Here is a 57,097-nt window from a genome sequence, read left to right as displayed (position 1 = left end):
TGCGCCCCTTGTTCTGCTTTGAGCGTTGCGGCGCTTTAAGTTTGTCCCCTAGATCGATTATCCGAGGAAAAAATCATGACGCCACTCGAGCGCTATGAAGAAGATTTAAAGCGTCCCGATTTTAAATCCGATCCAGCTCAGCGCCATGCAGTGGAACAGCTGCAGCGCCTCTATGACGATTTATTGGCGGTGCCTCCAGCCAAAAAAGGTGTGCTGGCCCGCTGGATAGGTGGGACTAAAAAAGCGCCCTCGATTCAGGGTTTGTACTTCTGGGGTGGTGTCGGGCGGGGCAAGACCTATCTGGTTGATACCTTCTTTGATGCCTTGCCCTTTGAGCAGAAGATGCGCAACCACTTTCACCGCTTTATGCAGCGCGTTCATGCCGAGCTTAAACATTTTGCAGGCCAGTCTGATCCCTTGCGCCATGTTGCGCGTAAGCTGGCAGGCGAAATACGCGTTTTGTGCCTAGATGAGTTTTTTGTTAAGGATATTACCGATGCGATGATTCTCGGTAACTTGATGGAAGCGCTCTTTGCGGAGGGCGTCGTGCTGGTGACGACTTCTAATATTGTCCCAGATGATCTCTATAAGGATGGTTTGCAGCGCGCGCGCTTCTTGCCGGCGATCGATCTGCTGAAAAAGCATACGCAGGTGGTGAATGTCGATAGTGGCGTTGATTATCGTTTGCGCACCCTCACTCAGGCACAAATCTACCACTATCCTCTGGATGAGCAGGCGGAAGCCACATTGCAGCAAAGCTATGAGGCCATGGTGCGTGTAGAAGGCGCCTTTAATCAAGCTGTTGAGATTAATGGTCGGCCGATCATCGCTAAACGTGTCCATGATCAGATTGCCTGGTTTGAGTTTGATGCTTTGTGTGATGGGCCGCGCAGTCAGTATGATTACATTGAGCTGTCGAAGATTTTTCACACGGTGTTGATTTCAAATGTGCCACAGCTGGGGCGTGAGAAGGATGATCAGACGCGGCGCTTTATCAATTTAATTGATGAGTTTTATGATCGTCAGGTCAAGGTGATAATCACCGCTGCTGTCAGTATTGATCAGATTTACACTGGCGGTAACTTGGCGTTCGAGATTGCGCGCACCCAAAGTCGTCTGCTGGAGATGCAGTCGCATGAGTATTTGGCTCGTGAGCATAAGCCCTAGATCAAACCTAGATGCTAGACCTTTGAGTGTGAATGGGTTAGAATCCGCGCTCCTGAATTCCTGATGGGGTTCAGGCGGTCGTTAGTTTGAAAGATCATCTCAGACTAACCAATAAAAATAGGTAAAGATCAGTGTGATCTGCCCGAGACAAACTGAGTTTGTCTCGCGTAAGTTACGAAGATCCTGCTTGCCTACCTTTGAGCAGATTAAAGAGTAGAGTCTCAATGAAAACTTTTTCAGCTAAGCCAGAAAGCGTCAAGCGCGACTGGTATGTGGTTGATGCCACAGACAAAACCCTCGGTCGCCTGGCGACTGAACTGGCTCGCCGCCTGCGCGGTAAGCACAAGCCAGAATATACCCCTCACGTAGATACCGGTGATTACCTGGTGATCATTAACGCTGAGAAGATCAAAGTGACTGGTAACAAAGCGAAAGACAAGCTTTACTACCGTCACTCAGGTTTCCCAGGCGGCATAAAGCAGATGTCTTTTGAGAAGCTGATTGATCATGCTCCTGAGCGTGTTATTCAAGGTGCTGTTAAAGGCATGCTGCCAAAAGGCCCACTGGGTCGTGCTATGCTGGCAAAATTAAAAGTTTATGCAGGTGCCGAGCATCCGCATGCTGCCCAGCAACCGCAATCTCTGAATATCTAACGGAAGGGTCGTCATGTCTGCAAATCAAAACTACGGCACCGGCCGTCGCAAAACTTCTACTGCTCGCGTTTTTATCAAGCCAGGCAGTGGTCAGATCTCTATTAACGGCTCAAGCCTGACTGAGTACTTTGGTCGCGAAACTTCGCGCATGATCGTGATGCAGCCTTTAGAGCTGACCGATTCTGTAGAGAAGTTTGACCTGTACATCACTGTTGCTGGTGGTGGTGCAAGTGGTCAAGCTGGGGCAATTCGCCACGGTATCACGCGCGCTCTGATGGATTATGATGAGTCGCTGCGCGGCCAATTGCGTGCAGCGGGTTATGTTACTCGTGATGCGCGTATGGTTGAACGTAAGAAGGTTGGTCTGCGTAAGGCGCGTAAGCGTCCTCAGTACTCCAAGCGTTAATTGCTGGAGGGCTGGTTTCGGCCAACTCAAAAACGCCTGGCCTCTCTATGCTGGGCGTTTTTTTTTGCCTAGACCTTGTGATGCCTAGATCAAAGAAAAATAACAGCTCTACCACTAATTCACTAGCTTCTATAAGGTTGTCTTTCTTGTGTTAGTGGGCGCTTTTTCTTAAGATTAGAGCTATTTAGAAATGGTTCGGCCTGTATGATGCAAGTCGAATGGACTGTTTGTAGATGGGGAGACCTTTGATGAGCAATGATGGCGTAAACCAGGGGCGGCGACGCTTCCTCGTTGGTGCGACATCCGTCGTTGGGGCGGTAGGCGCAGTCGGGGTGGCAGTACCTTTTGTCGCTTCCTGGCAACCTAGTGCTAAAGCGCGTGCAGCAGGTGCACCAGCCACGGCCGATGTTTCACGTTTAGAACCAGGTCAGCAGATGACGGTAGAATGGCGCGGACGTCCAGTATGGATTATTCGCCGTACACCAGAAATGCTGGAATCTTTAAGTGCGATCGAGGGAAGCCTTGCTGACCCTGAATCGAATGTCAGTTCACAACAGCCAGTTTATGCGCAGAACCGCTATCGTTCGCGTCGAGAAGAAATGCTGGTGGTGATTGGTATTTGTACTCACTTAGGTTGCTCGCCAACCTATCGCCCTGAAGTGGCACCTTCTGATTTGGGTGCGAACTGGTTGGGTGGCTTCTTCTGTCCTTGTCATGGTTCGCGTTTTGACCTTTCTGGTCGCGTGTTCCGTAACCAGCCAGCACCGACTAACTTAGAAGTCCCCCCCTATAGTTTTGCCGATGAGAATACGATTGTTGTCGGTGTCGATGAGGAGAATGCCTAATGGGTAACCCGAATCGCGTAAAAGCTGAAAAAGGTTTGATGCGGTGGATAGATGATCGCTTTCCTGCAACCCAAATGTGGCAGGATCACCTCAGCAAGTATTATGCGCCTAAAAACTTTAACTTCTGGTACTTCTTTGGCTCACTCGCACTGTTGGTGTTGGTGAATCAGATTCTGACCGGTATCTGGTTGACCATGAGCTACAACCCTTCAGCGGAAGGGGCATTTGCTTCCATGGAATACATCATGCGTGATGTTGAATATGGCTGGCTGCTACGCTATATGCACTCCACAGGTGCCTCGGCCTTCTTCGTTGTCGTCTATCTGCACATGTTGCGTGGCATGATGTATGGCTCTTACCAAAAGCCCCGTGAGTTGATCTGGATCTTTGGTATGGCGATCTATCTCGCGCTGATGGCTGAAGCCTTTATGGGTTACATGCTGCCTTGGGGTCAGATGTCCTACTGGGGTGCCCAGGTCATCATCTCTCTGTTTGGCGCTATCCCAGTGATCGGCCCAGACTTGGCGCAGTGGGTACGTGGTGACTATCTGATCTCAGGTATCACGCTGAACCGCTTCTTTGCGCTGCACGTTGTGGCCCTGCCGATCGTGATTCTTGGCCTGGTTGTGCTGCACATTCTGGCGCTGCATGAAGTCGGCTCTAACAACCCAGATGGCGTTGAAATTAAAAACAATTTGGATGAGAACGGTGTACCAAAAGATGGTATTCCTTTCCACCCTTACTACACAGTGAAAGATATCGTGGGTGTCGCGGTCTTCGCCTTTGTCTTTGCGCTGATCGTGTTCTACTTCCCAGAAATGGGTGGCTATTTCATTGAGCATCCTAACTTTGAGCCTGCTAACCCGCTGAAAACACCAGATCATATTGCCCCTGTTTGGTACTTCACACCCTTCTATGCCATTTTACGCGCGATTACCTTCTCGCTGTTTGGTTTGGATGCGAAGTTCTTGGGTGTGGTCTTTATGGGTGCAGCCATTGCGGTCTTGTTTGTGCTGCCTTGGTTGGATCGTAGCCCCGTGCGTTCGATCCGCTACAAAGGCTGGATGAGTAAAGTGGCACTGGTGCTCTTCTGCATTAGCTTTGTAGTGTTGGGTGTGCTGGGTGCACTGCCTTCCACTCCAGGTCGTACTGTTGTTGCGCAGATTGCAACGGCCGTGTACTTCCTCTACTTCATTCTGATGCCTTTCTACACCAGAATGGAAAAATGTAAACCTGTTCCAGAAAGGGTGACTGGCTAATGAAAAAGCAACTTTTTGCCTTCTTATTGATCCTGGTCCCTATGGTTGTGACGGCAGCACCCTCGGGTCGTCTTGATCCGATGAGACCGGATATTTACAACTTTGAGTCCTTGCATAATGGCGCACGTTTGTTCGTCAACTATTGCATGGGCTGCCATACTGCTGAGTTTCAGCGTTTTGCGCGTACCGCAGAAGACTTAGGTATTCCGCAAAGCGTGATCGAAGAAAACCTGATCTTAAGTCCTCAGCAGGCTTATAACGACCAGATGCGTAATGCCATGACTGAGCAAGATGCAGCCGCTTGGTTTGGTACGCCTCCGCCTGATCTGAGCCTGATGACGCGCTTGAAGGGTGCTGATTATGTTTACAGCTTCCTGCGCGGCTATCACCTCGATCCAAGCCGTCAATGGGGTGTGAATAACACCGTGTTTGCGGATGTGGGTATGCCTCACGTCTTGGTCGATCTCCAGGGTGAGTATCGTCTGGTCTGTGATCCTAATGAAGTTGAAGTGCGCACTGTTGATCCTCTGCGCGGTACTGTAGCCAACCCACGTGATTGCTTTGAGCAGGTGCGTCCTGGTTCCTTATCGCCAGCTGAGTATGATCAGGCGATCTATGACTTGACTAACTTTATGGTCTATGTTGCTGAGCCGAGTAAATATCAGGCTAATGCGCTGGCACCTAAGGTTTTGCTGTTTATTTTCGTCTTCTTCATCTTTGCTTATCTGCTGAAGAAAGAGTACTGGCGTGATATTAAACACTAAGTCTAGTCATATTCTGTTAGACTGTGCTGCATAGCAGTGAACTTGGCAAAAGCGTACAAGGTCTGTGCGCTTTTGCTTTTTCTGGTCCAGCTCAGCATGGACTGATTGACGAGTGAGGATTGATCAATGGGCGTTGTAACCAAGCGTTCTTCCATGACTTTTTTCTCAGATGGTGAGGATCATTATAGTCACCGGGTGCGAATCGTTTTGGCTGAAAAAGGAGTGACTGTCGATCTTTTAGATATCAGTCCAGATAACAAGCCCGAAGAATTGGCTGATCTGAACCCGTACAACAGCTTGCCGACTTTATTGGATCGGGATCTGGTGCTCTATGAGTCCAAAGTCATGATGGAGTATCTGGATGAGCGTTTCCCGCATCCACCTTTGTTGCCTGTTTATCCTGTCGCCCGGGCGCAGAGCCGTTTATGGCTGCATCGAATAGAGAAAGAATGGAGTCCACTTGTCGACCAGCTGATGCTGGAGCGTTCTGGCAAGAAGGCAGACAAGGCGCGTAAAGAGCTGCGCGAGAGTATTATTAGTGTTGCACCGATTTTTCTTGATCGTCCCTTTTTTATGAGCGATGAATTCAGCATTGTTGATTGCTGTGTATTGCCAATTTTGTGGCGTTTGAATTATCTAGGGATCGAGCTGCCTGAAAAGCAGGTGAAGCCCTTGGTCGATTATATGGAGCGCTCTTTTGATCGTGATGGCTTTTTGGCCAGCCTGTCAGAAGTCGAGCGTGAAATGCGTTAGTTGGTGAGGTGCTGAAGGTGAGTTTATCCAGTCGTCCCTATTTGTTGCGTGCGCTGTATGAATGGCTATTAGATAACGAGCTTACGCCTTATATTCTGGTTGCTGCTGATGTACCAGGTGTGCGTGTGCCTCAGCATCTGGTCAAGGATGGGCAGATTACTTTAAATATTGCCCCGAGTGCAGTGCGTGATTTGTTGATGGATATGGAGTGGGTGACCTTTAGTGCGCGCTTCAATGGTCAGCCAATGCAGGTTGATCTTCCGATCGATGCTGTCCTTGCTATCTTTGCGCGTGAAAATGGTGCGGGTATGGCTTTTGGTGCCGAACCCGTGCTTGCTGCGTTGAAGGGGCAGGCTCAGTCTGCACCAGAGCAGCAAGAAGCCAAGCAAGAAGTGAAAGAAGAATCGAAGGCATCGAGTGCTAAAGTGAGTCACCTCACGGTGATTAAATGACGCCATAAAGCAGCCCTGTGGCTGTTGGTGTTCTGTATAGCACAATAAAAAAGCCAGACGAATGGATCGTCTGGCTTTTTTATTGGCTGGGGTGCAGGATCAGCGGTGTTTGGTGTTTAATCCATTCCGCCAAAGAGCGTTTCATCAATCAGATCACAGAGGCAGTGAATGACCAGAAGATGCACTTCTTGGATACGCGCTGTGACGGTGGAGGGAACGCGGATTTCACAATCCTCTGGGCTGAGCAGCGCCGCCATATTGCCACCATCCTTGCCTGTCAAAGCAATAACGCGCATTTCTTTTTCGTGTGCGGCTTGAATGGCTTGAATCACGTTGGCTGAATTGCCGCTGGTTGAGATAGCCAATAGCACATCACCAGGTTGCCCTAGTGCACGGATCTGCTTTGAGAAGATCTCGTTATAGCTATAGTCATTGGCAATCGAAGTCAGGGTTGAGGTATCTGTGGTCAGTGCCATGGCTGGCAGGCTGGGGCGTTCGCGCTCAAATCGGTTGAGCAGTTCTGAGGAAAAGTGCTGCGCATCGCCAGCTGAGCCACCATTGCCGCAGGAGAGGATCTTGCCGTCATTGAGCAGGGATTCAACCATCATACTGCCCGCATGGGCAATGGATTCAGGAAGAGCTTGGCTGGCCAGTACTTTGGTGTCGATGCTTGCATTAAAGTGTTGTTGGATGCGTTCAACAGTATCCATAGTTAACCTGTGTCTGTGATCGTGGACCCCAATGCTGAGGTGTGGTCGGTGTCTTAAAAGGCATCTTGTACCCATGTCAAGGCCGTTGCCTGCTCAAGATTACCATTGATTGAGATGACATCAAAGCGGCAGGGCGGTAGGCGGGTGTAGCGCCGCAAATAGACCTCTGCTGTGGCGCGGCAACGGCGTATTTTTTGTGGTGTGATACTGCCCAGTCCGCCACCGAAGTGGGTGCTAACACGATAGCGGACCTCAACAAAAACGAGCGTCTCCTGCTGCTGCATAATCAGATCGATCTCGCCGAAGCGACTGCGGAAGTTGCGGGTTAGGTAGTGGAGTCCTTGTTGCACTAGGTAAGCGAGCGCTGCATCTTCGGCGCTTTGGCCTTGGCGTAGGTGGGTCGGTGTTGGCATTCCTTTGCCTCCATCTTTCAATGTTAGGTTTTGCAATATTGGATTTTGGCTCAGTCTTCGGTGAGCTGTTCCACCAGGGGTTGATGCTCTAGGCTACGAGGATCCAGCGGTCGTGCGCGACCCTGATGAAACTCACCCCAGCTGAGCTCGCGGACCAAGCGTTGATTCTGTTGGCTCAGGCGACCTGTGGCACCATTGAGTCGGCTGTCAGGCAGAGCTTGCAATACCTGCAGGCGTTGTGCGAGCAGATAGGCGTCGACCCCCATGGCATAAAAGCGACCATAGCGTTCCATCTTGTGTGGCCAGGCCTCTGCCAGACTGGTTTGCAGCGGCGTTGGTGGCTCCAGATACCAAGGGATATCATTGAAGATGATGCCATTCATGTCTTGGTCGCGTTGATGGCGGTAGGGGCCGGCATAGACAGAAGAGGTCGCCATCACAGGGAGATGGCCAGCCAGTAAAAAGTCCAGTGCAGGTTTGACTTGGCGCGCGGTAGTGGGATTGGCGTGCAGGAACAGGAAATCGGCATCTTCACGCGGTCTGGGAACAAAGTGAGGTCTTTGTCCAAGTAAGCGAATCAGGCGCTGATGGCGCTGTTGGCTGAGATTGACTTCCAGCAGTTGGCGTAGCGAGGCATCCAAGTTTTGGCGATTGTTGAGACGCTGCTGTTGGGCGATCTGGCCGCCGAGCGCTTCCCAGTGCTCAATAAAGCTATCGGCCACGCGGCTGCCCCAGGCATCTTCAGGTGTGACGACCAGAGCACGGCGGAAACCGGCCTCCCAAGCGCGCTGGGCGACCTGATGGGCTTCATTCTCGGCGGAGAGGCCAAATTGGAAGAGCTGTGGGTTGCGAGCCTGGCTCAGGTTGCCATAGTTCAGTGCTAGGGTTGGCAGAGGTAGGCTGCGGCGGCTTTCTAGCAGATCAACGCTGGCTTTTTCGAGCGGGCCAATCACCAGATCAGCGCCATCGGCGATGGCCTGCTGGTAAAGGGCGTCGAGGGTTCTTCCTTGCTGCGTATCATAGAAAGTCAGGCTGGGGGCGCTGCGGCCTTGCTGAAGATGCTCAAGTTGTTGCGCGATTAAGGCCTCGCGCAGTACCTGAGCTGCTTCGGCCAAGGGGCCGCTTTCTGGTAAGAACACAGCCAGATGGCGAGGCTGAGCTTCAATCAGGCTTTTGAGCTGTCTAAGCTCCTCAGGAAAGTAGGTCTGCGCGGGATGTTGCGGCCAGCGTGCCTGCCAAGCGATCAGCAATGGCTCAAACTCTTCAAAGGTATCCAAGGCGCGACGTTTGATGACGGCCAGTTCAAACCAAGCGGCTAGGTCTGCCAAAAGGCCTTGGCGTTGCTGCGCCAGAAACAGCTGCTGTTGCAGGGTCTCGCCGGGGAGTTGATCTATATCTTGCCACAGCTCCTGATAGGCTTGACGTCGCTGTGCCTCTTGCGTTGCGACCTGTGCTTGGAAAAGGCGTTGTTCAATGGCTTGGGGGATCAGTCCGCTGAGACGCAGGGCGGATGCACGCCAGCCGCGATAGGCGTACTCCTGTGCGAGGGTCAGTCTTTCTAGCTGCTCTCGTGCGGTTGTTAGGCGCTCGAGTGTGAGCTGACCTTCGCCGAGCGTCAGGCCAACCTGCGCGACTTGCTCCATATAGAGCCAGATGAATTCTTCGGGCAGGCGCTGGACCTGGATGCTGGAGAGTAGGGTGAGGCTTGCTGTATAGGCAGATTGCTGTGCTAAGATGCTGGCCTGCTCAAGACGACGAATGTGCGTTTCGACTTCTGGATCGGGATGTGTTTCACGTCCAGTGAATTCGCTCGCCAATCTAGGGCTGGTGGTTCCGCAGCCAATGAGAAGCAATGCGCACAGGGTGATCAGGAGTCCTCCTCTGAGGAGTTTGAATCGAGCTTCAGACATCACGCACAGCATCCTTATCAGTATCAGTTAATCGCATTGAGGCTGGCCCTCGGTGCTTATCTTGGAAAAACGAATGAATGATTTGACCGCTGAATCGCAGCAGGTTGCGTATCAGCATAACAAAATTCCAGCTTGTCTGTATGTGGTTGCGACTCCGATAGGCAATTTAGGCGATTTCAGTGAGCGTGCCAAGCTGATCCTCGAAAAGGTCGATTGGATTGCCGCCGAAGATACGCGCCATACGCAAAAGCTGTTGAGTGCTTTTGGGTTGCGGCGGCCGCTGATGGCACTGCATCAGCATAATGAAGATCAGCGTAGCCAGCAGCTCATCGCTTTATTGCAAGAGGGCAAGAGCCTTGCGCTGGTATCCGATGCGGGTACGCCCTTGATCAGTGATCCTGGTTTTCCTCTGGTGCGTGCTGTCCGTGCGGCCGGTTTTGATGTGGTGCCGATTCCTGGGGCTTGTGCCTTGATTGCCGCCTTGTCGGCCTCTGGCTTGCCAACGGATGAGTTTTATTTTGCCGGCTTTTTACCGGCTAAGGCCTTGGCGCGTGAGCAGCGTCTTCAGGGCTTGGTACGCATGAGTGCGACCCTGGCTTTTTATGAATCACCACATCGCTTGCTGCCCAGTTTGCAAGCGCTGGCTACAACACTTGGTGGTGAGCGTCAGATGTGTTTGGCGCGTGAACTGACCAAGCGTTATGAAACCTTTCTTTCTGGTTCGATTGAGCAGGTATTAGCACAGGTTGAAGCCGATCCGCAGCAGCAAAAAGGAGAGTTTGTCCTGCTGATTGAAGGGGCAAAACAGCAGGATCAGGATCAGGCCTGGGATGAGGCGTGTCGCTGGATGTTGGCCTTACAGCAGGAGATGGCACCCTCTCAGGCGGCTGCTCTGGTCGCGCGAATGACAGGTGTGAAGAAAAAGCCCTTGTATCAATGGTTTTTGCAGCAGGGCGATGAGAAGAAAGCTTGAGCTTATCGACCTTTATCTATATCCTTTCGCAGCGGAAGTCAGCTGGACAGTCGCCGCTACTTTTGAGTAGGGGAGGAAAGTCCGGGCTCCATAGGGCGAGGTGCCAGGTAATGCCTGGGGGGCGCAAGCCTACGGAAAGTGCCGCAGAAAGCAAACCGCCGATGGCCAGCTGAGGCTGGTACAGGTAAGGGTGAAAGGGTGCGGTAAGAGCGCACCGCGCCTCTGGTAACAGAGGTGGCAGGGTAAACCCCACCTGGAGCAAGACCAAATAGGAACCCTTATGGCGCGGCCCGCGTTGGGTTCGGGTAGGTTGCTTGAGCCCTGGAGCGATCCAGGGCCTAGATGAATGACTGTTCTCGACAGAACCCGGCTTATAGGCTGGCTTCCGCTTTTTCTCCACTGAATCATTCCTGCAGGAGAGAGGGTTTTCTCGCTGTGATTGGCGTTGCCTCTTGATGAGAGTCTCTTGCTTAGAGTCTCTTGATCAGAGACTGTCCTAGCTAGGCTCATCTGGTCCTGTTGGTGTGATCGTGAATTCAGAGCCTCTTCAATCTCAGGATAACGCGTTCATGACATCTTCCTGCTCGCTGTCGGCCCCTGCGCCAGATCAGCACATCACCGTTCTCCTGTATGAGGCTGTAACCGCCTGCCTGACTGACCCTGCTGGTTTTTATGTGGATGGCACCTTTGGGCGGGGTGGCCACAGTCGTTTATTGCTCAGCCAGTTGGCTCCTGAAGGTCGTTTGCTCGGCATTGATAAAGACCCGCGCGCGCTGGCAACGGCGCAGCAGCTTGTCGAGCAAGATGCGCGTTTTTCCTGTCAACAGGGCTCTTTTGCCCAGCTTCCCGATTACTTAGCGGCACGTGGCTGGTCTGCTGGTGTGCAAGGTATTTTGCTGGATTTGGGTGTCTCTTCTCCCCAGATCGATGATCCTGAGCGTGGCTTTAGTTTTATGCAGGATGGCCCGTTGGATATGCGCATGGATACCACGCAAGGCGAAAGTGCGGCAGATTGGTTGGCGCAGGCGAGCGAAGCAGAAATCGCCGATGTGCTCTTTCATTATGGCGAAGAGCGTCATGCACGACGCATGGCACGGGCGCTGTTAAAAGCGCGTGCCGAAGCTCCGATTACGCGCACCTTGCAGCTGGCTGAAATCATCAAAGCGGCGAACCCAAGCTGGGAGAAGCACAAGCATCCGGCCACGCGCGCTTTTCAGGGCATCAGAATTCATATTAATCGTGAACTGGATGATCTTAAATTGTTGCTTGAGCAGGCCCTGGCCTGTTTAGCACCAGGGGGTCGTCTGGCCGTGATCAGCTTCCACTCATTAGAAGATCGGATCGTCAAGCGCTTTATGCGTGATGCGGCTCGGGGTGATGCGCATTTGCCTGCCCATGTGCCTTTTCGGCATACTGAGCTGCGTCCTGAATTGCGCCTGATCGGTAAGGCGATCAAGCCCTCGGCGGAAGAAGTGGCGCATAATCCACGGGCACGCAGCGCTGTGCTGCGCGTGGCAGAAAAGCTGCCACCTCTTTCTGATTAGTTGTTTGTTGGGGGTTTACAGGATGTCTTTCCCTAGGTGGTCGCAGCTGAAGCAGCGTTTTGATCAGTCTTATCAGTCCTTGCACCTTGGGCATGGATTGGTGCTGCTGCTGTTGCTGCTACTCTTGGCTTCTGCACAGGCGGTGATTCACTGGACGCACGCCTCTCGTGGCTTGCAAGTGCGCTTGCAAATACTCCATACCGAACGCGATGCCTTGCAGGTCGAATGGGGGCGTTTGCTGCTGGAAGAAAGCACGCTGGTGTCACCGGCGCGTCTTGAACAGCAGGCTGATCAGCAGCTGGGTCTGCGTTTTCCTGAGCGTAAAGACGTCCGCATTAAAAGGGTCTCTGTACCATGAGCCAGCCAGACCCTCATGTCGCCAGCCCTGCTTGGCGCTGGTATCTGATCTGGCTGGGCTTTCTGGCTTTAGGGCTGTTGATTACAGGTCGCTTGACGCATCTGCATCTATTTGAATATGAATTTTTGCGTCAGCAAAGTGATGTCCGTACGCTGCGCACGCAAGCCATACCGGCGAGTCGAGGCATGATTACGGATCGCCATGGCGAACCGCTTGCGATCAGTTCACCTGTCGCCACCCTCTGGGCCAATCCGCGCCATCTTCCACAAGATCAACAGGACTTACAGCGTTTGGCCTTGGCCTTAGGCGAAGATCCGGCGGCCTTTATAGAACGCATTCAGCGCTTGGTACGGCGCGAGTTTATCTATTTGCGCCGTCAAGTGACGCCTGATTTTGCTGAGCAGGTGCTCGCGCTGGATCTGCCTGGCGTGTATGTCATGGATGAGTATCGGCGCTACTATCCCACAGGCGAGGTCGCCGCGCATCTGGTGGGCTTTACCAATGTCGATGATCAAGGGCAGGAGGGGTTGGAGCTGGCTTGGAACCATCGCCTCACCGCGACACCTGGTCGTCAACGTGTCCTGCAGGATTTACGTGGGCGCACTATTCGCCACCTTGAAACCCTGCAAGAGCCTGCGCCAGGTCAGGACCTGGTTCTCAGTCTTGATCTACGCTTGCAATACATTGCCTACCGCGAACTCAAGGCGGCCGTTGAACAGCATCAGGCTGTATCGGGGAGCATGATTGTACTTGATGCCCAGACGGGAGAAGTGCTGGTGATGGTGAATCAGCCAGCGTTTAACCCCAATAATCGTGCTCATCTGGATATTGGTCGTCTGCGTAATCGCGCTCTCGTTGATTTGATTGAACCTGGCTCGGTGATCAAACCGCTGAGTTTGGCTGTGGCCTTGCAATCGGGTCAGTTCACTGCAGAAGATGAAATCGATGCTTCTCCGGGTGTTCTGCGTCTTGCAGGACAGACCATCCGTGATTTTCGTAACTATGGCATGATGACGCCAGAACAAATCCTGACGCGCTCTAGCAACGTGGCGATCGCGCGGATGATCTTGCAACTGCCGGATGAGATGCTGGTGCAGTTTTATGACGCGATGGGCTTTGGTCGTGCCACAGGAACAGGGTTTCCCGGTGAGGCCTCTGGTGTTTTGCCTGCTAGCTTTGGTATCAGTCGTATTTCGCGCGCGACCCTGTCTTATGGTTATGGTTTGTCGGCAACACTGGGTCAGCTGGCGCAGGCTTATATGATTCTTGCTGATGAAGGTCGATTGCATCCCTTGTCCCTGTTACGGGTTGAGGAAGTGCGCACGGAACAGGTGATCGATCCAGAAGTCGCCCGCAGTATTTTAACCATGATGGAGTCGGTGACCTTGCCAGGTGGCACGGGAACCCGGGCAGCGATTCCTGGCTATCGGGTAGCAGGCAAAACCGGCACCGTGCATAAGCTAGGCGTTGCTGGCTATGGATCAGGTGATTATATTGCCACCTTTGCCGGTATTGCGCCCTTGACTAACCCGCGCCTTGTGGCGGTGATTATGATTGATAGTCCGCAGGGGCAGGAATATTTTGGCGGTGAGGTGGCGGCCCCTGTGTTTAGTCGTGTTATCGGTCAGGCGCTGCGTTTGCTGGATATACCGCCTGATGATCCTGATTACTTTGAGCCTTCACCCTAAGGGTTTTTATGCCTGTATTTCATGTTGATCGGATGCTGAGCCCAGAAGCTGTTTTTGCTCTGTGGCCTGAATTAGCAGAACACCCCTTGGCGGGCCACCTATCGTCGGCTTTAGCGGCCGTCACGCGGTTGGTGAAGGATAGTCGTCAAGTGCAAGCAGGAGATGCTTTTATTAACCTGTTGGGCCCCACCGAACAGGGGCAGCGCTACCAAGAACAGGCTTTAGCGGCTGGAGCACGCGTGCTGATTGTCGCCCTGGCAGCAGAGGCTAAGGCAGATCTCGGCTATGAGGAACAGGCAGGGCAGGCTGTGGTGCGGCTTGATTTACCTGATTTAAAAGCGCGTCTTGGCGGGTGGCTGACACAGCTGCGTGCTCAGCATGCGGCCAGGCATGGGGTGGCTGCTGTGCTGTCAAGCGTGGCGGTGACGGGCACCAACGGTAAATCCTCGGTGGCGCATTTCTTGGCTCAGGCCTATCAGCAGCTGGATCAACAAGTGGCTTTGGTGGGCACACTGGGCTATGGGCGTTTATCGGCACTGCAGCCAGCCACACATACCACACCTGATCTTTTGGTGATGCATGATTTCTATCAGCGTTGGGCTGAAGAGGGCATGGCTCAGGTTGTGCTTGAGGCTTCTTCACATGCCTTAGATCAAGGTCGCCTCGATGGATTGCCGATCCAAACGGCGGTGTTCACGAATCTGACGCGTGATCATCTGGATTACCATCCCACTTTTGCTGCCTATGGTGCTGCAAAGAGGCGGCTATTTGAGCGCCCAGAGATAGAGCGCGGAGTGATCTGTATTGATGATGCCTTTGGGCAAGAGCTGGCTGCGACATCCTGGCCTTACCCAGTGCTGACCTACAGCCTGGATGCGCAAAGTCAGGCCGATTTGAAGCTGCTCCAGGCCAGCTACCATGCGCGGGGTATCCGTGCTCAGTGTTTGCTGCAAGGTCAGCCATTGCAGCTCGAGTTGGGGCTGCTGGGTGATTTCAATCTGGCGAATGTGCTGGCGGTGGCTTTGGTGCTCTGGCCGCAGGTACAGGATCTGCAGCATTTGCAAAACCTGCTTAATGGATTACAGCCTGTCCCTGGACGAATGCAATGCCTCGAAACGAAGCCTCAGGTGGTCGTTGACTATGCGCATACGCCCGATGCCTTGGCTCAAGCCCTGCAAGCCGTGCGGCGTCATACTTCGGGTCAACTCTGGTGCGTTTTTGGTTGTGGCGGTGATCGTGATACCGGCAAGCGGCCATTAATGGGTGCAGCGGCTGCGCGCTATGCCGATCAGCTCGTGGTGACCGATGATAATCCACGCACCGAAGATCCAGCGCTGATTCGTGCTGCGATCATGGCGGCCGCTGGTTCGGCCGCCGTGGCGATCAGTGATCGTGCCCAAGCGATTGCCTACGCACTGCAACAGGCTGGCCGCGACGATGTGGTGTTGATTGCGGGAAAAGGCCATGAAACCACACAGCAGCTCGGCGCGATCACTGTGCCTTTTTCTGATGTTGAGGTGGCTTTGCAGCATTTAGAGTCACATGGGCTCAAGGCGCATCAACAGACAAGTCCATCCTCTTTGATCAAGGGCACGCAGGATCTTTCATGCTAATTCATTCTACTGTGGCGCAAACGGCCGCCTTTTTAGAAGCACCTTGGCAGGGGACACCTGAAGCTGGTGATCAGCTCTGGACCTCAGTCACGCTGGATAGTCGTCAGATTCAACCTGGCGGCCTGTTTGCCGCCTTGCGTGGTGCGCAGCAGGATGGCCATGCTTATCTCGCTCAAGCGGCCGCCGCTGGTGCCAGTGTGGCACTCGTCGAGACTTGGCAGCAAGAGGTGCCTCTAGCTCAAATTAAAGTGCCTTGTGTGCGTCGTGCCTTGGGTCGCTTAGCCCAGCAGCAGCGCGCGGCTTTTACCGGGCAGGTCATTGCGATCACGGGCAATAGTGGTAAAACCTCGGTCAAAACCTTGGTGGCGCATCTGCTTACCCATCTGGGTGCCAAGGTACTAGCCACGCGCGGCAATCTCAATAACGATCTGGGTGTGCCTTTGACCCTCTTTGGCCTAGAGCCACAGCAGACGCATGCAGTGATTGAGCTGGGGGCGAATCATCTGGGTGAAATTGATTATCTGGCAGGTTTAGTGCAGCCACATGTGGCGTTGATTACCAACGTTACAGGAGCACATTTGGGCGAATTTGGTAGTTTAGAGGCGATTGCTCAGGCCAAGGGAGAACTGCTGGCGCACTTGCAGCCTCAGGGTACGGCGGTGTTGAATGCCGATGACGTCTTTTTTTCTTATTGGCATAAGCAATTAAAAGACCCCTCAGTGCAAGTTTTGACCTATGGTCTGCATCAGGGGGATCTGTCTGTTGCTGCTGAGATCCAGCTGGACTTACAGGCCACGCAGGCGATCCTGTGTGCTGATCAGCAACGCATTCCTTTCACACTCGACTGGCCAGGGCAGCATAATCTCAGTAATGCCTTGGCGTCTTTGGCGGTGCTACAAGCCTTGGGTTGCCCGCTGGATGAAGCGGCGCGTGCGCTGGCCTCTTTACCTGAGCAACAAGGTCGGTTACATCAATTCACGACTTATGCAGGTGCTCAGCTGCTAGATGATAGCTACAATGCGAGTCCAGGTGCGGTGAAGGCGGCTCTGGCGACCTTGGCGCTCTGGTCTGGAGAGCGTTGGCTGGTGCTGGGCGATTTGGCTGAGTTGGGCGAGGCCTCAGCCGCGATTCATCGTGAGCTCGGTCAGGAGGCTCGGCGTCAAGGTGTCACGCGCCTGTTTGCCTTGGGTCAGGATGCGGCTTTAGCGGCCGCGTCCTTTGGTGAGGGCGGGAGGGTGTTTACCAGTCATCAGACCCTGGCTCTGGCCTTAAAACAAGAATTGAATCCACAGACTTGTGTGCTGGTGAAAGGCTCGCGTCGAGCGGGTATGGATCAAGTTGTTCAACATTTAACAGCCTCGCTCTGAGGCATTCGATCAAAGAGACAAGCTTATTATGTTATTGTGGCTCACCAGTTATCTCAGTGGTATGCATAGCTTCTTTATCGTTTTCAACTACCTGTCTTTGCGAGCGATTCTGGGCGTTTTAACGGCCTTGAGTTTCTCCCTCCTGCTGGGTCCGTGGATGATTCGGCGTTTAACTCAGCGTCAGATAGGTCAAGCCATCCGTGATGATGGCCCGCAATCGCACCTCTCTAAGGCCGGTACTCCGACGATGGGTGGGGCGTTGATTTTATTGTCTATCGCCTTGAGCACGCTGCTCTGGTCTGACCTGAGTAACCGTTATGTTTGGATTGTGCTGCTGGTCACCTTAGGTTTTGGTGCCATCGGCTGGGTTGATGATTGGCGTAAGGTGGTTGAAAAAAATCCGCGTGGTTTGCCTGCGCGCTGGAAGTATCTGTGGCAATCGGTGATTGGCCTGATGGCCGCTGTTTTTTTGTACTACACCGCCCAGCTGCCCGCAGAAACCCAATTGATTTTTCCCTTCTTTAAAGGCGTCGTGCTGGAGTTGGGGCCGGTATTTATCCTGCTGACGTATTTAGTGATTGTCGGCTCGAGTAATGCGGTCAATCTGACCGATGGGCTGGATGGCTTGGCTATTTTGCCGACCGTCATGGTGGCTGCCGCACTAGGTGTGTTCGCCTATGTCAGTGGCCATAGTGTGTTTGCGCAGTATTTGTTGATTCCCTTTATCCCGGGATCCGGTGAGCTGGTGGTCTTTTGTACCGCGATTGTTGGCGCTGGCTTGGGCTTTCTCTGGTTTAACACCTATCCAGCTCAGGTCTTTATGGGTGATGTTGGGGCGCTGGCCCTCGGTGCTGCCTTGGGTGTGGTGGCAGTGATCGTGCGTCAAGAGATTGTCTTGTTCATTATGGGCGGTGTGTTTGTTATGGAGACCCTCTCGGTGATTGTGCAGGTGGCCTCCTATAAGCTCACTGGTCGCCGTGTGTTTCGTATGGCGCCCTTGCATCACCATTTTGAGCTGAAAGGCTGGCCCGAGCCACGTGTCATTGTGCGCTTTTGGATTATCACCGTCGTTCTGGTGCTGATTGGCCTTGCCACCTTGAAGCTCAGATAATCGAGGTTTTGTGATGCCTGCCTTCTCTTCTTCAGCCTCCTATCTGGTGATTGGCCTCGGGCAAACTGGCTTGACCGTGGTGGACTATCTACAGCGTCAAGGGGTGGCCTTTGCGGTTGCAGATACTCGTCTTGCTCCGCCTGGTCTGGCTGCTTTTCAGGCCCAGTATGCCGATATCGAAGTGTCTCTAGGGCCACTGGATGCGGCTTATTTAAAGCGTTTTACGCATCTGGTCGTCAGCCCTGGGTTGAGCATCCAGACTCCTGCGATCGTCGCCGCCCAAGAGGCCGGCGTGGAGGTGCTGGGTGATATTGAGCTGTTTTGTCAGGCCGCGCAGCAGCCGATCATTGCGATTACAGGGTCGAATGGCAAAACCACGGTGACCAGCTTGATTGGCACCATGATCGACGCCTGTGGCTACCGAGTCGGTGTCGGCGGCAATATCGGCGTGCCTGCATTAACCTTGCTGGAGCAAAACGTCGATTTTTATGTGCTGGAGCTCTCTTCTTTTCAGCTGGAAACCCTGTCTTCCTTACGTGCGAAGGCCGCATTGCTGCTGAATATCAGTGAGGACCATCTTGATCGCTACCCAGATATGGCGGCCTATATCCAAGCCAAGCAAAGGATTTTTGATGGGTGTGAGGTGGCCGTCTATAACCGCGAAGACAGCGCAACGCAGCCGTCTCAGGGTGTGGCTCAGTCCTGTATTAGCTTTGGTCTTGATGCGCCGCCATCAGCCCAAGATCTGGGTTTAGGCTGGCATCAGGGTCAACTCTGGTTGATGCAAGGGGCGCTGGCCTGTGTTGCGGCTGATCACATCCAGCTTGCAGGCTCGCATGGTCGCAGTAATGTGTTGGCTGCTTTGGCTTGCTGTTTGGCGGCTGGGCTGCCTTTGGCAGGCTTGCAGCAGGGAATACGCCAGTTTACCGGCTTAGCGCATCGCTGCCAGAAGATTGCTGAGCGAGCCGGTGTTCACTATTACAATGATTCTAAAGCAACCAATATTGGTGCGGTTTTGGCCGCAGTGCAGGGGCTGCAGGATGAGGCTGCTGCTTTGTGGCTGATTCTGGGTGGTGAAGGCAAGGGGCAGGATTTTCGATTGCTGAGCCAAGGTCTAGCCAAGGCCTGTGCTCAGGGTAAAATCGCTGGCGCGGCGCTGATTGGGCGCGATGCTCCCTTGATTCAGGCTGCTCTTGAGCAACACTGCCGCTGCTGGATCAGCTCGACGCTGGAGCAGGCGGTGGAGTCCTTGTCTTGCTTAGCTCAGCCAGGTGATGCGGTGGTCTTGTCGCCAGCCTGTGCCAGTTTTGATCAGTTTACTGGATACCAGCAGCGTGGAGAGGTGTTTGTGCAATGCGTGCAACAACTCAGCAACTGATTCAGCTATGGCAAGCCAGCTGGAGTGCAGCGCAGCGAGTGCATCGCCAGAGCTTGGCTGTTTTTGATGCCTGGTTGATCTTTGCCGCGCTGGGTTTGCTGGTGATTGGCTGGTTGATGGTCAGTTCCGCCTCGATTGCTGTGGCAGAGCTACGCACTGGTCAACTTGGCTTCTTTGCCGTGCGCCAAGCGCTCTTTATTCTGGTCTCTTTGGGCGCAGCCTTGCTGGTGGTCAGTATACCCTTGGGTTATAGCTTTCGGATGGGCTATCTTTTTTTGCTCGCGGCTTTTGCGCTGTTGATTCTGGTGTTGCTGATTGGCCGTGAGGTGAACGGCAGTACGCGCTGGATCAGTCTGGGGCCAGTGAATCTGCAGACCTCAGAGCTCGCAAAAATCTGTATGGTCATCTATCTCTCCAGCTATCTTGTCCGTCACCTCCAGAGTGTGCGTCAGACCTTGAGTGGGTTTGCAAAGCCTTTGTTGATGGTCTTTCTCTATGGCGCTTTTCTTTTTCTACAGCCGGATTATGGCAGCCTGGTGGTGATGACGGCGGCGGCACTGGCCATGGTGTTTTTAGCCGGTGCTCGATTGAGTTACTTCACTGTGATGCTGGTACTGGTGGTGCTTGGTCTGGTTCTGGTTGCGCTGGTAGAACCCTATCGTGTCCAGCGTCTGATTAGCTTTCGTGATCCCTGGCTGCATCAGTTTGATTCTGGTTATCAGCTCACTCAGGCACTGATCGCTTATGGGCGTGGGCATTGGCTGGGCCAAGGGCTAGGGAATAGTGTGCAAAAACTCTTTTATCTGCCCGAGGCGCATACTGATTTTATCTTCTCTGTCCTGAGTGAAGAGCTGGGCTTATTGGGCGCGCTGACCACCTTGGGTCTTTTTGTGCTGCTGGTCAGTCGAGTGTTGATTATCGGACGCCTTTGTGAGCAACAGCAGCAGCTTTTTGCCGCTTTTGTCTGTTATGGTATTGGCATTCTGCTCGGGCTACAGGTGGTGATTAATCTGGGTGTGAATCTTGGGCTGTTACCGACCAAAGGCTTGACCTTGCCTTTATTAAGCTATGGTGGGAGCAGTCTGCTTTCCAGTGGTATTATGCTCGGCTTGGTTTTTCGGGCAGATCTAGAGCGCCGTTGGCAAGAGGCCGCCAAAGCATCGCCTGAGCAGAACAGAAACAGCTTCGTGCGCAGCTAAAGTCAACAGTTTGCCTTGCACACGACTGAGTTCACGATCTTTTATCTTATTCGAAAAGGGAGAGAGGCACCTTGGCTGAGCCAAAGAAAACCTTGATTTTGGCAGGAGGGACTGGCGGGCATATCTTTCCTGGACTGGCGTTAGCTGAAGCCTTAACTGCCCAGGGAGAAAAGGTTTACTGGTTAGGCTCGCAAGCCAGTATGGAGGCCGAACGGGTGCCCCAAGCGGGGATTGCTTTTTACGGACTCCCTGTCAAAGGCTTGCGTGGTAAAGGGCGCCTTAGTCTGCTGCTGGCGCCTTGGCGCTTATTGACTTGCCTCTTCTTAGCCTTAGCTTATTTACGTCGCATCCGGCCGGATCAAGTGGTGGGGTTTGGTGGTTTTGCCAGTGGGCCTGGTGGCTTGGCGGCCTGGTTACTGCGTATTCCCTTGGCGATTCATGAGCAAAATGCACTGCCAGGCTTGACGAATCGCTGCTTGGCTTATCTTGCGCGCCATGTTTTTACAGCTTTTCCGCAGGTACTCCAAAAGCATCGGCCTATATGGGTTGGGAATCCTGTTCGTCACACTCTGTTGCATCTTCCTCCGCCAGAGCAACGCTATGCTGAGCGCGAAGGCCCTTTGCGCCTGCTTGTGGTGGGCGGGAGCCTGGGCGCGCAAATTCTGAACGAGCGCGTGCCAGCGGCCTTAGCCTTATTGGCACCAGAGGCGCGTCCTATCGTGCGTCATCAAACTGGGCGTGGTAAGTTAGCGAGCACTCAAGACGCCTATCAGCAGCTGGATGGTGCGCTTCAGCTTGAGGTGAGTGAATTTATTGAAGATATGGGCGCGGCTCTGGCTTGGGCTGATCTGGTTATTTGTCGTGCAGGGGCGCTGACACTGGCTGAAATCATGGCTGTCGGTGTGGCCTCGATCCTTGTGCCCTTCCCACTCGCGGTCGATGATCATCAAACCCATAATGCGCGCTATTTGGCGGATCAGCAGGCTGCGGTGCTGCTGCCTCAGGCGCAGCTGGATCCTGCCCAATTGGCTCAGTGGTTGGGTCAAAAGGCTGCTGAATGGCGTTTGGAGTTACAAGCCCAGGCGCAGCGCGCTCATCGTCTGGCCAAAACGCAAGCTACTGAAGCCATCGTCCGTGAATTGGCGCGTGACTAATTTCACTTTTATTGTTGATTTAACTAAGGTTTTTTTATGAAAACACGCCCTTATCCTGTCCCCATGATGCGTCGTATTCAACATATCCATTTTGTTGGTATTGGCGGGTCGGGAATGTGCGGTATTGCGGAAGTGCTCTTAACACAAGGCTATCAGATTAGTGGTTCAGATCAGCAGGCTTCTACCGCAGTGAAGCGCTTACAAGAGCTTGGTGCACAGGTTGCTTTGGGTCATGCGGCGGCGCATATCGAAGGTGCCGATGTGGTGGTGGTGTCAACGGCGATCAATGCGGAGAACCCAGAGGTTAAAGCCGCGCTTGAGCAACGTATCCCAGTGGTTCGGCGTGCCGAAATGCTGGCTGAACTGATGCGCTTTCGTCATGGCATCGCTGTTGCCGGAACCCACGGTAAAACGACCACCACCAGTTTGGTTGCTTCCATTCTTGCCGAAGCCGGTTTAGATCCTACCTTTGTGATTGGAGGCAAGCTGACTCAAGCGGGTACCAATGCGCGTTTGGGTGAGTCGCGCTATCTGGTTGCAGAAGCAGATGAGTCGGATGCTTCTTTCTTGCACCTGCAGCCTATGGTTTCCATTGTGACCAACATCGATGCTGATCACATGTCGACCTACGGCAATGATTTTGAGCAGTTGAAAAAAACCTTTATCGACTTCCTGCATAATCTGCCTTTCTACGGCCTGGCGGTTCTTTGTCTTGATGATCCAATCATTCGAGAGCTGTTGCCTAAGGTGGCACGCCCTGTGCTCACCTATGGCTTTCATGACGAGGCGGATTTTAGAATTACCCATTTCGAACAGCAGGCGAATGTGATTGAGTTTCAGGTCGAGCGTCCTGGTCAGCTCTCCACCTTGGCTGTTCGCTTAAATACCCCAGGTCGTCATAATGCCTTGAATGCAGTGGCCGCCATCGTGGTTGCCAGTGAAGAGGGTGTCGAAGACGAAGCGATTCTTGCTGGTTTGGCTGCTTTTCAAGGTGTTGGCCGCCGCTTTCAGCGTTTAGGTGAGTTTCCTCTTGGCTCTGAAACGGGTCAGGTATTGCTGGTGGATGATTATGGCCATCATCCAACCGAGGTGGCGGCGGTGATTCGTGCGGTGCGTGAAGGTTGGCCAGAGCGGCGTCTGGTGATGATCTATCAACCCCATCGCTACTCGCGTACCCGAGATCTTTATGAAGATTTCGTTAAGGTGCTGGCGCAGGTTGATACACTGTTATTGCTCAATGTCTATGCCGCTGGTGAGGCACCGATTCCTGGTGCAGAGAGTCGCAGCCTCTGTGCGAGCCTGCGTCAACGAGGCCAGGACCCGATCTTTGTTGATGATCCAGATGAGCTGGAGTCCTTATTAGCGCGCGTCTTGCAGCCAGGTGATCTGTTGCTGACTCAAGGGGCTGGAGATATTGGCCAGATTGCACAAAGGCTGGCCAAGCGACAATTAAAATTCGATTGAAGTGTCAGAAACACCTCAATATTGTGGGTAGATAGATCTCATTGAGAATAAAAGAGAGCAGGCATGTTGCTGAATCAACAAGAAATCCAAGCCCTTGGGCGTGTTGCGGTCTTAATGGGCGGCTGTTCAGCTGAGCGTGCGGTGTCCCTGCGAAGTGGTCAGGCGGTGCTGGCAGCTTTGCAGGCAGCCGGTGTGCATGCCTTTGGCTTAGAGCTGGGTGCCGATGCTGTTGCGCAATTGAGTCAGGAGCGTCCGGATCGGGCTTTTATTGCTCTGCATGGTCGCGGTGGCGAAGATGGCAGTATTCAGGGGGTGCTGGAATGGCTGCAGATTCCCTATACGGGCAGCGGTGTCTTGGCTTCTTCTCTGGCGATGGATAAGTACAAGTGTAAGCAGTTGTGGCAAGGGCAGGGATTGCCGACACCTGCCTCTTGTCTTTTAAGCGATCATATGGATGCCGAGGCTATCGTAGCACAGCTGGGTTTACCGATTATGGTTAAACCAGCGCATGAAGGATCGAGCCTGGGAATGAGTAAGGTGCACTCTGCCGCTGAGCTGGAGCAAGCCTATCAGCTGGCGGTGCGCTATGACCATTGCATTCTGGCTGAAGCCTATGTGCAAGGGCGAGAATTCACGGTCAGTGTTGTCGGGGATCAGGTTCTTCCTGTGATCGGTTTGCAGACACCGCATGATTTTTATGATTATGATGCCAAGTATCAAGCAGGGGATACGCAATATCTGCTGCCTTGCGGTTTAGATGCGGCTAAAGAAGCTCAGCTGCAGGCTTTGGCGCTGGATGCTTATGAGGCGGTTGGCTGTGAAGGCTGGGGACGAGTCGATATTATGCTGGATCAGCAAGAGCGTCCCTGGTTGCTTGAAGTCAATACCAGCCCAGGAATGACAGACCATAGCTTGGTACCGCAGGCTGCCGCGGCTGCAGGTTTGGACTTTCAGCAGTTGGTGCTCCAGCTTCTGGTCTCGGCAAGGTTGAAAACCCTGACTGCCGAACACTGGTTTGACTCAGTCGATTAGGCGCATGAAAAAACGCACCTGGCTCTACTGGTTGCAGCTTTTGCTGCCCTTGTGTCTGTTGCTTTTACTCATCGGCTGGTGGTTGCAACATACGCTGGCGCGCCCTGTAGGTCAGGTGAGTCTCTTTGGCGAAGTGCGCCACCTGCCCTTGGAGCGGGTCGAGCAGCTGGTGCGGCCTGATTTGGCTGCGCCTTTTTGGCGGATCGATCTAGCACAGTTGCAGGATGTATTGCGCGCTGAACCTTGGGTGGCTGATGTTGATTTGATGCGTCGCTGGCCAGATCAACTCGAGATTCATCTGGTCGAGCGTCAGGTCTGGGCGCGTTGGGGTGAAAGGGGGTTGGTGGATGACCAGGGTGAGGGCTTCATTCCATCTGAGTTGCCTGACCATCTTCCCCAGCTGCGTTTTGATGGGGCGGCTCATCAGCTGCCACAAGTGGTCTCCCTGTGGCAGGCACTTGAACCCATCATGCAGCAAAGAGCGCTCTCGGTCACAAAAATAGCTCTTGCACCCCGTGGTGCGTGGCAATTTGAGCTGAATGGCTCTATTAGAGTGATGTTGGGGCGTGATAATATAGAAAAGAAAATCAATCAGTTTTTATGGATCTGGGATGAATCCCTTGAGTTGGAAGCATCCCAGATTCGCGTGGTCGATTTACGCTATCCAAATGGGTTGAGTGTAAAAAGAAGCACGCAAGAAAATGACTAGTTGGTGCATGTTAGAGCGCTAACAAACTGTCCACGCTGAATCGTTTATGGAGTTGCATGAGATATGGCTCAAGATGCGCATCATGGCCAACTGGTGGTTGGTCTCGATATAGGTACTTCGAAGGTGGTCGCCATCGTTGGGCAGCGCACCCAGGATGGGTTGCTTGAAATTATCGGTTTAGGTTCCCATCCATCGCGCGGTCTGAAAAAAGGCGTTGTCATTAATATCGACTCCACAGTGCAATCGATACGACGTGCTGTTGAAGAAGCCGAGTTGATGGCGGGTTGTGAAATTCACTCGGTGAATGTGGGGATTGCTGGAAGCCATATCCAGAGTTTTAACTCTCATGGGATGGTCGCGATCCGAGGCGAAGCGACAGAAACCGATCTGGAACGGGTGATAGATGCCGCGCGTGCCGTCAAAATTCCAGGTGATCAGAAGATCATTCATATCCTGCCGCAAGAATATATTATTGATAATCAGGAAGGCATACGTGAGCCTTTGGGGATGTCTGGTGTGCGTCTTGAAGCGCGCGTCCACCTGGTCAGCTGTGCAGTGAATGCTGTACAGAATATAGAAAAGTGTGTGCGCCACTGTGGCTTGGAAGTGGAAGACATCATCCTAGAGCAGCTGGCTTCAAGTCATGCGGTTCTAACCGATGATGAGAAAGAGCTTGGTGTGTGCATGGTCGATATTGGCGGCGGCACAACCGATATCGCGATCTTTACAGAAGGCGCGATACGTCATACTGCAGTGATTCCTATTGCAGGTGATCAGGTCACGAATGATATTGCGATGGCGTTGCGTACGCCAACTCAGCATGCAGAAGAAATTAAGATCAAATATGCCTGTGCTCTGACGCAATTGGCAGGGCCTGATGAACTGATTAAGGTACCGAGTGTCGGAGATCGACCACCACGTGATTTGTCGCGCCAGTCTTTGGCTGAAATTGTTGAGCCGCGTTATGACGAACTCTTTACCTTGATTCAGGCGGAGATACGTCGTAGTGGTTTTGAGGACCTGATTCCAGCCGGTATTGTACTTACAGGTGGTACAGCGAAGATGGAAGGGGCTGTTGAGCTGGCCGAAGAAATCTTTCATGCACCAGTGCGTTTGGCGAGTCCGCAGTTTGTCGCTGGCCTTGACGATGTGGTGCGTAATCCTATCTATTCTACAGGGGTAGGACTGCTGCATACGGCATTGGCGAGAGGGCGAGTGCAGACCTCGGTGGAGGCAAATCATTACCGACAAGAGGTCGTGCAGCGGCCAGAAGTTGCCGCAGATGGACTGATGGGCAAGATAAAAGGCTGGTTTCAGCGGCAATTCTAAGCCATAATTGCAAAGAAATTTTACAAGGCGGCGGTTTTTTGCTGCGCTGCGCTTTAATTGGACAGGATGAATTTGTTAATCTTAAAGCTGTTAGTTCATCCTTTTTTTGGTCTATTGCATCCCAGTCCGACCGAATAGAGTCATCAGGAGACGGCACATGTTCGAATTAGTTGAAAATTCACCAGCATCCTCAGCGGTTATCAAAGTGATTGGAGTTGGTGGCGGCGGTGGCAATGCAGTAAACCACATGGTAAAAAGCCATGTTGTTGGTGTTGACTTCATTGTGGCGAACACTGATGCGCAAGATTTGCAGAAAAATGAAGCCAAAACCCAGTTGCAGCTCGGTGGTCAGATCACCAAGGGCTTAGGTGCTGGTGCTAATCCAGAGGTTGGTCGTCAAGCCGCCCTTGAAGATCGTGAGCGAATCAGTGAAGTGCTCCAAGGTGCTGACATGGTCTTTATCACCGCAGGTATGGGTGGGGGGACAGGAACAGGTGCAGCTCCCATTGTGGCAGAAGTCGCCAAAGAGCTGGGTATTCTGACTGTCGCTGTCGTGACCAAGCCTTTTCCCTTGGAAGGTCGTCGCAAAATGCGTGTCGCGGAAGAAGGGATTGCGCAGTTGATTCAGCATGTCGATTCTCTGATCACGATTCCAAATCAAAAGCTGATGTCGGTTCTCGGGAAAAGCGCGACCTTGCAGCAGGGTTTTGACGAAGCCAATAATGTTTTACTCGGTGCCGTACAAGGGATAGCCGACTTGATTACTCAGCCGGGTGAACTGATGAATGTTGACTTTGCTGATGTGAAGACAGTGATGTCAGAAATGGGCATGGCGATGATGGGCACAGGTACAGGCAAAGGCGAGCAGCGTGCACGTGATGCTGCTGAGGCGGCTGTGCGTTGTCCGTTGCTTGAGGATATCGAGCTCAAGGGCGCACGCGGTATTCTGGTGAATATTACCGCTAATAACAGCTTCGGATTGGGTGAGCTGAACGAAGTGGGTGAGGTCATCGAAGAGTTTGCTGCAGAAGATGCGACCATTATTTATGGCGCGACTGTTGATGAATCTATGGGTGACGAAGTCCGTGTGACTGTCGTCGCAACAGGTTTGGAGCGACGCCAAGAAGAGGCTGCTGCTGCACCTAAGAAGACGACGCAGCAACCTATTGCTCAAACCAGTCGTCCAGTGCGCCCTGCTGTCCGCCCCGCGCATGAAGAGCCAGCCACACGGCCTGCGCGAGTTCAGCATCCTATTCCAGAAGGGCAAAACAACATCGAATTGGATATTCCGACCTTTCTGCGCCGTCAGGCGGATTAGAGAGTTTGAATGTGATCTGGAGCACAAAGAAATCTTTTTTTTGAGCTAAGTATCAAGTGAGCGTTTACCTTAGCTTTGAATTTGTTAAAATATGATGAAACGGCTATCTGTTCAGCAGATTTTTTAGTGATTTTAAGTCCCGTGGGGGCTGAGATGAGTGGCAATGATTAAGCAATGCACCCTCAGAAATACCATTCGTGCCACAGGAGTTGGCTTGCACTCAGGCGATAAGGTTTATTTGACTTTGCGTCCAGCTCCTGCAAATACCGGTATCGTTTTTCGTCGTGTTGATCTCGATCCTATAGCCGAGATACATGCTTGTGCGCAAAATGTGCACGAGACCACCTTGTCAACGACGCTTTCTGAAGGTGACGTTAAGGTCAGTACGGTTGAGCATTTGTTATCTGCTTTGGCGGGTCTCGGTATTGATAATCTCTATGTTGAGGTCAGTGCGCCTGAAGTGCCCATTATGGATGGTAGCGCAGGACCTTTTGTGTTTCTGATTCAGTCGGCGGGCATCCAGGAGCTCGAAGCACCGAAAGAATTTATTCGTATCAAGAAAAAAGTCGAAGTGCGTGAAGATGATAAGCTGGCGAGCTTTGAGCCTTATGAAGGATTTAGAGTCGGTTTTAGTATCGACTTTGATCACCCGGTTTTTCGTGATCAAAAGCAAACAACAGTCATCGACTTTTCAACGACTTCTTTTGTGCGTGAAGTGAGTCGAGCACGGACTTTTGGCTTTATGCGTGATATCGAATTTTTGCGTTCTCGCAACCTTGCCTTAGGTGGCAGTATGGAGAATGCGATTGTGGTCGATGACTATCGTATTCTGAATGAAGATGGTCTGCGTTATGAGGACGAGTTCGTCAAGCACAAGGTGCTGGATGCTATCGGTGACCTCTATCTGCTTGGAAAAAGCCTGATTGGCGAGTTCAAAGGGCATAAATCCGGTCATGGCTTGAACAATCAGTTACTGCGTGCATTGATTGCTCAGCCAGATGCTTGGGAAATCGTGACTTTTGAGGGTGAGGCTGAGCAGTCGCCCATTTCTTACGCTTCTCCTCTTGCTACAGCCTGATTCCTAATCATGTTTAAAACCCAGCAGATTGCTGGGTTTTTTATATCTGGTGGCTGTTTGCTAAAATAATAAGTGCGGCTTTCAGGTCAGGGTGCTGTTCTTTTTCTGCTAGTGCCAACAGCTGCGTTCGCGTGTTATTGCTGAGCTGAATTTTTTTTGTCGGAATTGTTTTGGGTTGCGGCGGGCGCGGACGTATCTTGAGCTCGATTCTTTCAAGTTCTGGGTAGTGTTGTTGGAGCTGTTGGCGAATTTGTGGCTCAGCAAAACGAAAGTAAGTGAGTAACGTGGCTTGGCTGGCCATGATGATCAGGCGTTGTTGCTGCCAGTCGGCGACACGAAACTCGTCGCGCAGTGCATCGGGCAGCAGTGCTTTGAGGTGCGTTTCGATTTGTTTCAGTTGTGTTGCTCTATTGATGAGCGCCCCTAGAACTGAGGTATCTTTGTTAATAAGGCTATTTAGGGATTTTGTTTGCCCTGCTCTTGCCTTTATACTCATAAAAAATGCCTCTTTTGCGCTGAGCCGCTGCTGAGCATAACCATAATGACCCTGAATACCAAGGGCAAGACAGGAACGACTTGATGAACTTGATTCTTTTTTCCGGTAAGCATTCTTCGGGCCGATCAATTAATCTGAATTCATGGACGATCACGCTTTTTGTGTTGATTGTTTTTGTTGTTCCTGCCGCTATAGGTGGTAGTCTTGTCTACTGGTGGGTCGATGCTCAGGAGCGTTTGGTCAATAATCGTGCGGCGCTGATGCTGCATCAGGAGCTCGATGCGCAAAGAGCCGAGGTTGATGCGATTCGTCGTTCTTCATTGGAGCGTATTGAGGCACTGACGCCACGCTTGGGTGAGCTGCAAGCACGATTGCTGCGTCTTGATGCTCTAGGGCGACGCCTGACGGTTGTTGCTGATCTAGGTGATGAGTTTGATTTTGAAATGCCACCTCCGCTGGGTGGTCCAGAGTCCAGCTACGAAGAAGGCTCAGGCTACACTGATAGCGAGTTAATGCAAACACTAGAAGCCCTGGAGATGCAGATTGATCATCGCCGTCAACAGCTCGAGTTGATCCATTCCTTATTAACCAATCGTAGCTTTGCTGATCAGGTGTATTTGGCAGGACGTCCAGTTGAGCAGGGTTGGATGTCTTCTCCCTTTGGTCGTCGTAGTGACCCTTTTACAGGGCGTACCAGTTGGCATGAAGGTATAGATTATGCTGGCCGTGAGAACTCCAATGTGATTGCGGTTGGTGCGGGGTTGGTGGTTTTTGCATCCCGTCGTGGTGGTTATGGGAAGCTGGTCGAGATAGATCATGGTGATGGCTATTTGACGCGCTATGCCCACCTGAATGATTTTGTTGTGTCGAAGGGTGATGTAGTGCAACGCGGTGACGTCGTTGGTTTGATGGGTTGTACAGGACGCTGCACAGGTACACACGTGCACTTTGAGGTGATCCATAATGGGCGGGCCATAGACCCAGCGCGCTTTATTTCTCGATCTGCACCCTGATCCAGCTTAAACATTTTTATTTCAGCACCCGCACTAGGCGGGTGTTGTTGTTATAATGGCCTGATGTTTTGCAGTTGACATCCATTTTTATTTTAAGTGCTAAGGACTGTTCATGATTACCCCGTTACTGAAGAAGATTTTTGGCAGCAAGAATGAGCGAGAGTTAAAGCGTCTGAGAAAGCTGGTTCAGCAGATAAACGCCTTAGAACCTCAGTATCAGCAGCTAGCCGATGCTGACTTTCCTCAGCAGACCCAAATGCTGCAACAAAGAATTCAGCAGGGTGAAAAGCTCGATGCTCTGCTGCCAGAAAGTTTTGCGCTGGTGCGCGAAGCCAGTCAGCGCAGCATGAAAATGCGCCATTTTGATGTGCAGCTGATTGGTGGTATGGCCTTGCATGAAGGCAAGATTGCCGAGATGCGCACGGGTGAAGGTAAAACCCTGATGTCCACTTTGGCGGTCTATCTGAATGCCTTGGCGGGTCAAGGCGTTCATGTCGTGACAGTGAATGATTATCTCGCGCGCCGTGATGCGCAGTGGATGGGCAAGCTCTATGACTTTTTGGGTCTCACGGTGGGCGTGATTTATGCCGGTCAAAGCCCAGAAGAAAAGAAAGCGGCTTATCAAGCCGATATTACCTACGGGACGAACAATGAATTTGGCTTTGATTATCTGCGCGATAATATGGCCTTTTCAGCACAGGATCGTGTGCAGCGCAGCCTGTATTTTGCCGTTGTGGATGAGGTGGATTCGATTCTGATCGATGAGGCTCGTACGCCCTTGATTATTTCAGGTGCCGCAGAAGATAGTTCAGCGCTGTATCGTAAGATCAATCAGCTGGTGCCTCAGCTTCAGCCTTGGAGTGAAGAGCAGGAAGAAGGTCACTTTATTGTTGATGAGAAACAGCGCAGCATTGAGCTGACAGAAGCGGGTCATCAGCTGGTTGAAGAGCTGATGGCCAAGGATGGTTTAATTCAAGAAGGTGAAAGCCTTTATGCTCCAGCGAATTTGAATCTGCTCCACCATGTGCATTCAGGCCTGCGGGCGCATCACATGTTCCATAAGGATGTGGATTATATCGTTGCTGAAGGTCAGGTGGTGATCGTTGATGAACACACAGGGCGGACTATGCCTGGTCGTCGCTGGGGTGAAGGGCTGCATCAGGCGATTGAAGCTAAAGAAGGTTTGAAAATTCAGGCTGAAAGCCAAACCTTGGCTTCCACAACCTTCCAGAACTACTTCCGCCTTTATGAAAAGCTCTCTGGTATGACCGGAACGGCGGATACTGAGGCCTATGAATTCCATCACATCTATGGTCTCGATGTTGTTGTGATTCCCACCAATAATCCCGTGCAGCGTCAGGATCATGAAGATCTGATTTTTATGTCTGCACAGGATAAGTTCGATGCCATTATTAAAGAAACTCAGCACTATGTTGAACGTCAGCAGCCAGTTCTGATTGGTACGGCGTCGATTGAAACCTCTGAGTATGTCAGTCGTCTGCTCAAGAAAGCGGGTGTGGCACATAAAGTGCTCAACGCTAAACAGCATGAGAGTGAGGCCGAAATCATTGCTCAGGCGGGACGTCCCGGTGCAGTCACCTTGGCGACCAATATGGCCGGTCGCGGTACCGATATCGTGCTGGGTGGCAACTGGGAAGTGGAAGCCGCCAAGCTGGGCGATATTGCACCTGAGCAGCTGCAAGCACTCAAGGCCGCTTGGCAAGAGCGTCATGACCAGGTTGTGGCGGCAGGTGGCTTGCATGTGATTGGTACGGAGCGTCATGAATCACGCCGTATTGATAATCAGCTGCGTGGTCGTGCTGGCCGTCAAGGCGATCCTGGCTCAACACGCTTTTTCTTGTCACTTGAAGACAACCTGATGCGTATCTTTGCCTCAGATCGCGTCAAAAACATGATGTCGATGCTGGGGATGAAAGAAGGTGAAGCCATCGAACATAAGATGGTCACCAATGCGGTAGAAAAAGCACAGCGCAAGGTTGAAGGCCGTAACTTTGATATTCGCAAGCAGTTGCTTGAATATGATGATGTGAATAATGACCAGCGTCAGGTTGTTTACACTCAGCGCAAAGCGATTCTGGAATCAGAAGAAATTGCAGAAGAAATCAACGAGATGCGCTGGGATGTGTTGAATGATGCGATTTCACAGTTTATTCCCCCTCAGTCTATGCCGGAGCAATGGCGTGTTGCTGAGCTGGAAAAGCATCTTGAAACAGAGTTTAACCTTGTCTTGCCTGTGCAGCAGTGGCTGGATGAAGACAGCACATTGCATGAAGAATCTCTACGCGAAAAGCTGCAAGCAGAGCTAGAAGCCGCTTATCAGCAAAAAGAAGAGCAGGTTGGTGCCAAGGTGCTGCGTCAATTTGAGCAGCAGGTGATGCTACAGGTGCTGGACACACGCTGGAAAGAGCATCTGCAGTCCATGGATCAGCTGCGTCAGGGGATACATTTGCGCGGTTATGCACAAAAGAACCCCAAGCAAGAATACAAGCGTGAAGCTTTCGGGCTCTTTGAACATTTTCTTGTTCAGGTGCGTAGTGATGTGGTCCGCATCCTGAGCCATGTGCGCATCCGGACACAGGAAGAAGTCGAGGCGATGGAGCAGCAGCGTCGTCAAGAAGCAGAGCGTTTACGTAGTCTCCAGCAGGCACGTCATGCTGAATCAACTTCTGCAACGGCCGGCGCTGCTCCTGAAAGTGCGGCGCAGCCGTTCAAAAGAAATGATCCCAAGGTAGGGCGCAATGATCCTTGCCCTTGTGGCTCAGGTAAAAAATACAAGCAGTGTCACGGTCAACTTAATTAATTCGGATGAGTCAAAACTATGCCTGTCGGTGATCTTTCTCTCCCTGAGTTTTACCCTATTGCAGGACTGCGTATTGGTGTGACAAGCGCAGGTATCAAAAAGCCAGGTCGTCAAGATCTGGTGATTTTTGAACTGGCTGAATCGACCCAAGTGGCTGCCGTCTTTACCCGCAATGCTTTTTGTGCAGCGCCGGTGCGTGTTGCTCGTGCTCATTTGCAGGCTGCTGTACCGCGCTACTTGGTGATCAATACAGGGAACGCCAACGCAGGTACCGGCCAGCAGGGTGAGGCCGATGCGCGTGCCACCTGTGCAGCGCTGGCTGAACTGACGGGCGTCTCTGAGCAGCAGGTATTGCCCTTCTCGACGGGCGTCATCGGTGAGCCGCTCCCTATGCCGCGTTTGCTGGCCGCCTTACCTCAGGGTGTCGCGAAACTGGATGCGACTCATTGGTCCGAGGCAGCGCAAGGCATTATGACTACGGATACTCTTCCCAAGGGGGCCAGCGTCCGTTGTGAGATCGAGGGTCAGACAGTGCATATCAGTGGTATTGCCAAGGGTGCGGGCATGATCAAGCCCAATATGGCCACCATGCTGGGTTTTATCGCCACCGATGCGCAGATCAGCCAAGCACTCTTGCAGCAGCTGCTCACTGAGGCGGTGAATGCTAGTTTTAACCGCATTACCATTGATGGTGATACTTCAACCAATGATGTCTGCCTGCTGATGGCAACTGGCCAAAGTGCTGAGATTAAGGCTGAAGATACGGCTGCCTTGGCCAGTTTTCGCGACGCTTTGCGTCAAGTCATGGTGCAGTTGGCACAGGCGATTGTTCGTGATGGCGAAGGGGCAACCAAATTTGTCACGATTCAGGTTCAGGGCGCGAAGTCTGAAACCGAAGCTCTAGAGGCCGCCTTTACTATTGCGCATTCCCCTTTGGTGAAAACAGCCTTGTATGCAAGTGATGCCAACTGGGGGCGGATTTTGGCCGCCTTGGGGCGTGCTCCTGGTCTTGAAGATCTGGATATCAGCCAAGTGAGCTTACATCTGAATGATGTGCTATTGGCGGAGCAAGGTGGGCGAGCAGCGAGCTATACCGAAGCGGCAGGCGCGGCCGTGATGCAAGAGGCCGAGATCACTATTCGCGTTCACCTTGGACGTGGACAGGCAGAAGAAACTGTCTGGACCTGTGACTTCTCGCATGACTATGTTTCCATTAACGCAGACTATCGATCATAAGGAAAACAACCATGGCGCAGCCACTCTTGGTTTCTGCTGCAGCATTATTTAATGAGCAGGGACAGGTTTTGATTGCCAAACGGCCTCTAGGAAGTGATCAGGGTGGCCTGTGGGAGTTTCCTGGCGGTAAATTGGCACCCTATGAAACTGGCTTGCAGGCACTGCGCCGTGAGATCCAGGAAGAACTGGGGGTAGAGATCCAAGGCGCACGGCCACTGATCAAAATCCACTACACCTATCCGGATAAAACGGTTTTACTGGATGTGTGGCGAGTGCAGCAGTTCAGTGGTGAGCCTTGGGGAAAGGAAGGGCAGGCGATTCGCTGGGTCTCTGTGCGTGAGTTGAGCCAGTTTGAGTTTCCTGCTGCCAACCGAGCGATTATCCGTGCGGTGCAGCTTCCCGAAGATTATATGATCACTGGCGACTTTGCCGACCAGTCAGAAGCGCTGTTGAGATTGCAGGCTGCGTTAGAGCGGGGTGTGCGCTTGGTCCAGCTGCGTGCCCATCACTTAGATGCAGAAGCCTACCGTCAGCTGGCCCAGTCTGCTTTGGAAGCCTGCAAGAAGGCCGGGGCTTCTTTGATGCTTAATGCTGATCCTGCACTGCTGGATCAAGTCGATGCGGCAGGGATTCATCTCACTGGCGCTAGGTTGATGGCCGCACGCAAGCGACCTGTTCCTGTTGGTAAGTGGCTGGGTGCTTCTTGCCATGATGCAGCGAGTTTGCAGCAGGCCGAGCGCGTCGGTGCGGATCTCGTGACTTTATCTCCTGTACAGGCAACAGCCAGCCATCCAGGGCAAGCTGCGCTGGGCTGGCAGAACTTCCAGAACCTGGTGAACGGCGCGTTGATGCCCGTGTATGCACTTGGTGGGTTAGGCCCAGAAGATAAGAATCGTGTGTTTGGCTTAGGTGCACAAGGGGTGGCGGGTATTTCTCGCTACTGGTAGTCAAGCTGCTTGTTGCTGCCTGAATCAGAAGAGGCTCCATAGCGGAGCCTCTTTTTTGGCCTGTAAAATGTGCTGCGAGCGTCTTTAATGGAAGGCTTCGGGCGGCAGCGCATCCAGCTGATCCAGATCAGTGAGGGGTGCGCCTTGGATTTTATGTTCTTCTGCGGCCCACTGGCCAAGGTCAATCAATTGGCAGCGGTGGCTACAAAAGGGACGATAGGGGTTCTCTGTGGTGAGAGAACTCGGCTGCTGGCATTGGGGGCAAGAATAGCTAGGCATGGGTGGTCCAATCAAGATGCATATAAAAATGATGAAGTCGATCTATCTGTGCATAGAGGTGGTGCAGATCAAGACTATTGTCGAGGATGTCATCTGCTCTTTCAAGTCGAGCAGGGCGTGGTAACTGCTGATCCATAATCCGCTGAATGGATTCAGGGCTATGCAGGTCGCGTTGGCTGGCTCTTTGCTTTTGTAAGGCTTCAGGGCAGTCAATAACCAAGCAACGCTGGACCCATTGATCCTGATGCGTTTCAAAGAGCAAGGGCGAAGACAGGATGATGTAGTGGAATAAAGGGCTTGAAGCCGCAAGCTGAGCCAGTAGCGCCTCTCTGACCCAAGGATGCACCAGGTTCTCAAGCCATTTTTTTTCTTCTGGATGGCTGAAAATAATTTCGCGCAATGCACTGCGGTCAATGTGGCCTTGTTGATTGAGTATGTTTGGCCCAAAGTGCGTTTTGACGGGTTCGATTAAAGCTGAGTCGCCCTCTAATGCTTGGCGGGCAATCACATCAGCATCAATCACTGGGACGCCAAGCTGTTGAAAATAATTCGTAGCCGCTGTTTTTCCACTGCCTATTCCGCCTGTAAAGCCAAGAATATTATTTAATTTCTTTACCTTGTCGTGCATTATTTCTCTCGTGTATTGATGGCTAGAAGATCAAAAATGCTGTGTCGATGTTTTAAGCTTGATACTGGCTGTCTTCACGCTTCTTAATAGTTTGACTCTTCAGAAACCACTCTTGAAAATATAGCGCTTAAAGAGAGGCCTCTTAAAGATCAAGATATTGAAATCTTATGAGCTTAATGGTTAAATTCTACCAGTATTTTACTTGTCAAACTCCCTCTTTTGTATAACAATTGCTTTGCCTGTTGAAAATAATGAGGAGTATAAAGTGTCTATTCTTGCTAACTACCGTGAAAAAGAAGAGTTAATGCGTCGTCTCAAGGAAGAAATGCGCAAGATGGAAGAAAACCAGCAACTTAAGAAAGAGCTGGACTTTAAAAGTGATATTGAGGCTGTGCTAGAAAAGCATGGTCGTAGTCTGACAGACCTGTCTGATATCTTCGGCCTGAGCCAAGAAGCACCTGTTAAATCAGGTCGTGGCAACCGTCGTAGCCGTAAGTTGAAGATTTATCAAAACCCGCAGACTCAAGAGAAAATCGAAACTCGTGGCGGCAACCATCGCATCCTCAAGGAATGGAAGAAAGCGCATGGCGCTGAGACAGTCGAAGGCTGGTTAATCGAAGAGCGCGATTAAGCTGGTCTGATGCTGGAGTCTATTGAAGGTTTTCAGCAGTGCGGATTAAAAAAGCCTGGCTATTAGCCAGGCTTTTTTTGTCTCTCGTGGATAGGAGTGATTAATAAGGTTAAGCCTGATAGCGGCTGACTAAATCATGCATCTCATTGGCGATCTGATTGAGTCTTTGTGTAACATCGCTCGCGGCCTGGGTGCCTTGCGCCGTTTGATCACTGATAGCGACAATCTGATGTACATTCTCATTAATCGTTTCAGAGACATTGGTTTGCTCTTCAGCGGCACTGGCGATTTGCGCATTCATCGCATTAATCGTTTGAGTGGCTTGGCGTATTCTGTCTAGGGCTTGCTCAACGCGTTGAATTTCTTCTACGCTGGCCTGACTGCTTTGATGAAGCTGGCTGATGAGCTTGACAGCGGATTGGGCACCCTCTTGTAGACGCTGGATCATCTGATCTATCTCTTGCGTGCTTTGTTGCGTCCGGCTGGCTAGGCTGCGCACCTCATCGGCCACGACAGCAAAACCTCTGCCTGCTTCACCGGCTCGTGCCGCCTCAATGGCCGCGTTGAGAGCCAGGAGGTTGGTTTGCTCAGCAATGCCGCGAATCACATCGAGTACGCCACCGATATTTTCTGATTCATGACCAAGATGGCTGACGACTTTAATCCCTTCATCAACCTGTGCGGCCAAGCCACTGATGGCTTGAGTGGCTGCACTGAGTGTCGTTTGAGAATCAATGACCTGCTGCTCGGCTTGATGGGCTGCGCCTGAGGCTTGGTTGGCGCTTTGTGCCACTTCTTGCGCTGCTGCGGCCATTTGATTCATGGCAGTAGCGACTTGATCGCTTTCATTTTGCTGGCGAGCGACTCCATCCTGTGCCTCTTGCATAAAGTGCTGCAAATCAGCGGCAGAGGCATGCAGTGCTTGGCTTGATCCCACCGCCTGATGCACCAGCTGTTGAACTTGATCAGCAAAGGCATTGAAAGCAGAAGCCAGCTGGCCTAGCTCGGTTTGCCCTTGAACAGGCAGGCGCAGCGTCAGATCACCATCCCCCTCGCTAATGGCCTGCATGGCCTGAACGGCTCGTTGGAGTGGGTCAGTGAGGCGCTTGGCACTCCAAAGCGCGATCAAGGCCATGATGGCAGCAGTGATCAAAGCGGTGATCAAAGCACTGATCAGATTGCCTTGCAGTGCGGCTGCGGAATCAGCTTCGAGTGTTGCGACCTGACGATCTAAGCCATCGATCCAAAAGCCAGTGCCAATGACCCAGTTCCAGCCGGGGAGGAGTTCGGCGTAGCCGAGCTTGGGCTCATTGGCGTCTGTTTCAGTACTCATCCAGTGGTAGTAGACAAAATCACCGCCGCGCTCAGCAGCTTGGACCAGTTCGCGGATCACATACAGACCGTTAGGATCTTGAAAGCCGATCAGATCACGACCTTCCAGAGCGGGATTAATACCATGCGCGAGGTTGCGTCCTTGACGATCATAAACAAAGTAGTAGCCGATGCTGCCGCTATCATCAAAGCGCATCTGGCGCAAAATATCCAAGGCTTGGCGCTGGCGTTCTGCTTCACTGAGTGTGCTGGAGTTTTGATGCAGATGAGCAATGGCACTGCGTGCCAGTTCGAGATAATTGCGTATCTCCGCTTGATGCTGGGTTTCCATGGCAGTGCGAAAGGCATGCACGTTCTGCTGTCCATATTGATGTGCCTGATAGCTGTTAAAGCTGACCAGCAATCCAGCGAGCAGCAGCATTGGCAGCAGAGCGAGTAACACAATGCGGAGTTTAATTGTCAGCTGAGGCATAGGAGCGTCCTGTTATTATCATGATAGAGGGTCAATTTAGTTTTAATGATTTGTCATCAAAAATCCAACTTGATCCACCTTTTCATGACATAGAGATGACGCCTAGCGAAAAAACCCTGCTATTAGCAGGGCGAGGGGTGATGCTCAGTGACAAGATGCAGGCTAGATGGGCTGCATCTGAAGCGCCTTAATGCGATCTGACTTTTGCCAATGCAACTTAAATTCTTGGCTGAGCTGTAAGCAGCGGCGATGCTCTTGGGTGTACAAGAGTGTCAGTTCTGGATCATTAAGAGGATTCACGAGCAGATGACGCTGATCAAAAATCCAGATATTGGCCTGACTGTTTTTATAGAGAGGGTGGGCCTGGCGGATCGCAAAATGGCTGCTGACGCGTGGATAAAAGCTGAGCAGCGGACTGGGATCGCGGGTGAAGCTCTGGCTCTCGCCCAATAAAAACTGCACTTGGCTGTGTGGGTGGCGACGTGCTAAGCCCAATAGCTGGCTGAGGTGGGTGTCATTCAGCCAGGTACTTTGATAGAGCGGCGTGCTCAGTGCAAAGGAGCGTCGACACTGCGGGATTAAGCCATCGAGTGCTTGTTGCAGGGCGAGCGGGCCGCGCAGATGGATCTCTTGTGTCTCAGTTAAGGCGGATGCCAGAAACTCTGCATCACACGTGCGATGTGTTTCTATTTCTGAAGTGAGGGGCGTCGCAGAAGTGACAGGGCTTTGCAAAGCCAATACACAGCGTTGGTGCTCGATCCCAGCTTCATCAAACACTGGCCCTTCAGCGCTGAAGCCGAGCTTTAGATAAAACGGAAGGGCTTGTGTTTGGGCGTGCAGATAGACTTTTTGGCGTCCTTGACGACGGGCGCTGCTGATCATCTGCTCAATGATCTTGGCACCGAGCCCCTTGCCTCTCAGTGCCTGAACGACGGCCAAGCGGCCTATTTTTCCTTCTGGACTCAAACGACCCGTAGCCACCGGGCGTCCGCCCAGCAGGAGCGCATAGTGCTCGCAGAGGGCATCCTGGTCGTCCCACTCATCCGATGCGGCGATCTGCTGCTCCTCAACAAAAACCTGCTGTCGTAAGGGCTGGCAAAGATCGCCGAGCTGTTCCCAACTGCCTTGGCGCAGCGTCAGTTGTGCTGTACGGGATGAGCGGGTGGTGTCCACAAAAGCCTCCTGTTGTTCTTGGGTCGCAATTAAACTTCGGGCGTGTAGAGACTGCCTTGGTTAATCATTTGTAAGACCAGCTGTGCGCTGACTGGGTGTGCCAAAGCCTTTTGTAGGCTGGCAGCTGTGAGTCTCTGCGCTTGTGTGAACTCCTCTACCCAGGGTTGGAGCTCAACTGGATAGGGCCAGGCTTCACCATCGGCAAAAAGCCAGCTGCCCTCTTGGCTGGCACGAAAAGCCAAGCGGCTGCCTTCGGCCAAACACAGCAGAGGCTGCTGCGCTGAGGCAAAGCGGACTAGGGCTTCCAGCTGCTCTTGTTGCCAAGGATGCTCAGGTGGCAGCAGTTGGTCGGGATACTTGGTTTGGGTCATCGCGCGGCCGAACCATTCGCTCAAGGCGGCAGGTTGTTCCAGCGTTTTTGCCAACAGCGTTTTGAGGCGCAGCACAGCGGCATCATCAATCTCGGCCACATGCCTTGGCAGCGTTAAATCAGCATCACTATAGCGTTGATCTTCTTTGAGACGCTCGCCGATAAAATCAGCGGCACCGCAGAGGATTTCTTCGGCACTCAGTGCACGAAAGCCGACCGACCAAGTCGTGCAGTCTTGAGACAGTGACGTGCCCCAATGTGCGAGTTGGGGTGGAAGATAGAGCAGGTCGCCGGGTTCGAGTACCCAGTCCATCTCAGGATGAGCTTGAAAATCAGTGAGGATTTTTAAGCGCGTATCTTGGCGTAATTCGGTGTTTTCATCACAAAACTGCCCCAGTTGCCAGCGACGTTGTCCGCTGGCCTGGAGCAAAAAGACATCATAGTAATCAATATGCGGCCCAACACTGCCGCCTGTGGGGGCATAGCTGATCATAATGTCATCAACACGCCAGCGTGGCAGAAAATCAAAGGCTTGGATCAGATCGCCGACTTCAGGCAGCAGGTGATCGACTGCTTGTACGAGCAGGGTCCAGTTGTGTTCGGGCAGCGCCTGCAAGAAGTCCTCTTCAAAGGGGCCATCAAAAAGCTGCCATGGGCCATCTGGGCCTTGCTCCATCACTATTCTGGACTCCACGCCTTCCTCAAGCGACAGGCCGGCCAGTTCATCAATCTCTAAAGGAGGGATGAAATCTGGCAGGGCTTGACGAATCAACAGGGGTTTTTTCTGCCAGTAATCGCGTAAAAAATCTTCGCGGCTGATCTGGCCCAAAATAGTGATGGCAGCTGACATCGAGAGTTTCCTTGTGGTGATCGAATTAAATCGCTTGTGCTTGGGCGATGGCATTGCCGAGATAATTGGCCGGTGTCAGCGCTTTGAGCTGCACCTTGGCGGATTCAGGCAGATCGAGCGTATCAATAAAAGCACTCATCGCGGCTTGATCGATCGTTTTGCCACGCGTCAGCTCTTTCAGTTTTTCGTAGGGCTTTTCAATGCCATAGCGACGCATTACGGTTTGAATCGGCTCAGCCAGGACTTCCCAAGCAGCATCCAGATCTTCGGCAAGGCGTGCTGGGTTGGTTTCCAGCTTGCTGATGCCTTTCAAGCTGGCTTGATAGGCGATTAAGCTATGACCCAGGCCCACGCCGAGGTTGCGCAGCACCGTAGAATCGGTCAGGTCCCGCTGCCAGCGTGAAATCGGCAGCTTGGCCGCGAGGTGGTCAAAGATGGCATTGGCCAGGCCCAGATTGCCCTCAGAGTTCTCAAAGTCAATCGGGTTGACCTTATGCGGCATAGTCGAAGAGCCGATTTCACCAGCAATGGTTTTCTGCTTGAAATAACCCAGTGAGATATAACCCCAGACATCACGATCAAAGTCGATCAGGATCGTATTAAAGCGCGCCAAAGCATCAAAGAGCTCAGCGATATAATCGTGTGGTTCGATCTGCGTGGTGTAGGGGTTCCAGCTGAGACCAAGGCGAGTGACGAAGGCTTGAGCATGGGCGGCCCAATCGATTTCTGGATAGGCGCTCAGGTGGGCGTTGTAGTTGCCAACCGCACCATTGATTTTACCGAGCAGCTCAACCTGCTCCAGTTGTTGAATCTGGCGCTCAAGACGATAGACAACATTGGCCATTTCCTTCCCCAGGGTGGACGGGCTGGCAGTTTGGCCATGAGTCCGAGACAGCAAGGGGACACTCGCGTTTTGATGGGCGAGTTGGCGAATCGCTTGTGCAACCTGACGCATGTGCGGCAGCATCACGGCTTCAAGGCCGCCTTTGAGCATCAGGGCATGTGAGAGGTTGTTGATGTCTTCACTGGTGCAGGCAAAGTGGACGAACTCGCTGATCGCGTGGAGTTCAGGTTGCGTGGCGAGCTTGTCTTTGATGAAGTATTCAACCGCCTTGACATCATGATTGGTGACGCGCTCATGCTGCTTGACTGCTTCGGCATCTTCCAGTGAAAAGTCACGGATCAAATCATCCAAAAACTGATTGGCAGCAGCTGACAGTGCGGGCACTTCGCGGATATCAGCGTGATCTGCCAGAGACTGTAACCAGCGCACTTCGACTTCAACGCGAGCACGAATCAAGCCGTACTCTGAAAAATGGGCGCGCAGGTCAAGGGTTTTGCTGCCATAACGGCCATCAACAGGAGAAAGGGCGGTGAGGCTAGAAAGTTGATCTAAAGACATGTCGTTTCCACAAGGTTAATGAATAGAAATTGATGCAAGGCCTCAGAGTGTTGAGGCCAAGGGCGAGCTTCAGGCGTCGGATTGCAGAAACTCATCTGACGCCTTGGCAGGAATCTTAGGACCTTATAGGCCTAAGCGATCCAAATCGCCCAGAATTTTTTTACGCGAGAAGAGCAGCCTCCAGCGTTGGCCGCCAGATTGCGACCAGAGCATCGCTGAACGTATGCCAGCCAACAGCAAAGCACGGATTTTATCGGCATTGCCTTGCTGCTGAAGCAGTTGAGGATCACCCTTGACCTGAATGCGATAGCTCAGTGTGCTCAGCGTGTCTTGATAGAGCCCCGCCAGTGCGGCAATCACATTTTCATGGGTGGGAGAAAAGTGCTGCGCTTGAGCTTGAATCACTTCAAGGCGCTGGCCGATGGCACTCAGCATCGCCGGATTTTTCTTGAGCTTGGCATGCAATACCAAAAGGCCGCTGGCATAGGTCAGTGTGGCTTGATTGTGTTCAAGATCACGATTGGCAATCTGACGCAGTGCTCGCGCACCTAAGCGTAGATGGTGTGGCTCGCCACCGTAGATATCCAAGGTGGTTTCTGGTTGCGTGATCAGGATACTGCTTAAGCTGGTCGCAAAGGCATCTTGATCCACCATGCCTTTTTGCGCGACATCATCGACAAGGCGCGCCGCCTGGATGACACCGGCTAAGCCAAGGGTTTGGCGTAGTGCATAGTCTATTTCTTGGGTCATCATGATCCACCCACGGGTGCAGTTTCAAAAGAAGAAGTCGCAAAGGTGCGCTCGATGACACCACCGCCTAAGCAGATATCATCTTGATAAAAGACCACGGATTGCCCAGGCGTGACAGCGCGTTGCGGCTCAGCAAAATGGACGGCGCAGCGGCCATCCTCAAGAACACGCACAAGGCAGTGTTGATCGGCCTGACGATAACGCACCTTGGCGGTGCAGTGAAACTCGCTGCTGGGGGGCTGCTGGGCCACCCAGTCTGGCGCGGCGCATTCAAGGGCTTGACTGAGCAGCAGAGGGTGGTCTTCTCCTTGGACGACAATCAAGCGGTTGCGCTCTAAATCCTTGCCAGCCACAAACCAGGGGGCCTCAGGATAGCCCTTGACGCCACCGATGCCCAAGCCTTGGCGCTGCCCAAGCGTGTAGTACATCAAGCCGCTATGCTGGCCGATGACTTCATCTAGATCGGTGACCAGCTCTCCTGGTTGGGCTGGCAGATAGCGTTGTAAGAAATCGCGGAAACGCCTTTCGCCGATAAAACAGATCCCAGTGGAGTCTTTTTTCTTGGCGGTAATCAGATCATGCTGTTCTGCGAGGCGGCGCACTTCAGGTTTTTCAAGCTCGCCAACAGGAAAAAGAGACTGGCCAATCTCAGCATGGCCGACAGCATGTAAAAAGTAGCTCTGGTCTTTGTTGGCGTCTAAGCCGCGTAATAACAGTGCCTGGCCCTGATCATTCCAGCCTTTGCGTACATAATGCCCAGTGGCGATATAGTCGGCGCCGAGTAGCTTGGCGTAGTCTAAAAAGGCTTTGAACTTGATCTCTCGGTTGCAGAGAATGTCGGGATTGGGCGTGCGCCCAGCTTTATATTCGGCCAGAAAGTGCTCAAAAACAAAATCCCAGTATTCAGCGGCAAAGTTTGCGGCATGCAGATGGATGCCCAGCTTGTCGCAGACGGCCTGAGCATCGGCATAGTCTTCCTTGGCGGTGCAGTATTCAGTGTTATCGTCTTCTTCCCAGTTTTTCATAAACAGGCCTTCAACCTGAAAGCCTTGCTGCTGTAACAATAAAGCCGAGACGGAAGAATCGACGCCACCAGACATGCCGACAATGACACGCGTTTGACTTGGGTCAGGCTGAGGATTGAAAGACACAGGTTACTCCACACAAGAGACAGAAATCCCAAAGATTATACCAGCCCCAACCGCAGAAGGCATCGTCTTCACTGAGGTACACGACTGGGCGAGGAGTTCGGCATCTTTACGCGCCGCGAAAGTCGCGGATTAAGCTCAGCGGAAAATGCTGACCCTTGAGAAAGTCCTCGCAGCAAGGGCGTACCATCGGACTGCGCAATAAGCCTTGCTTTTCTGCGGCGAGGATTTCGGGCCAAGTCAGCCAGCGTGGTCCAATAATACCTTCATCCAGGGGGGCATCAGGGATCTGCTTAATGGGACGAGCGATAAAACAATGACGATGGTAGGTGATGTCGCCCGGCGCAATATTGATATACAGGCCAAGATAGGCCTCGACCTGAACCTGCCAACCGGTTTCTTCCAAAGTTTCGCGCTCGGCGGCGATGATGACGCTTTCACCAGGTTCAAGATGTCCTGCTGGTTGATTCAGAACAGGCTGATCTGGCCGGCTCAAGCGATCATACTCCTCAACCAATAAAAAGCGCGCACCGTCATAAACGATGGTGGCGACGGTTGATCTTGGTGTCCAGCGTGACATAAGGGCCTCTTGGCTTGAGTGGAGATATTTCTTGCCTTAGCCAGCCTCTGATACGCTATTGCGCTTGCTTAGGCTGCGTTGATCAGAGGCGCATGGGATGATCGGCTATTTGGGGCGATGATCTGGGCGGCGATGCGATTTTTTCGGGCTGGCAGGACGAGCCGGTGTGCTACTGCTCTCTGCGGCTGGGTTGACACCTTTTTTGCGTGGTTTCAAGGCAACCTTGCGCTCTTGAGTGGGCAGGTGTACTCGCGTTTGCTTGAGTTGGCCGGGGCGCATCTTCTCTAGTGACCAGCTGCCAATCGACCAGCGAATCAAGCGCAGAGTTGGAAAGCCAACATGCGCTGTCATGCGGCGCACTTGACGATTGCGTCCTTCGATCAGGGTGATTTCGATCCAGCTTGTCCCTAAGCCTGGACGAGGTTGTACTGGTTCGCTGCGCTCAGGTAGATTTTTCGGTGGTGTGAAGTGGCGTGCGCGTGCAGGACGGGTTTTGCCGTCGTTGAGTTCAACCCCCTCGCTGAGGGCCTTGAGTGCTTCATCGGTCACCTGGCCTTCAACCTGCACCCAATAGGTTTTGGGCAGCTTGAATTCAGGGTGGGTGATGCGCGCTTGTAGCTGGCCATCGTCGGTCAGCAGCAACAAACCTTCTGAGTCATAGTCTAAACGCCCAGCAGGATAGATGCCTGGCTGGCGGATAAAATCATTGAGCGTGGTGCGCCCCTTATCATCGGTGAATTGAGAGAGCACTTGGTAGGGCTTGTAAAAAAGGTAAAGATCGCTCATCAGCTAGGACTCGTGGTCATCAGGTAAAATGGGCGCTATCAGGCCAGCGCCGAGAAGAGAAGGCATCGCTAGGTTAGGCTTCTCAGTGTGCAGCAGGTATTCTACCTGATTAATCCTGTCTGAGCTGCTGTCTGGGATGAGTTTTGCTGAGTTGTGCAAGAATTCAGCCTAGAATAGGCTGCAGCACTTGTGATTCAGATCAAAGCACCCTATTTTTTAATTGAGGTTCAGCGCGGTCAGTCAAGATCAAGCCTGAGTGTGAACGGAACCGAATGCGTGGAGGAAGGTCAGTTGAAGTTAGAGCGGGTCAATCGTGATTCAGTCATTATGAATCACACTCACCATGAAGAAAATGAAGATGGCGATCTCGGATTAGCGACAGTCACGGCCAAGCCGCAATTGAAGCAGCCATCTTTATACAAGGTCATCATGCTCAATGATGATTACACGCCAATGGACTTTGTGATTGAAATCTTGATGCAGTTTTTCTATATGGATATGGAGCGCGCCTCGGCGACCATGCTGGCAGTGCATCATCAAGGCTATGCTGTGTGTGGTGTGTATCCGAAAGATATCGCCGAAACCAAGGCAGCGCAGGTGGTGGATCATGCGCGAGAGCACCAGCATCCACTGATGTGTCAGGTTGAAGCAGCAGAAAGCGAGTAGGGCAACCTACGCGCGTAGGGCGATCCTTAGATCGTTTCTTTTTCAAGAAAGTGTCCCAGTTGGGTAAGTGAGGGTAAGCAGATGCTGAGTAAAGACCTAGAACACACATTGAACGAAGCCTTCACCCTAGCCAGACGCCAACGTCACGAATTTATGACCGTTGAGCATCTCCTGCTAGCCTTATTAGATAACCGCTCCGCTGCGCAGGTATTGCAATCCTGCGGAGCGAGCCTCGATCAATTGCGTCAAGAGCTCAGCCATTTTATTCAAGGCACCACACCGGTGATTCCTGCTGATGCTGAAGGGCGCGAAACCCAGCCCACTCTCGGTTTTCAGCGCGTTCTCCAGCGGGCTGTTTTCCATGTTCAATCCTCCGGTAAAGGCGAGGTGAATGGCGCCAATGTGCTGGTGGCCATTTTTAGTGAGCAAGAAAGCCAGGCCGTCTTCTTTCTGAAACAGCAGGAAGTGACCCGCGTGGATGTGGTGAACTTTATTTCGCACGGCATTGCCAAGATAGAAGATGACCATGAGCAGCGGGATAATGACTATCAAGGTGCAGAAGAAGGCGGTGAGCAAAACGCCAATCATCCGCTGTTTTCTTTTGTCGCTGATCTGAATGAGCAAGCGCGTCAAGGGCGCATCGATCCGCTGGTTGGGCGTGAGGATGAAGTCGAGCGCGTGATTCAGGTCCTGGCTCGTCGGCGCAAAAACAATCCGCTCTTGGTGGGCGAGGCCGGTGTCGGCAAAACAGCTATTGCTGAAGGTCTGGCGAAACGTATTGTCGATGGTCAGGTGCCAGAGGTGATTGCCAGGGCGGTTGTCTATTCTCTGGATCTTGGTGCGCTGCTGGCTGGCACCAAATATCGTGGTGATTTTGAAAAGCGCCTCAAGGCCTTGTTGCATGAACTGAAAAAACGCCCAGAAGCCATTTTATTTGTGGATGAAATCCACACCATCATTGGTGCTGGTGCCGCCTCCGGTGGCGTGATGGATGCTTCTAATCTGCTCAAGCCACGCTTATCCAGTGGCGAGCTGCGCTGTATCGGTTCCACAACCTTTCAGGAGTTTCGCGGTATTTTTGAAAAGGATCGTGCCTTGGCGCGTCGCTTCCAGAAGGTGGATGTACCTGAGCCGAGCGTTGAAGACACCATTGGTATCCTTAAAGGCTTGAAAGAGCGTTTTGAGTGGCACCATCAGCTGCGCTATGACGATAAAGCCCTTGAAACAGCGGCGCGTTTAGCGGATCGCTATATTAATGATCGCCACTTGCCGGATAAGGCGATCGACGTGGTCGATGAGGCAGGCGCCTATCAGCAACTGCTGCCTGCGGATCAGCGCGTCGAGGTGATCACCAGTGCCGAGATCGAAGCCATCGTGGCCAAGATGGCGCGCATACCGCCGAAGACTGTTTCCAGCAATGATAAAGAAGTGCTGCGCAATGTGGAGCGGGATCTCAAGATGCTGGTCTTTGGTCAGGATGAAGGCATCGAGGCGCTTTCTAATGCAATCAAGCTCTCACGAGCTGGATTGAAAGCACCAGAGAAGCCCATTGGTGCCTTCTTGTTTGCTGGTCCTACCGGCGTCGGTAAGACCGAGGTCACCAAGCAGCTGGCGCGGACATTGGGCATTGAGCTAGTGCGCTTTGATATGTCTGAGTATATGGAGCGGCATACAGTTTCGCGGCTGATCGGTGCGCCTCCTGGCTATGTGGGCTATGACCAAGGTGGCTTGCTGACCGAGGCGATTACCAAGCACCCGCATTGCGTTTTGCTGCTGGATGAGATCGAAAAGGCCCACCCAGAAGTCTTTAATCTGCTGTTGCAGGTGATGGATCACGGTACCTTAACGGATAACAATGGCCGCAAAGCAGATTTTCGTAATGTGATACTGGTGATGACCACCAATGCAGGCGCTGAGGCGATGGCGCGCCGCTCGATCGGTTTCCAGCATCAGGATCATACAACCGATGGTATGGAGGCCTTGCGCAAGCTCTTTACGCCTGAGTTCCGCAATCGCTTGGATGCGGTGATTCAGTTCAAGCCACTGGATGCTGAAGTCATCAAGAATGTGGTCGACAAGTTCCTCGTCGAGCTGCAGGCCCAGCTGGATGATAAGAAGGTGGTGCTGGAGGTGGATGCGAAAGCTCGCGCTTGGTTGGCAGAGCAAGGCTATGATCAGGCGATGGGTGCGCGACCTATGGCGCGTTTGATCCAAGAGCAGATCAAAAAGCCAATGGCCGAAGCGATTCTTTTTGGTGCTCTGGCAGAGCAAGGTGGTGTGGTTTATATCACAGCCAATAAAGATGGCTTGAAGCTCAAGTATGAAGCTGCGGCTTCGGCGCAAGAAGTGGTCTAGCTGATCAGCAAAAACTTAAACCCCGCCAAGTGCGGGGTTTTCTTTACTGATCACATGGTGACAGCAGCAGTGAGGCCTAGCGCGCGCGGTAGGTGATGCGGCCTTTGGTCAGGTCGTAGGGCGAAAGCTCTACCTTAACCTTATCGCCAGTTAAAATGCGAATGTAGTTTTTACGCATTTTGCCGGAAATGTGTGCAGTCAGAACGTGGCCATTTTCTAATTCAACGCGAAACATGGTGTTAGGCAGGGTGTCGATAATAACACCTTCCATTTCGATATGATCTTCTTTCGCCATTCGGCAGTAACCTCTGAAGTTATAAAAAATCGCGAGCATTCTGCCTGATTTTTTCGCAAAGCGCAAAGGCTTCTCTGGTCGAGCGCCTTTTTCCGCCGCTGGTTGAGGCGTGTTGGTGGTGTTAGAGATCGGCTTCCTCGCTGGTTTCGATCGGGATCAATGGCCGCCAATGCTGGCCTTGTAGCACCTCTAAGGGTTGGAAGTTTTGCTTGTAGCGCATCTTGCGGCAGTTCTGTATCCAGTAGCCCAGATAAAGATGCTCCAGCCCCAATTGGCGCGTCTGCTCGATTTGCCACAAGATGGCATAGGTCCCCAGGCTGCGTTTCTCTTCTTCTGGCGCAAAAAAGGTATAGATAGCCGATAAACCCAGTTGCAGATAGTCAACCGCCGCGACACCCAGTAGACGTTGGTTGGCATCACGCAGCTCAATCAACTCAGCCCAAGGCTGATCAATCATCAGAAAACTCTGGTATTGATGCAGTGATGGTGGATACATATCCCCATCGGCATGGCGTGCCTCGAGATAGCGCTGGTAGAGTGCATAGTGCTCTTCGTTAAAGCGTGTTGGCAGGCGGCGGGCATGGAGATCCTGATTACGGCGCCAGATTTTACGCTGCTGGCGGTTCGGTGAGAAGGCCGCCACTGGAATCCGCACAGATTGGCAGGCTTGGCAGGCTTGGCAATGTGGGCGATAAAGATGACGTCCGCTGCGTCGAAACCCCATCAGTGTGAGTGATGTATAGAGCGCATCATTAACCTCACGCTCAGGATCCAGAAACAGCGTGGTGGCCTCGCGTCCAGCAAGATAGCTGCAGGAGTGGGGCAGAGTTTGGTAGAACTTGAGCGTGAAATTCTGTTCCCCAGAAGTGGTCATGGCCAAACGAGCTCCCAGTTAAGATCTTGTGCGATCCAGTGTGCTTGAGGTACGCGTAGAGCGAGGGTGTGCAAGAAGGCATCGCGTTCTATTTCGCGTGCGCCTAAACTGGCGAGGTGATCAGAATAGACTTGGCAATCAATCAGGCCTTGTGGTGCATGGCGTTGCATCCAGTTCGCCAGACTGGCTAAGGCCACCTTGGAAGCATCGCTGACCAGGCTGAACATGGATTCACCAAAAAAAACCTCGCCCAGATTGAGACCATACAAGCCACCCACCAGCTGTCCAGCTTGCCAGACTTCGATAGAATGAGCATAGCCCATCTGATGCAAGCGCAGATAGGCCTTTTGCATGGCGGGGCTGATCCATGTGCCTTCCTTGTTTTGACGCACTTGAGCGCAGAGACCAATGACCTCGGCAAAGGCGTGGTTCATGCTGAGATCAAAATCCCCTCGTCTCAGGCGTTTTTTCAGACTGCGACTGATTTTTATTTCAGCAGGAAAAAGCACCATGCGTGGTGCCGGTGACCACCACAGTGGCGGTTCGCCTTCATTAAACCAAGGAAAAATGCCATTTTGATAAGCCAGTAGCAAGCGCTCAGGTGAGAGATCACCTCCCAGAGCCAGTAGGCCATTAGGTTCGTCCAAGGCGGTATCTGGGTGAGGAAACCAGAGTTGATCATCAAGAAAAGGCAGTGAATGCATGGCGTCGCCTGTCTGATGCGGCGAGAGCTAGACTCGCAGCACAAAAATGGCCATCATAAAATCCTTTGGGCGGGGCAACAAGCCTTGCGCCCTTGTTTATTTCTCGATTGGATCACAAGGAATCAGCTCTGTATGTCGGATGCGATGGAAAAAAGTCAGCAGCTTACTCAGCGCCTGCTCACACTCTTGTATGAGGCCGGTGCTTTGTTATTGGCGTTGCTGGCCGTGATGGGGCTCTTGGCGCTGCTGAGTTACCAGGCACAGGACCCTGGCTGGCATAATGTGGCTCAGCTTCCAGCGCAGAACTGGATGGGCTTGAGCGGTGCTTGGGTGGCGGATGTGGTCTTCTCCCTGCTTGGTCAAGGGGGCTGGTTTCTTCCTCTGGCCTTGGCGCATTTGGCGATCCAACTCCTGCGCCAACCCTGGCAAGCAGAAGATTGGAGCCCTTTTATTCCTTCTTTGCGTTTGCTGGGGCTGCTGCTTGTGGTGGTGGCGGTCGCGAGTCTGGCCGCGCAGCATTTCAACCTGGATTCTCGTTTGCCTTATGGTGCAGGCGGGATTTTGGGTGTCAGTCTGCTCAGTAGTTTGGCGCCTTGGTTAGGGCATCTTGGGCTCACCTTGTTGATGCTGTCTTTATTGCTGCTGGGCGTCTCTTTGCTGGGTGGTTTTTCTTGGCTGGCGGTCATGGACGAACTCGGGCACGGCTTAGTTCAAGCCTATGCTTGGCTGGCCTCACAATGGCCGAAGTTAAAAAACTATCTGACGCACCACTGGCAAGCCTGGAGAGCGCCTGCAGCTGAGACCTCGGTGATCGCGCAGGCAGGCCGCGTTGTGCATCGCCCCCAGCCTCCCCGTCTAGAGCAGGAGCCAGTTTTATCATCGCCGCAAGGCTTGGCTCCTGTACCGCCACCCGCATCACAGGCCATAGAGCCCGATCTGGATCCGCCTTGGGTTGTGCCTGAAACCACATCGGCGCAGCAGGTGGTGTCGATAGAGCATCTGCATCAGCCAGCGGCGGCATCTCGTTCAGGTGGTGCACCGCCCAGCCCACAAGATCTAGATGCGCCTTCATCCCAGCCGCAGGGATTTTCGCATCATGATCTGGAGATGTTGGCAGCCGAACTCCAGCAGCGCTTGAGTGAGTTTGGCGTGCGCAGTGAGGTCGAAGAAGTGCATCCAGGGCCGGTTGTGACACGCTTTGAGCTTTCTCTGGCGGCTGGTGTGAAATCGAGCCGAGTTGCGAATCTCTCGCTGGATCTGGCGCGCGCCTTAAAAGTGCCCAGTGTGCGTGTTGTGGAGGTGATCAGTGGTAAATCCACAATCGGTGTTGAACTGCCCAATGCGCAGCGGGCTTTGATTCGTTTACAGCAGGTTTTGGCTTCCCCCGTTTATCAGCAAGACCAGCATCCCCTGCCTCTTGGCCTTGGGTTGGATATCAGTGGTCAGCCAGTGATTGCGAATCTGGCCAAGATGCCGCATTTGCTAGTTGCGGGTACCACAGGATCAGGGAAGTCAGTTGGGATCAACGCCATGCTGATGTCGCTGCTGCTGCAACGTCGTCCTGAAGAGCTGCGCTTGATCATGATCGACCCCAAGATGCTGGAACTTTCTGTCTACGAAGGCATCCCACATCTGCTGTGCCCGGTGGTCACTGATATGAAAGAAGCGGCTCACGCACTGCGTTGGTGTGTCGCTGAAATGGAAAAGCGCTATCAGCTGATGTCGAGTCTCGGGGTGCGCAACCTCGATGGCTATAATGCGCGGTTGGCTGAAGCGACGGCCCAAGGTTTGCGTATCCGCCATCCCAAACAGCCAGAAGGTGAAGAGCTTTATCTCGAACCTCTGCCATATATCGTGGTCGTGGTCGATGAATTTGCCGATATGATCATGCTTGTCGGTAAAAAGGTCGAGGAGTTGATTGCACGCTTGGCACAAAAGGCGCGCGCGGCTGGTATCCACTTGATTCTGGCTACCCAGCGCCCTTCTGTGGATGTGATTACGGGTTTGATCAAAGCCAATATCCCAACGCGTGTGGCGTTTCAAGTGTCAAGCAAAATTGATTCGCGCACCATTTTGGATCAGGGTGGGGCGGAGCAGCTGCTTGGGCAGGGGGATCTGCTGTACCTGCCTACGGGCGCGCCTCAGCCTGAGCGCGTGCATTGTGCCTTTGTTGATGATTCTGAAGTGCATCGGGTGGTCGAAGCCTGGAAGCAGGTGAGTCCGCCCCAGTATATTGAAGAAGTCTTGACCGGAGCAGTGGAGGCGCAAGCCTTGGCCGGTTTGGAGGATGAAGAGGCCAGTGCTGAACAAGATGCGCTCTATGATGAGGCTGTTGCCTTTGTATTAGAGCAAGGACGTGCCTCGACTTCATCTGTTCAACGGCGCTTTAAAATAGGCTATAACCGCGCCGCGCGTCTTATTGATGCCATGGAAGCGGCCGGTCTGGTGTCGCCTTTGCAATCCAATGGCCAGCGTGAACTTCTGGTGCCCCATGCGGGCCAGTCCTGATGGCGGCCATTTTTACTTTAAGGAAGGATATGTCTCGATCGATTTCTTTGCTGTTGCTGGCCTTTTGGCTGGTGAGCAGTCCACTTTATGCAGACCCAGCGCTGCGCTTAAGCGCTCATTTACAAGCCCTAGAAAGTTTGCAAGGGCGCTTTACTCAGGAGTTGCTGGATGCTCGTGGGCAGCGTTTACAGCAGTCTCAAGGGCGGTTTCAGTTGCAGCAGCCAGCCCAGATCTACTGGGAAACAGAGCAGCCCTACCCTGAACTCTTAATCAGCAACGGACGTGATCTGTGGCTTTATGATCCCGATCTTTTACAGGCCACCCATCAGCGCGTTGATGCACAGCTTGATGCAACGCCAGTGAGCCTGCTGCTCAATCCTGACCAATCGCTGACGCAGACCTATCATATTCAACTGCGTGAAGAAGCTGGGCGCGAAATCTATCGTTTGCGCCCACTTGATGAGACGCAGGGTTTGCTGGAAGAAATCCGCCTGACTTTTTTTCAAGGTGAACTGGTGGGTCTCGGCTTGGAGGACAGTCTGGGGCAAATCACCTCGATCAGCTTGAGAGAAGTGGAGCGTAATCAAGAGATCGACCCGCAGGTGTTTGAATGGACACCGCCTGCGGGTGTCGATGTGATTCAAGAAGGCTAGCCGTGCAGCAAAGCGATCTTCTCCAGCCAGCGTCTCCGCCATGGCAGCCCTTGGCTGCACGCATGCGCCCCCGTACGCTCGATGAATATCTCGGGCAGCCGCATCTGATGGGCAAGGGACAGGTTTTGCGCTTGGCACTTGAAGCCAAACAGTGGCATTCGATGATCTTCTGGGGGCCGCCCGGAGTCGGGAAGACCAGTCTGGCGCGCCTCATCGCTGAGCAGGCTAGCCTGCCCTTGCAAAGCCTATCTGCTGTGATGAGCGGTGTGAAAGAGATCCGCCAGGCTGTGCAGCAGGCTCAGCAGTATCGGCAGCAACAAGGGCAGCCGACGCTGTTATTTATTGATGAAATCCATCGCTTTAACACCAGTCAGCAGGATGCCTTCTTGCCTTATATCGAAGATGGCACGCTGGTGTTGATCGGTGCCACGACTGAAAATCCTTCTTTTGCGTTGAACTCAGCCCTCTTGTCTCGTGCCCGTGTTTATGTGCTGCAACCTCTTGCCGATGAAGCCCTGCGGGATTTACTGCGACAGGCTGTAGAAGATCCAGAGCGCGGGCTGGGCCAGCGGGCCTTGCAACTGGATGAAGAAGCTTTACAACTGCTGATTCAGGCCGCCGATGGTGATGCGCGTCGTGCGCTGAACTTTCTTGAACAGGCCGCCGATTTGGCCTCTCAAGGCCAGATTCATCTGGATAGCGTGCAGCAGGTGATTCAAGAGCGCTTAAGGCGTTTTGATCGTCAAGGTGAGGCCTTTTATGATCAGATCTCGGCTTTGCATAAAGCTGTGCGGGGCTCAGCGCCTGATGCGGCCTTGTACTGGCTGTGCCGTATGTTGGATGGGGGCTGTGATCCGCTTTATTTGGCGCGGCGTTTGGTGCGTATTGCCAGTGAGGATGTGGGGAATGCCGATCCGCGTGCGCTGACTTTGGCGCTCAATGCCTGGGAAGCGCAGGAGCGTTTAGGACAGCCAGAAGGCGAGCTGGCCTTGGCTCAGGCTGTGGTTTATCTGGCGGTCGCACCCAAATCCAATGCTGTTTATAAGGCCTTTAAGGCGGCTTGGCAGCAGGTCAAGCAAACACCCAGTTATGAAGTGCCCTTGGCCTTGCGCAATGCACCCACTGGATTGATGCAAGAGCTGGGTTATGGTGCGGCTTACCGCTATGCCCATGATGAGCCTGAGGCCTATGCCGCTGGTGAGGAGTATTTCCCCGAGGCCTTGGCCGGAACACGCTATTACCACCCAGTGGAGCGGGGTTTGGAAGCCAAGATCGCGGCCAAGCTGGCTTACTTGCGTCAGCTGGATGCGGCAGCACAAGATCAATTAAGCTGAGCATGAAGCTGTGGCAGTAAGTGAGTGAGATGCGCTTCTAGTGCTTGATAGGCGGCCTCGCTTGCCTGTCCTGCCTTGGCTGTGGCTTCCATTTCTTGTGCGAGGGCTTTGGCTTCATGAGCGGCAAAGGTGGCCAGAAGACCTTTCAGTGTGTGGGCCAGCTGCCCAATGCGTGGATAGTCTTGCTGCTGGACGGCTTCAGCCAGCTCTGCGCGCTGCGCATCCAGACCTTGCAAGAAAAGATCCAGCACTTCTTTAAGTAGCTCTTCATCTTCACCCAGCTGTTGTACCGCTTCTTGCCAATCAAAATCCAGCTTCATTGAGGGTGTGGGACGTGTTGCTGATCTGAGGTTGGTGCTGGTCTCTGGGGAGGCCACTCTGGCGCTGGGTTGGCGCTGGGCCGCAATCTTCTCTAGCTCTGCATAGAACTTCTTGGTTTCTAAAGGCTTGGTGATATAGCCGTTCATCCCTGCGGCCAGATAGGTTTGCTCATCACCCTGCATCGCATGCGCTGTCATGGCGATAATCGGGACAGGGGGGCGGCCAAGACGCGCTTCTTCTGCGCGAATGGAGCGTGTGGCTTCAACGCCATCCATTTCTGGCATCATGATATCCATCAAAATGCAATCCAGTGCTGTGTCTTGTTGCCAAAGGCGCAGTGCCTCCAGGCCATTATGCGCCACCAGTGGCATGATGCCCTTCTTTTCTAGCAGCTTGATGACCAGGCGCTGATTGATCGGGTGATCTTCAGCCACCAAGAGTCGTAGCTGCCCCAGTGGGTGAGGGCTATCGGCGGCATGGCGTTCAGGTTGTATGCCAAGCTGCTCTTCCGTCGCGCGCTTTAACTCATTCAGACTTAAGGGCTTGGCCAGATAACGGGTAATACCCAGTTGTTGGCAGCGCTGGGCATCACCGGCGATGGCGGATGAAGTCAAAATCATCACCTGGTGGGCCTCGATCAGCTGCGCTTCGAGCAAGGCCGCCGTGGCTTGATAGCCATCCATGTCTGGCATCAGCGCATCCATCAGCAGCAGATCTGGCCGTAAGCCTTGTTGGAGCTGGATGATCGCCTCTGCGCCAGAGCTGCAACAGGTCACGCAGGCTCCCAAGTGCTCCAGCATAGCGCCGATGACGCGCCGATTGAGCGGGCTATCATCGACGAGCAGGAGATGCCGCTGTGCCAATCCTTGGGTTGGAGCAGGCTGGCTCAGATCTTCAGCGCTGGCGAGCGCGAGGGGTAAATCAACGCAAAACAGGCTACCGTGGTGGAGGACACTGGTCACACTCAGTTGCCCCTGCTGTAAGTTGAGCAGCTGCTGGGTGATGGTCAGGCCTAGCCCTGTGCCGCCATACTGGCGCTGGGTGGAGTTGTCGCCCTGCTCAAAGGGTTTCAGGATGCGCTCAAGTGATTCAGCGGCAATGCCTATCCCAGTATCTTCTACGCAAAAACGAAACATGGGAAGCTCGTCCTGCGCCTGATACTGCATACGCAGTGTGATGCTGCCTTGATGAGTGAACTTGAGTGCATTGCCAAGCAGGTTGGTTAAGATCTGGCGCAAGCGAGCTGGGTCCGTCATGGCAAAGCGTGGGCAGTCGGGATCAAAATCAAAATGAAGCGCCAGGTTTTTTTCCCAGGCGCGCGGAGCCAGAGATTTCACCAGATTGCTGATCAGCTGGATCAGATCCACGGCTTCTAAATGGAGATCAAACTTACCCGCTTCAATTTTAGAGAGATCGAGCAGCTGGTTGATCAGATCCAGCAGGTGTTTGGCAGATACCTTGGCCAGATCCAGATGTTCACGCTGCTCGTGATCCAGCTGACTGGAGAGCACGAGATCCAACATGCCCAGCACGCCATTCATCGGTGTGCGGATTTCATGACTCATGTTGGCTAAGAATTGGCTTTTGGCCAGGTTGGCTGCCTGAGCCACCCGAATCTGGGTTTGCAGCTGCTGCTCATAACGACAGGCCAGAGCCGCCGTCGCGAGCTTATGCATCAATTTTTGCAGTGAGGCCAGAAACTCCTTGCTCAGATTGGATGTGTGTTGCTGAAGGATCAGAATGCCAAAGCCGCTCAGATTGAGCAGATAACTCGACCCTTGTGCTCTTGTGATCTCCAGTGGCAGCTGTGCCTCAAGTTGTACGAG

At 52.8% G+C, this 57,097-nt stretch carries 51 protein-coding genes, 1 other RNA gene and 2 pseudogenes (1 of these 54 running past the window's edge); 36 read left to right on the top strand and 18 right to left on the bottom strand.

Annotated features, from left to right (window positions below; translation table 11 throughout):
- The first annotated feature begins 75 nt into the window (after positions 1-75).
- From zapE to V6U78_RS07925, 8 genes are all read left to right on the top strand, one after another.
- Entirely contained in the window at positions 76-1,167 is a 1,092-nt protein-coding gene (gene zapE, locus V6U78_RS07960) for a cell division protein ZapE (RefSeq protein WP_405339186.1), read from the top strand.
- 224 nt (positions 1,168-1,391) lie between these two features.
- Positions 1,392-1,820 (top strand): 50S ribosomal protein L13, encoded by a 429-nt coding sequence (gene rplM / locus V6U78_RS07955; protein WP_405339184.1) that lies wholly within the window; start codon positions 1,392-1,394, stop codon positions 1,818-1,820.
- Positions 1,821-1,833: 13 nt separating this feature from the next.
- Positions 1,834-2,226 carry a 30S ribosomal protein S9 gene (rpsI, locus tag V6U78_RS07950; protein ID WP_405339182.1) on the top strand — a complete coding sequence of 131 codons (393 nt, stop codon included), beginning with the start codon at positions 1,834-1,836 and terminating at the stop codon, positions 2,224-2,226.
- 248 nt (positions 2,227-2,474) lie between these two features.
- Positions 2,475-3,071, top strand: a complete 597-nt coding sequence (gene petA, locus V6U78_RS07945) for a ubiquinol-cytochrome c reductase iron-sulfur subunit (RefSeq protein ID WP_405339180.1) — start codon at positions 2,475-2,477, stop codon at positions 3,069-3,071.
- Positions 3,071-4,330: a cytochrome b gene (locus tag V6U78_RS07940; protein WP_405339178.1), complete on the top strand. Its 1,260-nt coding sequence runs from the start codon at positions 3,071-3,073 to the stop codon at positions 4,328-4,330. Before petA ends, V6U78_RS07940 begins: the two co-directional genes overlap by 1 nt.
- The gene (locus V6U78_RS07935) at positions 4,330-5,094 is read left to right on the top strand and encodes a cytochrome c1 (protein ID WP_405339176.1); all 765 of its coding nucleotides are present in this window, start codon (positions 4,330-4,332) and stop codon (positions 5,092-5,094) included. Before V6U78_RS07940 ends, V6U78_RS07935 begins: the two co-directional genes overlap by 1 nt.
- Positions 5,095-5,220: 126 nt before the next feature.
- On the top strand, positions 5,221-5,847 hold the full coding sequence (locus V6U78_RS07930; protein WP_405339174.1) for a glutathione S-transferase N-terminal domain-containing protein: 627 nt from the start codon (positions 5,221-5,223) through the stop codon (positions 5,845-5,847).
- Between the two features lie 17 nt (positions 5,848-5,864).
- Complete coding sequence (locus V6U78_RS07925; protein WP_405339172.1) at positions 5,865-6,299, top strand: ClpXP protease specificity-enhancing factor; 435 nt, start codon at positions 5,865-5,867, stop codon at positions 6,297-6,299.
- A 116-nt stretch (positions 6,300-6,415) separates the two neighbouring features.
- Here V6U78_RS07925 and V6U78_RS07920 read toward each other — a convergent pair whose 3' ends face one another.
- From V6U78_RS07920 to V6U78_RS07910, 3 genes are read right to left on the bottom strand one after another with little or no spacing between them, the layout of a single operon-like run.
- Positions 6,416-7,009, bottom strand: coding sequence for a phosphoheptose isomerase (locus V6U78_RS07920; RefSeq protein ID WP_405339170.1), 594 nt, complete (start codon positions 7,007-7,009; stop codon positions 6,416-6,418).
- A gap of 53 nt (positions 7,010-7,062) precedes the next feature.
- Complete coding sequence (locus V6U78_RS07915; RefSeq protein ID WP_405339168.1) at positions 7,063-7,422, bottom strand: YraN family protein; 360 nt, start codon at positions 7,420-7,422, stop codon at positions 7,063-7,065.
- A gap of 50 nt (positions 7,423-7,472) precedes the next feature.
- Entirely contained in the window at positions 7,473-9,332 is a 1,860-nt protein-coding gene (locus V6U78_RS07910; protein WP_405339166.1) for a penicillin-binding protein activator, read from the bottom strand.
- A gap of 73 nt (positions 9,333-9,405) precedes the next feature.
- Here V6U78_RS07910 and rsmI point away from each other — a divergent pair, with 73 nt between their 5' ends.
- The 17 genes from rsmI (at position 9,406) to lpxC (ending at position 28,647) form a co-directional block, all read left to right on the top strand.
- A complete protein-coding gene (gene rsmI, locus V6U78_RS07905; protein ID WP_405339164.1) occupies positions 9,406-10,305 on the top strand; it encodes a 16S rRNA (cytidine(1402)-2'-O)-methyltransferase in 900 nt (299 codons plus the stop codon).
- Positions 10,306-10,339: 34 nt separating this feature from the next.
- An RNA gene (gene rnpB, locus V6U78_RS07900) (RNase P RNA component class A) lies at positions 10,340-10,695 on the top strand.
- 179 nt (positions 10,696-10,874) lie between these two features.
- On the top strand, positions 10,875-11,849 hold the full coding sequence (gene rsmH / locus V6U78_RS07895; protein ID WP_405339162.1) for a 16S rRNA (cytosine(1402)-N(4))-methyltransferase RsmH: 975 nt from the start codon (positions 10,875-10,877) through the stop codon (positions 11,847-11,849).
- A 22-nt stretch (positions 11,850-11,871) separates the two neighbouring features.
- Positions 11,872-12,207: a cell division protein FtsL gene (gene ftsL, locus V6U78_RS07890; protein WP_405339160.1), complete on the top strand. Its 336-nt coding sequence runs from the start codon at positions 11,872-11,874 to the stop codon at positions 12,205-12,207.
- Positions 12,204-13,895, top strand: coding sequence for a peptidoglycan D,D-transpeptidase FtsI family protein (locus V6U78_RS07885; RefSeq protein WP_405339158.1), 1,692 nt, complete (start codon positions 12,204-12,206; stop codon positions 13,893-13,895). The genes ftsL and V6U78_RS07885 overlap by 4 nt, the downstream gene beginning before the upstream one ends.
- Positions 13,896-13,903: 8 nt before the next feature.
- A complete protein-coding gene (locus tag V6U78_RS07880) occupies positions 13,904-15,508 on the top strand; it encodes a UDP-N-acetylmuramoyl-L-alanyl-D-glutamate--2,6-diaminopimelate ligase (protein WP_405339156.1) in 1,605 nt (534 codons plus the stop codon).
- Positions 15,502-16,875 carry a UDP-N-acetylmuramoyl-tripeptide--D-alanyl-D-alanine ligase gene (locus V6U78_RS07875; RefSeq protein WP_405339154.1) on the top strand — a complete coding sequence of 458 codons (1,374 nt, stop codon included), beginning with the start codon at positions 15,502-15,504 and terminating at the stop codon, positions 16,873-16,875. Before V6U78_RS07880 ends, V6U78_RS07875 begins: the two co-directional genes overlap by 7 nt.
- A 28-nt stretch (positions 16,876-16,903) precedes the next feature.
- Complete coding sequence (mraY, locus tag V6U78_RS07870; protein WP_405339152.1) at positions 16,904-17,986, top strand: phospho-N-acetylmuramoyl-pentapeptide-transferase; 1,083 nt, start codon at positions 16,904-16,906, stop codon at positions 17,984-17,986.
- Positions 17,987-17,999: 13 nt separating this feature from the next.
- Complete coding sequence (gene murD, locus V6U78_RS07865; protein ID WP_405339150.1) at positions 18,000-19,364, top strand: UDP-N-acetylmuramoyl-L-alanine--D-glutamate ligase; 1,365 nt, start codon at positions 18,000-18,002, stop codon at positions 19,362-19,364.
- Positions 19,340-20,563, top strand: coding sequence for a putative lipid II flippase FtsW (ftsW, locus tag V6U78_RS07860; protein WP_405339148.1), 1,224 nt, complete (start codon positions 19,340-19,342; stop codon positions 20,561-20,563). The genes murD and ftsW overlap by 25 nt, the downstream gene beginning before the upstream one ends.
- A 71-nt stretch (positions 20,564-20,634) precedes the next feature.
- Positions 20,635-21,717 (top strand): undecaprenyldiphospho-muramoylpentapeptide beta-N-acetylglucosaminyltransferase, encoded by a 1,083-nt coding sequence (gene murG / locus V6U78_RS07855; protein ID WP_405339146.1) that lies wholly within the window; start codon positions 20,635-20,637, stop codon positions 21,715-21,717.
- A gap of 36 nt (positions 21,718-21,753) precedes the next feature.
- On the top strand, positions 21,754-23,181 hold the full coding sequence (gene murC / locus V6U78_RS07850) for a UDP-N-acetylmuramate--L-alanine ligase (RefSeq protein WP_405339144.1): 1,428 nt from the start codon (positions 21,754-21,756) through the stop codon (positions 23,179-23,181).
- Between the two features lie 63 nt (positions 23,182-23,244).
- The gene (locus V6U78_RS07845; protein ID WP_405339142.1) at positions 23,245-24,213 is read left to right on the top strand and encodes a D-alanine--D-alanine ligase; all 969 of its coding nucleotides are present in this window, start codon (positions 23,245-23,247) and stop codon (positions 24,211-24,213) included.
- Between the two features lie 4 nt (positions 24,214-24,217).
- Entirely contained in the window at positions 24,218-24,922 is a 705-nt protein-coding gene (locus V6U78_RS07840; RefSeq protein WP_405339141.1) for a cell division protein FtsQ/DivIB, read from the top strand.
- Between the two features lie 63 nt (positions 24,923-24,985).
- Positions 24,986-26,251 (top strand): cell division protein FtsA, encoded by a 1,266-nt coding sequence (gene ftsA, locus V6U78_RS07835; protein WP_405339139.1) that lies wholly within the window; start codon positions 24,986-24,988, stop codon positions 26,249-26,251.
- A 157-nt stretch (positions 26,252-26,408) separates the two neighbouring features.
- On the top strand, positions 26,409-27,569 hold the full coding sequence (gene ftsZ / locus V6U78_RS07830; protein ID WP_405339137.1) for a cell division protein FtsZ: 1,161 nt from the start codon (positions 26,409-26,411) through the stop codon (positions 27,567-27,569).
- 163 nt (positions 27,570-27,732) lie between these two features.
- On the top strand, positions 27,733-28,647 hold the full coding sequence (lpxC, locus tag V6U78_RS07825) for a UDP-3-O-acyl-N-acetylglucosamine deacetylase (RefSeq protein ID WP_405339135.1): 915 nt from the start codon (positions 27,733-27,735) through the stop codon (positions 28,645-28,647).
- Between the two features lie 40 nt (positions 28,648-28,687).
- Here the strand turns inward: lpxC and V6U78_RS07820 are convergent, their stop codons facing one another.
- Positions 28,688-29,272, bottom strand: coding sequence for a DciA family protein (locus V6U78_RS07820; RefSeq protein WP_405339133.1), 585 nt, complete (start codon positions 29,270-29,272; stop codon positions 28,688-28,690).
- Here V6U78_RS07820 and V6U78_RS07815 point away from each other — a divergent pair.
- The 4 genes from V6U78_RS07815 to V6U78_RS07800 all read left to right on the top strand — a co-directional run bounded on the left by V6U78_RS07815 (position 29,227) and on the right by V6U78_RS07800 (position 35,160).
- Positions 29,227-30,156 carry a M23 family metallopeptidase gene (locus V6U78_RS07815; protein WP_405339131.1) on the top strand — a complete coding sequence of 310 codons (930 nt, stop codon included), beginning with the start codon at positions 29,227-29,229 and terminating at the stop codon, positions 30,154-30,156. The genes V6U78_RS07820 and V6U78_RS07815 overlap by 46 nt on opposite strands.
- 112 nt (positions 30,157-30,268) lie before the next feature.
- Positions 30,269-32,977: a preprotein translocase subunit SecA gene (gene secA, locus V6U78_RS07810; RefSeq protein ID WP_405339129.1), complete on the top strand. Its 2,709-nt coding sequence runs from the start codon at positions 30,269-30,271 to the stop codon at positions 32,975-32,977.
- Between the two features lie 18 nt (positions 32,978-32,995).
- Positions 32,996-34,213: a bifunctional glutamate N-acetyltransferase/amino-acid acetyltransferase ArgJ gene (argJ, locus tag V6U78_RS07805; protein WP_405339127.1), complete on the top strand. Its 1,218-nt coding sequence runs from the start codon at positions 32,996-32,998 to the stop codon at positions 34,211-34,213.
- Positions 34,214-34,224: 11 nt separating this feature from the next.
- Positions 34,225-35,160, top strand: coding sequence for a Nudix family hydrolase (locus V6U78_RS07800; RefSeq protein ID WP_405339125.1), 936 nt, complete (start codon positions 34,225-34,227; stop codon positions 35,158-35,160).
- 84 nt (positions 35,161-35,244) lie between these two features.
- Here the strand turns inward: V6U78_RS07800 and V6U78_RS07795 are convergent, their stop codons facing one another.
- Together V6U78_RS07795 and coaE are read right to left on the bottom strand one after the other, a co-directional pair.
- Positions 35,245-35,439 carry a DNA gyrase inhibitor YacG gene (locus tag V6U78_RS07795; protein WP_405339123.1) on the bottom strand — a complete coding sequence of 65 codons (195 nt, stop codon included), beginning with the start codon at positions 35,437-35,439 and terminating at the stop codon, positions 35,245-35,247.
- Positions 35,432-36,067 (bottom strand): dephospho-CoA kinase, encoded by a 636-nt coding sequence (gene coaE, locus V6U78_RS07790; RefSeq protein WP_405339121.1) that lies wholly within the window; start codon positions 36,065-36,067, stop codon positions 35,432-35,434. The genes V6U78_RS07795 and coaE overlap by 8 nt, the downstream gene beginning before the upstream one ends.
- Before the next feature lie 265 nt (positions 36,068-36,332).
- Here coaE and V6U78_RS07785 point away from each other — a divergent pair, with 265 nt between their 5' ends.
- Positions 36,333-36,698 carry a histone-like nucleoid-structuring protein, MvaT/MvaU family gene (locus tag V6U78_RS07785; protein WP_405339119.1) on the top strand — a complete coding sequence of 122 codons (366 nt, stop codon included), beginning with the start codon at positions 36,333-36,335 and terminating at the stop codon, positions 36,696-36,698.
- A 109-nt stretch (positions 36,699-36,807) separates the two neighbouring features.
- On the opposite strand, the gene V6U78_RS07780 is transcribed toward V6U78_RS07785, so the two are convergent.
- The 8 genes from V6U78_RS07780 to V6U78_RS07745 form a co-directional block, all read right to left on the bottom strand.
- The gene (locus V6U78_RS07780; protein WP_405339117.1) at positions 36,808-38,502 is read right to left on the bottom strand and encodes a methyl-accepting chemotaxis protein; all 1,695 of its coding nucleotides are present in this window, start codon (positions 38,500-38,502) and stop codon (positions 36,808-36,810) included.
- A 162-nt stretch (positions 38,503-38,664) separates the two neighbouring features.
- Positions 38,665-39,675 (bottom strand): GNAT family N-acetyltransferase, encoded by a 1,011-nt coding sequence (locus tag V6U78_RS07775; RefSeq protein WP_405339115.1) that lies wholly within the window; start codon positions 39,673-39,675, stop codon positions 38,665-38,667.
- 29 nt (positions 39,676-39,704) lie between these two features.
- On the bottom strand, positions 39,705-40,895 hold the full coding sequence (locus tag V6U78_RS07770; protein WP_405339113.1) for a JmjC domain-containing protein: 1,191 nt from the start codon (positions 40,893-40,895) through the stop codon (positions 39,705-39,707).
- 25 nt (positions 40,896-40,920) lie between these two features.
- Positions 40,921-42,297, bottom strand: coding sequence for an adenylosuccinate lyase (purB, locus tag V6U78_RS07765; protein ID WP_405339111.1), 1,377 nt, complete (start codon positions 42,295-42,297; stop codon positions 40,921-40,923).
- A gap of 123 nt (positions 42,298-42,420) precedes the next feature.
- Positions 42,421-43,047, bottom strand: coding sequence for a high frequency lysogenization protein HflD (gene hflD, locus V6U78_RS07760; RefSeq protein WP_405339109.1), 627 nt, complete (start codon positions 43,045-43,047; stop codon positions 42,421-42,423).
- The gene (gene mnmA / locus V6U78_RS07755) at positions 43,047-44,147 is read right to left on the bottom strand and encodes a tRNA 2-thiouridine(34) synthase MnmA (RefSeq protein ID WP_405339513.1); all 1,101 of its coding nucleotides are present in this window, start codon (positions 44,145-44,147) and stop codon (positions 43,047-43,049) included. The genes hflD and mnmA overlap by 1 nt, the downstream gene beginning before the upstream one ends.
- 157 nt (positions 44,148-44,304) lie before the next feature.
- Complete coding sequence (locus V6U78_RS07750) at positions 44,305-44,775, bottom strand: NUDIX hydrolase (RefSeq protein WP_405339107.1); 471 nt, start codon at positions 44,773-44,775, stop codon at positions 44,305-44,307.
- Positions 44,776-44,880: 105 nt separating this feature from the next.
- Positions 44,881-45,561, bottom strand: a complete 681-nt coding sequence (locus V6U78_RS07745; protein WP_405339105.1) for a pseudouridine synthase — start codon at positions 45,559-45,561, stop codon at positions 44,881-44,883.
- Between the two features lie 327 nt (positions 45,562-45,888).
- Between V6U78_RS07745 and clpS the strand changes: the two genes are divergently transcribed.
- The gene (gene clpS / locus V6U78_RS07740; protein WP_405339511.1) at positions 45,889-46,227 is read left to right on the top strand and encodes an ATP-dependent Clp protease adapter ClpS; all 339 of its coding nucleotides are present in this window, start codon (positions 45,889-45,891) and stop codon (positions 46,225-46,227) included.
- 81 nt (positions 46,228-46,308) lie between these two features.
- Complete coding sequence (gene clpA / locus V6U78_RS07735) at positions 46,309-48,582, top strand: ATP-dependent Clp protease ATP-binding subunit ClpA (RefSeq protein WP_405339103.1); 2,274 nt, start codon at positions 46,309-46,311, stop codon at positions 48,580-48,582.
- A gap of 76 nt (positions 48,583-48,658) precedes the next feature.
- On the opposite strand, the gene infA is transcribed toward clpA, so the two are convergent.
- The 3 genes from infA to aat all read right to left on the bottom strand — a co-directional run bounded on the left by infA (position 48,659) and on the right by aat (position 50,455).
- Positions 48,659-48,877 carry a translation initiation factor IF-1 gene (infA, locus tag V6U78_RS07730; RefSeq protein ID WP_027849523.1) on the bottom strand — a complete coding sequence of 73 codons (219 nt, stop codon included), beginning with the start codon at positions 48,875-48,877 and terminating at the stop codon, positions 48,659-48,661.
- Positions 48,878-48,998: 121 nt separating this feature from the next.
- A complete protein-coding gene (locus V6U78_RS07725; RefSeq protein WP_405339101.1) occupies positions 48,999-49,751 on the bottom strand; it encodes an arginyltransferase in 753 nt (250 codons plus the stop codon).
- A complete protein-coding gene (gene aat, locus V6U78_RS07720; protein ID WP_405339099.1) occupies positions 49,748-50,455 on the bottom strand; it encodes a leucyl/phenylalanyl-tRNA--protein transferase in 708 nt (235 codons plus the stop codon). Before aat ends, V6U78_RS07725 begins: the two co-directional genes overlap by 4 nt.
- On the opposite strand from aat, the pseudogene V6U78_RS07715 reads away from it, so the two are divergent.
- From V6U78_RS07715 to V6U78_RS07700, 4 genes and pseudogenes are all read left to right on the top strand, one after another.
- Positions 50,450-51,142, top strand: a pseudogene (locus V6U78_RS07715) (DNA translocase FtsK 4TM domain-containing protein); the annotation flags it as partial. The gene aat and the pseudogene V6U78_RS07715 sit on opposite strands and share 6 nt — an antisense overlap.
- 354 nt (positions 51,143-51,496) lie before the next feature.
- A pseudogene (locus tag V6U78_RS07710) lies at positions 51,497-52,963 on the top strand (DNA translocase FtsK); the annotation flags it as partial.
- 29 nt (positions 52,964-52,992) lie between these two features.
- Positions 52,993-53,616 (top strand): outer membrane lipoprotein chaperone LolA, encoded by a 624-nt coding sequence (gene lolA, locus V6U78_RS07705; protein WP_405339097.1) that lies wholly within the window; start codon positions 52,993-52,995, stop codon positions 53,614-53,616.
- Positions 53,617-53,678: 62 nt separating this feature from the next.
- Positions 53,679-54,950 (top strand): replication-associated recombination protein A, encoded by a 1,272-nt coding sequence (locus V6U78_RS07700; RefSeq protein WP_405339095.1) that lies wholly within the window; start codon positions 53,679-53,681, stop codon positions 54,948-54,950.
- On the opposite strand, the gene V6U78_RS07695 is transcribed toward V6U78_RS07700, so the two are convergent.
- On the bottom strand, positions 54,938-57,097 hold the 3' portion of the coding sequence (locus tag V6U78_RS07695) for a hybrid sensor histidine kinase/response regulator (protein WP_405339093.1). It continues 303 nt past the right edge of the window; only the last 2,160 of its 2,463 coding nucleotides appear in the window; its start codon lies beyond the right edge, outside the window; it ends in the stop codon at positions 54,938-54,940. The genes V6U78_RS07700 and V6U78_RS07695 overlap by 13 nt on opposite strands.

Source organism: Marinospirillum alkalitolerans (assembly GCF_045055655.1).
GTDB classification, from domain to species: Bacteria; Pseudomonadota; Gammaproteobacteria; order Pseudomonadales; family Halomonadaceae; genus Marinospirillum; species Marinospirillum alkalitolerans.
Note: the sequence above shows the minus strand (reverse complement) of the source record. Positions and strands in the feature narration are given on the sequence as shown.

Coding starts and splice junctions, on each gene's coding strand:
- zapE (WP_405339186.1), top strand. CDS start 76: ATGACGCCACTCGAGCGCTATGAAGAAGATTTAAAGCGTCCCGATTTT.
- rplM (WP_405339184.1), top strand. CDS start 1,392: ATGAAAACTTTTTCAGCTAAGCCAGAAAGCGTCAAGCGCGACTGGTAT.
- rpsI (WP_405339182.1), top strand. CDS start 1,834: ATGTCTGCAAATCAAAACTACGGCACCGGCCGTCGCAAAACTTCTACT.
- petA (WP_405339180.1), top strand. CDS start 2,475: ATGAGCAATGATGGCGTAAACCAGGGGCGGCGACGCTTCCTCGTTGGT.
- V6U78_RS07940 (WP_405339178.1), top strand. CDS start 3,071: ATGGGTAACCCGAATCGCGTAAAAGCTGAAAAAGGTTTGATGCGGTGG.
- V6U78_RS07935 (WP_405339176.1), top strand. CDS start 4,330: ATGAAAAAGCAACTTTTTGCCTTCTTATTGATCCTGGTCCCTATGGTT.
- V6U78_RS07930 (WP_405339174.1), top strand. CDS start 5,221: ATGGGCGTTGTAACCAAGCGTTCTTCCATGACTTTTTTCTCAGATGGT.
- V6U78_RS07920 (WP_405339170.1), bottom strand. CDS start 7,009: ATGGATACTGTTGAACGCATCCAACAACACTTTAATGCAAGCATCGAC.
- V6U78_RS07915 (WP_405339168.1), bottom strand. CDS start 7,422: ATGCCAACACCGACCCACCTACGCCAAGGCCAAAGCGCCGAAGATGCA.
- V6U78_RS07910 (WP_405339166.1), bottom strand. CDS start 9,332: ATGTCTGAAGCTCGATTCAAACTCCTCAGAGGAGGACTCCTGATCACC.
- rsmI (WP_405339164.1), top strand. CDS start 9,406: ATGAATGATTTGACCGCTGAATCGCAGCAGGTTGCGTATCAGCATAAC.
- rsmH (WP_405339162.1), top strand. CDS start 10,875: ATGACATCTTCCTGCTCGCTGTCGGCCCCTGCGCCAGATCAGCACATC.
- ftsL (WP_405339160.1), top strand. CDS start 11,872: ATGTCTTTCCCTAGGTGGTCGCAGCTGAAGCAGCGTTTTGATCAGTCT.
- V6U78_RS07885 (WP_405339158.1), top strand. CDS start 12,204: ATGAGCCAGCCAGACCCTCATGTCGCCAGCCCTGCTTGGCGCTGGTAT.
- V6U78_RS07880 (WP_405339156.1), top strand. CDS start 13,904: ATGCCTGTATTTCATGTTGATCGGATGCTGAGCCCAGAAGCTGTTTTT.
- V6U78_RS07875 (WP_405339154.1), top strand. CDS start 15,502: ATGCTAATTCATTCTACTGTGGCGCAAACGGCCGCCTTTTTAGAAGCA.
- mraY (WP_405339152.1), top strand. CDS start 16,904: ATGTTATTGTGGCTCACCAGTTATCTCAGTGGTATGCATAGCTTCTTT.
- murD (WP_405339150.1), top strand. CDS start 18,000: ATGCCTGCCTTCTCTTCTTCAGCCTCCTATCTGGTGATTGGCCTCGGG.
- ftsW (WP_405339148.1), top strand. CDS start 19,340: ATGCGTGCAACAACTCAGCAACTGATTCAGCTATGGCAAGCCAGCTGG.
- murC (WP_405339144.1), top strand. CDS start 21,754: ATGAAAACACGCCCTTATCCTGTCCCCATGATGCGTCGTATTCAACAT.
- V6U78_RS07845 (WP_405339142.1), top strand. CDS start 23,245: ATGTTGCTGAATCAACAAGAAATCCAAGCCCTTGGGCGTGTTGCGGTC.
- V6U78_RS07840 (WP_405339141.1), top strand. CDS start 24,218: ATGAAAAAACGCACCTGGCTCTACTGGTTGCAGCTTTTGCTGCCCTTG.
- ftsA (WP_405339139.1), top strand. CDS start 24,986: ATGGCTCAAGATGCGCATCATGGCCAACTGGTGGTTGGTCTCGATATA.
- ftsZ (WP_405339137.1), top strand. CDS start 26,409: ATGTTCGAATTAGTTGAAAATTCACCAGCATCCTCAGCGGTTATCAAA.
- lpxC (WP_405339135.1), top strand. CDS start 27,733: ATGATTAAGCAATGCACCCTCAGAAATACCATTCGTGCCACAGGAGTT.
- V6U78_RS07815 (WP_405339131.1), top strand. CDS start 29,227: ATGAACTTGATTCTTTTTTCCGGTAAGCATTCTTCGGGCCGATCAATT.
- secA (WP_405339129.1), top strand. CDS start 30,269: ATGATTACCCCGTTACTGAAGAAGATTTTTGGCAGCAAGAATGAGCGA.
- argJ (WP_405339127.1), top strand. CDS start 32,996: ATGCCTGTCGGTGATCTTTCTCTCCCTGAGTTTTACCCTATTGCAGGA.
- V6U78_RS07800 (WP_405339125.1), top strand. CDS start 34,225: ATGGCGCAGCCACTCTTGGTTTCTGCTGCAGCATTATTTAATGAGCAG.
- V6U78_RS07795 (WP_405339123.1), bottom strand. CDS start 35,439: ATGCCTAGCTATTCTTGCCCCCAATGCCAGCAGCCGAGTTCTCTCACC.
- coaE (WP_405339121.1), bottom strand. CDS start 36,067: ATGCACGACAAGGTAAAGAAATTAAATAATATTCTTGGCTTTACAGGC.
- V6U78_RS07780 (WP_405339117.1), bottom strand. CDS start 38,502: ATGCCTCAGCTGACAATTAAACTCCGCATTGTGTTACTCGCTCTGCTG.
- V6U78_RS07770 (WP_405339113.1), bottom strand. CDS start 40,895: ATGTCAGCTGCCATCACTATTTTGGGCCAGATCAGCCGCGAAGATTTT.
- purB (WP_405339111.1), bottom strand. CDS start 42,297: ATGTCTTTAGATCAACTTTCTAGCCTCACCGCCCTTTCTCCTGTTGAT.
- hflD (WP_405339109.1), bottom strand. CDS start 43,047: ATGACCCAAGAAATAGACTATGCACTACGCCAAACCCTTGGCTTAGCC.
- mnmA (WP_405339513.1), bottom strand. CDS start 44,147: ATGTCTGGTGGCGTCGATTCTTCCGTCTCGGCTTTATTGTTACAGCAG.
- V6U78_RS07750 (WP_405339107.1), bottom strand. CDS start 44,775: ATGTCACGCTGGACACCAAGATCAACCGTCGCCACCATCGTTTATGAC.
- V6U78_RS07745 (WP_405339105.1), bottom strand. CDS start 45,561: ATGAGCGATCTTTACCTTTTTTACAAGCCCTACCAAGTGCTCTCTCAA.
- clpS (WP_405339511.1), top strand. CDS start 45,889: ATGAATCACACTCACCATGAAGAAAATGAAGATGGCGATCTCGGATTA.
- clpA (WP_405339103.1), top strand. CDS start 46,309: ATGCTGAGTAAAGACCTAGAACACACATTGAACGAAGCCTTCACCCTA.
- infA (WP_027849523.1), bottom strand. CDS start 48,877: ATGGCGAAAGAAGATCATATCGAAATGGAAGGTGTTATTATCGACACC.
- V6U78_RS07725 (WP_405339101.1), bottom strand. CDS start 49,751: ATGACCACTTCTGGGGAACAGAATTTCACGCTCAAGTTCTACCAAACT.
- aat (WP_405339099.1), bottom strand. CDS start 50,455: ATGCATTCACTGCCTTTTCTTGATGATCAACTCTGGTTTCCTCACCCA.
- lolA (WP_405339097.1), top strand. CDS start 52,993: ATGTCTCGATCGATTTCTTTGCTGTTGCTGGCCTTTTGGCTGGTGAGC.
- V6U78_RS07700 (WP_405339095.1), top strand. CDS start 53,679: ATGCGCCCCCGTACGCTCGATGAATATCTCGGGCAGCCGCATCTGATG.